Origin of the sequence: Methylobacterium indicum, assembly GCF_001043895.1 — a bacterium.
Classification (GTDB): Bacteria; Pseudomonadota; Alphaproteobacteria; order Rhizobiales; family Beijerinckiaceae; genus Methylobacterium; species Methylobacterium indicum.
Genome location: NZ_JTHF01000125.1, coordinates 1 through 51,227, shown reverse-complemented (window position 1 = coordinate 51,227; position 51,227 = coordinate 1). Strand labels below are relative to the sequence as shown.

The 51,227-nt window shown below is 71.7% G+C and carries 51 protein-coding genes; 31 read left to right on the top strand and 20 right to left on the bottom strand.

Annotation, left to right across the window (positions count from 1 at the left end):
* Window positions 1-195: 195 nt before the first annotated feature.
* Together QR78_RS15570 and QR78_RS15565 are read left to right on the top strand one after the other, a co-directional pair.
* Window positions 196-2,613 carry a sensor histidine kinase gene (locus QR78_RS15570; RefSeq protein WP_048428452.1) on the top strand — a complete coding sequence of 806 codons (2,418 nt, stop codon included), beginning with the start codon at window positions 196-198 and terminating at the stop codon, window positions 2,611-2,613.
* 170 nt (window positions 2,614-2,783) lie between these two features.
* A complete protein-coding gene (locus QR78_RS15565; protein ID WP_082171906.1) occupies window positions 2,784-4,466 on the top strand; it encodes an ABC transporter substrate-binding protein in 1,683 nt (560 codons plus the stop codon).
* Here the strand turns inward: QR78_RS15565 and QR78_RS15560 are convergent.
* Window positions 4,439-5,872 (bottom strand): protein adenylyltransferase SelO, encoded by a 1,434-nt coding sequence (locus QR78_RS15560; protein ID WP_082171907.1) that lies wholly within the window; start codon window positions 5,870-5,872, stop codon window positions 4,439-4,441. The two genes, QR78_RS15565 and QR78_RS15560, sit on opposite strands and share 28 nt — an antisense overlap.
* Before the next feature lie 445 nt (window positions 5,873-6,317).
* On the opposite strand from QR78_RS15560, the gene QR78_RS36500 reads away from it, so the two are divergent.
* Window positions 6,318-7,091: a cold-shock protein gene (locus tag QR78_RS36500; protein ID WP_048428451.1), complete on the top strand. Its 774-nt coding sequence runs from the start codon at window positions 6,318-6,320 to the stop codon at window positions 7,089-7,091.
* A 54-nt stretch (window positions 7,092-7,145) separates the two neighbouring features.
* Window positions 7,146-7,424 (top strand): hypothetical protein, encoded by a 279-nt coding sequence (locus QR78_RS15550; protein ID WP_244276480.1) that lies wholly within the window; start codon window positions 7,146-7,148, stop codon window positions 7,422-7,424.
* Window positions 7,425-7,448: 24 nt separating this feature from the next.
* On the opposite strand, the gene QR78_RS15545 is transcribed toward QR78_RS15550, so the two are convergent.
* Window positions 7,449-7,919, bottom strand: coding sequence for a hypothetical protein (locus QR78_RS15545; protein WP_048428449.1), 471 nt, complete (start codon window positions 7,917-7,919; stop codon window positions 7,449-7,451).
* A gap of 193 nt (window positions 7,920-8,112) precedes the next feature.
* Here QR78_RS15545 and QR78_RS15540 point away from each other — a divergent pair, with 193 nt between their 5' ends.
* A complete protein-coding gene (locus tag QR78_RS15540; protein ID WP_048428448.1) occupies window positions 8,113-8,310 on the top strand; it encodes a hypothetical protein in 198 nt (65 codons plus the stop codon).
* 373 nt (window positions 8,311-8,683) lie between these two features.
* On the opposite strand, the gene ppa is transcribed toward QR78_RS15540, so the two are convergent.
* Window positions 8,684-9,217, bottom strand: a complete 534-nt coding sequence (gene ppa / locus QR78_RS15535) for an inorganic diphosphatase (protein WP_048428447.1) — start codon at window positions 9,215-9,217, stop codon at window positions 8,684-8,686.
* A 242-nt stretch (window positions 9,218-9,459) separates the two neighbouring features.
* On the bottom strand, window positions 9,460-9,966 hold the full coding sequence (locus QR78_RS15530) for a GNAT family N-acetyltransferase (RefSeq protein WP_048428446.1): 507 nt from the start codon (window positions 9,964-9,966) through the stop codon (window positions 9,460-9,462).
* 196 nt (window positions 9,967-10,162) lie between these two features.
* Between QR78_RS15530 and QR78_RS15525 the strand changes: the two genes are divergently transcribed.
* A complete protein-coding gene (locus tag QR78_RS15525) occupies window positions 10,163-10,888 on the top strand; it encodes a fused DSP-PTPase phosphatase/NAD kinase-like protein (protein WP_048428445.1) in 726 nt (241 codons plus the stop codon).
* A gap of 214 nt (window positions 10,889-11,102) precedes the next feature.
* On the opposite strand, the gene QR78_RS34185 is transcribed toward QR78_RS15525, so the two are convergent.
* The 6 genes from QR78_RS34185 to dapA all read right to left on the bottom strand — a co-directional run bounded on the left by QR78_RS34185 (window position 11,103) and on the right by dapA (window position 16,236).
* Window positions 11,103-11,633, bottom strand: a complete 531-nt coding sequence (locus tag QR78_RS34185) for a hypothetical protein (protein ID WP_158004046.1) — start codon at window positions 11,631-11,633, stop codon at window positions 11,103-11,105.
* A 101-nt stretch (window positions 11,634-11,734) separates the two neighbouring features.
* A complete protein-coding gene (locus QR78_RS15520) occupies window positions 11,735-12,634 on the bottom strand; it encodes a DMT family transporter (protein ID WP_244276481.1) in 900 nt (299 codons plus the stop codon).
* Window positions 12,631-14,418: an ABC transporter ATP-binding protein gene (locus tag QR78_RS15515; protein WP_179945839.1), complete on the bottom strand. Its 1,788-nt coding sequence runs from the start codon at window positions 14,416-14,418 to the stop codon at window positions 12,631-12,633. Before QR78_RS15515 ends, QR78_RS15520 begins: the two co-directional genes overlap by 4 nt.
* 96 nt (window positions 14,419-14,514) lie before the next feature.
* Window positions 14,515-14,697, bottom strand: coding sequence for a hypothetical protein (locus tag QR78_RS15510; protein ID WP_048428443.1), 183 nt, complete (start codon window positions 14,695-14,697; stop codon window positions 14,515-14,517).
* 92 nt (window positions 14,698-14,789) lie between these two features.
* Complete coding sequence (smpB, locus tag QR78_RS15505) at window positions 14,790-15,263, bottom strand: SsrA-binding protein SmpB (protein ID WP_048428442.1); 474 nt, start codon at window positions 15,261-15,263, stop codon at window positions 14,790-14,792.
* 70 nt (window positions 15,264-15,333) lie between these two features.
* Window positions 15,334-16,236 carry a 4-hydroxy-tetrahydrodipicolinate synthase gene (gene dapA, locus QR78_RS15500; protein WP_048428441.1) on the bottom strand — a complete coding sequence of 301 codons (903 nt, stop codon included), beginning with the start codon at window positions 16,234-16,236 and terminating at the stop codon, window positions 15,334-15,336.
* 278 nt (window positions 16,237-16,514) lie between these two features.
* On the opposite strand from dapA, the gene QR78_RS15495 reads away from it, so the two are divergent.
* The 17 genes from QR78_RS15495 to QR78_RS15415 all read left to right on the top strand — a co-directional run bounded on the left by QR78_RS15495 (window position 16,515) and on the right by QR78_RS15415 (window position 34,632).
* Window positions 16,515-18,833, top strand: a complete 2,319-nt coding sequence (locus QR78_RS15495; protein ID WP_048428440.1) for a lytic transglycosylase domain-containing protein — start codon at window positions 16,515-16,517, stop codon at window positions 18,831-18,833.
* Window positions 18,834-19,155: 322 nt separating this feature from the next.
* On the top strand, window positions 19,156-19,779 hold the full coding sequence (locus QR78_RS15490) for a PRC-barrel domain-containing protein (protein WP_048428439.1): 624 nt from the start codon (window positions 19,156-19,158) through the stop codon (window positions 19,777-19,779).
* Entirely contained in the window at window positions 19,776-20,276 is a 501-nt protein-coding gene (locus QR78_RS15485; protein WP_202972705.1) for a GNAT family N-acetyltransferase, read from the top strand. The genes QR78_RS15490 and QR78_RS15485 overlap by 4 nt, the downstream gene beginning before the upstream one ends.
* Before the next feature lie 233 nt (window positions 20,277-20,509).
* Window positions 20,510-21,169, top strand: coding sequence for a cytochrome c3 family protein (locus QR78_RS15480; protein WP_048428438.1), 660 nt, complete (start codon window positions 20,510-20,512; stop codon window positions 21,167-21,169).
* Complete coding sequence (locus tag QR78_RS15475; protein ID WP_048428437.1) at window positions 21,166-24,153, top strand: TAT-variant-translocated molybdopterin oxidoreductase; 2,988 nt, start codon at window positions 21,166-21,168, stop codon at window positions 24,151-24,153. Before QR78_RS15480 ends, QR78_RS15475 begins: the two co-directional genes overlap by 4 nt.
* Window positions 24,150-26,144, top strand: a complete 1,995-nt coding sequence (locus tag QR78_RS15470) for a quinol:electron acceptor oxidoreductase subunit ActD (protein WP_048428436.1) — start codon at window positions 24,150-24,152, stop codon at window positions 26,142-26,144. Before QR78_RS15475 ends, QR78_RS15470 begins: the two co-directional genes overlap by 4 nt.
* On the top strand, window positions 26,144-26,701 hold the full coding sequence (locus QR78_RS15465) for a c-type cytochrome (RefSeq protein ID WP_048428435.1): 558 nt from the start codon (window positions 26,144-26,146) through the stop codon (window positions 26,699-26,701). The genes QR78_RS15470 and QR78_RS15465 overlap by 1 nt, the downstream gene beginning before the upstream one ends.
* Window positions 26,698-27,756 carry a hypothetical protein gene (locus tag QR78_RS15460; RefSeq protein ID WP_048428434.1) on the top strand — a complete coding sequence of 353 codons (1,059 nt, stop codon included), beginning with the start codon at window positions 26,698-26,700 and terminating at the stop codon, window positions 27,754-27,756. Before QR78_RS15465 ends, QR78_RS15460 begins: the two co-directional genes overlap by 4 nt.
* Entirely contained in the window at window positions 27,753-28,253 is a 501-nt protein-coding gene (locus QR78_RS15455; RefSeq protein WP_048428433.1) for a hypothetical protein, read from the top strand. The genes QR78_RS15460 and QR78_RS15455 overlap by 4 nt, the downstream gene beginning before the upstream one ends.
* On the top strand, window positions 28,250-29,218 hold the full coding sequence (coxB, locus tag QR78_RS15450) for a cytochrome c oxidase subunit II (protein WP_048428432.1): 969 nt from the start codon (window positions 28,250-28,252) through the stop codon (window positions 29,216-29,218). Before QR78_RS15455 ends, coxB begins: the two co-directional genes overlap by 4 nt.
* Window positions 29,215-30,891 (top strand): cytochrome c oxidase subunit I, encoded by a 1,677-nt coding sequence (locus tag QR78_RS15445; protein WP_048428431.1) that lies wholly within the window; start codon window positions 29,215-29,217, stop codon window positions 30,889-30,891. Before coxB ends, QR78_RS15445 begins: the two co-directional genes overlap by 4 nt.
* Entirely contained in the window at window positions 30,888-31,550 is a 663-nt protein-coding gene (locus QR78_RS15440; protein WP_048428430.1) for a cytochrome c oxidase subunit 3, read from the top strand. Before QR78_RS15445 ends, QR78_RS15440 begins: the two co-directional genes overlap by 4 nt.
* 11 nt (window positions 31,551-31,561) lie before the next feature.
* Window positions 31,562-31,861 carry an oxidase gene (locus QR78_RS15435; RefSeq protein WP_244276482.1) on the top strand — a complete coding sequence of 100 codons (300 nt, stop codon included), beginning with the start codon at window positions 31,562-31,564 and terminating at the stop codon, window positions 31,859-31,861.
* A 44-nt stretch (window positions 31,862-31,905) separates the two neighbouring features.
* Window positions 31,906-32,697 (top strand): class II glutamine amidotransferase, encoded by a 792-nt coding sequence (locus tag QR78_RS15430; RefSeq protein ID WP_048428429.1) that lies wholly within the window; start codon window positions 31,906-31,908, stop codon window positions 32,695-32,697.
* Between the two features lie 123 nt (window positions 32,698-32,820).
* The gene (locus QR78_RS15425; protein ID WP_048428428.1) at window positions 32,821-33,558 is read left to right on the top strand and encodes a sigma-70 family RNA polymerase sigma factor; all 738 of its coding nucleotides are present in this window, start codon (window positions 32,821-32,823) and stop codon (window positions 33,556-33,558) included.
* 172 nt (window positions 33,559-33,730) lie between these two features.
* A complete protein-coding gene (locus QR78_RS15420) occupies window positions 33,731-34,138 on the top strand; it encodes a DUF1236 domain-containing protein (protein WP_048428427.1) in 408 nt (135 codons plus the stop codon).
* Between the two features lie 239 nt (window positions 34,139-34,377).
* Window positions 34,378-34,632 carry a hypothetical protein gene (locus QR78_RS15415; RefSeq protein WP_048428426.1) on the top strand — a complete coding sequence of 85 codons (255 nt, stop codon included), beginning with the start codon at window positions 34,378-34,380 and terminating at the stop codon, window positions 34,630-34,632.
* Between the two features lie 16 nt (window positions 34,633-34,648).
* Here QR78_RS15415 and QR78_RS15410 read toward each other — a convergent pair whose 3' ends face one another.
* From QR78_RS15410 to QR78_RS15380, 7 genes are all read right to left on the bottom strand, one after another.
* The gene (locus QR78_RS15410; RefSeq protein ID WP_082171908.1) at window positions 34,649-35,554 is read right to left on the bottom strand and encodes an SGNH/GDSL hydrolase family protein; all 906 of its coding nucleotides are present in this window, start codon (window positions 35,552-35,554) and stop codon (window positions 34,649-34,651) included.
* Window positions 35,515-36,612 (bottom strand): OpgC family protein, encoded by a 1,098-nt coding sequence (locus QR78_RS15405; protein ID WP_048428425.1) that lies wholly within the window; start codon window positions 36,610-36,612, stop codon window positions 35,515-35,517. The genes QR78_RS15410 and QR78_RS15405 overlap by 40 nt, the downstream gene beginning before the upstream one ends.
* A 90-nt stretch (window positions 36,613-36,702) precedes the next feature.
* The gene (locus QR78_RS15400) at window positions 36,703-37,089 is read right to left on the bottom strand and encodes a hypothetical protein (RefSeq protein WP_048428424.1); all 387 of its coding nucleotides are present in this window, start codon (window positions 37,087-37,089) and stop codon (window positions 36,703-36,705) included.
* Window positions 37,086-38,636, bottom strand: coding sequence for a S10 family peptidase (locus QR78_RS15395; protein WP_048428423.1), 1,551 nt, complete (start codon window positions 38,634-38,636; stop codon window positions 37,086-37,088). Before QR78_RS15395 ends, QR78_RS15400 begins: the two co-directional genes overlap by 4 nt.
* A 139-nt stretch (window positions 38,637-38,775) precedes the next feature.
* Window positions 38,776-39,228 carry a DNA polymerase III subunit chi gene (locus QR78_RS15390; RefSeq protein WP_048428422.1) on the bottom strand — a complete coding sequence of 151 codons (453 nt, stop codon included), beginning with the start codon at window positions 39,226-39,228 and terminating at the stop codon, window positions 38,776-38,778.
* Window positions 39,229-39,283: 55 nt separating this feature from the next.
* Complete coding sequence (locus tag QR78_RS15385; protein WP_048428421.1) at window positions 39,284-41,107, bottom strand: methylmalonyl-CoA mutase family protein; 1,824 nt, start codon at window positions 41,105-41,107, stop codon at window positions 39,284-39,286.
* 114 nt (window positions 41,108-41,221) lie between these two features.
* A complete protein-coding gene (locus tag QR78_RS15380; protein WP_048428420.1) occupies window positions 41,222-42,025 on the bottom strand; it encodes an undecaprenyl-diphosphate phosphatase in 804 nt (267 codons plus the stop codon).
* 512 nt (window positions 42,026-42,537) lie between these two features.
* Between QR78_RS15380 and QR78_RS15375 the strand changes: the two genes are divergently transcribed.
* From QR78_RS15375 to QR78_RS15360, 4 genes are all read left to right on the top strand, one after another.
* Window positions 42,538-43,230, top strand: coding sequence for a glutathione S-transferase family protein (locus QR78_RS15375; protein WP_048428419.1), 693 nt, complete (start codon window positions 42,538-42,540; stop codon window positions 43,228-43,230).
* 95 nt (window positions 43,231-43,325) lie between these two features.
* Window positions 43,326-44,396 (top strand): tRNA epoxyqueuosine(34) reductase QueG, encoded by a 1,071-nt coding sequence (queG, locus tag QR78_RS15370; protein ID WP_048428418.1) that lies wholly within the window; start codon window positions 43,326-43,328, stop codon window positions 44,394-44,396.
* 31 nt (window positions 44,397-44,427) lie between these two features.
* Entirely contained in the window at window positions 44,428-45,264 is an 837-nt protein-coding gene (locus QR78_RS15365; protein ID WP_048428417.1) for an SDR family oxidoreductase, read from the top strand.
* A 19-nt stretch (window positions 45,265-45,283) separates the two neighbouring features.
* Window positions 45,284-45,931, top strand: a complete 648-nt coding sequence (locus QR78_RS15360) for a NeuD/PglB/VioB family sugar acetyltransferase (protein ID WP_048428453.1) — start codon at window positions 45,284-45,286, stop codon at window positions 45,929-45,931.
* Between the two features lie 19 nt (window positions 45,932-45,950).
* Here QR78_RS15360 and olsB read toward each other — a convergent pair whose 3' ends face one another.
* Both olsB and QR78_RS15350 read right to left on the bottom strand, forming a co-directional pair.
* A complete protein-coding gene (gene olsB, locus QR78_RS15355; RefSeq protein ID WP_048428416.1) occupies window positions 45,951-46,937 on the bottom strand; it encodes a l-ornithine N(alpha)-acyltransferase in 987 nt (328 codons plus the stop codon).
* 168 nt (window positions 46,938-47,105) lie between these two features.
* On the bottom strand, window positions 47,106-47,492 hold the full coding sequence (locus QR78_RS15350; RefSeq protein WP_048428415.1) for a DUF2267 domain-containing protein: 387 nt from the start codon (window positions 47,490-47,492) through the stop codon (window positions 47,106-47,108).
* 292 nt (window positions 47,493-47,784) lie between these two features.
* On the opposite strand from QR78_RS15350, the gene rplU reads away from it, so the two are divergent.
* From rplU to obgE, 4 genes are all read left to right on the top strand, one after another.
* Window positions 47,785-48,102: a 50S ribosomal protein L21 gene (rplU, locus tag QR78_RS15345; protein ID WP_048428414.1), complete on the top strand. Its 318-nt coding sequence runs from the start codon at window positions 47,785-47,787 to the stop codon at window positions 48,100-48,102.
* A gap of 43 nt (window positions 48,103-48,145) precedes the next feature.
* Window positions 48,146-48,427 carry a 50S ribosomal protein L27 gene (gene rpmA, locus QR78_RS15340; RefSeq protein ID WP_048428413.1) on the top strand — a complete coding sequence of 94 codons (282 nt, stop codon included), beginning with the start codon at window positions 48,146-48,148 and terminating at the stop codon, window positions 48,425-48,427.
* 192 nt (window positions 48,428-48,619) lie between these two features.
* On the top strand, window positions 48,620-49,255 hold the full coding sequence (locus QR78_RS15335) for a GNAT family N-acetyltransferase (protein ID WP_048428412.1): 636 nt from the start codon (window positions 48,620-48,622) through the stop codon (window positions 49,253-49,255).
* A gap of 68 nt (window positions 49,256-49,323) precedes the next feature.
* The gene (obgE, locus tag QR78_RS15330; protein WP_048428411.1) at window positions 49,324-50,352 is read left to right on the top strand and encodes a GTPase ObgE; all 1,029 of its coding nucleotides are present in this window, start codon (window positions 49,324-49,326) and stop codon (window positions 50,350-50,352) included.
* Between the two features lie 31 nt (window positions 50,353-50,383).
* Here obgE and QR78_RS15325 read toward each other — a convergent pair.
* A partial coding sequence (locus QR78_RS15325; RefSeq protein WP_048428410.1) for a [protein-PII] uridylyltransferase family protein occupies window positions 50,384-51,227 on the bottom strand: 844 nt, incomplete at its 5' end.

Below are 51,227 nucleotides of genomic sequence, written 5' to 3'. Positions count from 1 at the left end.
GTCCGGATCCGACGCCGGCGACCGCCCGGCGACCCGGCGCAAGGGCGGGGCCGCGCCGGCGATCCGGCAGGTTCCCCCCGGACCCCGCGAGGCCGGGCGCCCGGCCGTCGCGCGCACTCGTTCGGCGCCGGCGCCGATCCTGGCGATGCCCGAGAATTGATGCATAGTCGTCACCCGCGGCGGAGCGGGGCTAGGATGCGCGTCGGCCACAAGATCTTCCTGGTCGGCGGCCTGCCGATCACCATCGCGGCCCTGATCGCGCTCGCGGGCTGGCTGCTTCTCGCCCAGGCCGGGACGGCCCGCGACGGGGCGGTGCTGGCCGGCGCGATCTACCGCACCCTGACCCTGTCGATGACCGTCCGGGACGAGTTCCTGGCGGCCCGCCCGGTCGAGCGCACCGACCATGCCGAACGCTTCGCCCGCCTCACTGCCGAATCCGCCGGCTCCCTCGACGACCTGCGCGGCTACGCCCGCACGCCCGGTCAGGCGGCCCGCATCGAGGCCGCCCGGGCCGCTCTGAAGGATTCGATCGACCAGATGCAGGCGCTGGTGCGGATCACCCGGGAGAATGACGGGTTGATCGCCGACATGGCGGCCCGCGCCGACGCCCTGGTGAGCCTCGCCGACCAGGCCCGGGACCGGCAGCGCGCCGCCAATGCCGATCTCGTCGCCTCCCTCACCGACAAGGCCGCCGCCCTGCGCCGGGTCCGGGACGTCGTGAGCGCCGTCAACGCCCTGCGGGCGCAGGTGGCGCAGACCGAGATCGAGGCCTTTCGCGCGAGCGATGCCCGTCCGGCCGCCATGCGTGCCTCGATGGTCCGTCTGTCGATGGTCCATGTCCGCAACGCCGCCCGCGACCTCGCCGTCGCCCTGAAGGACGACCGGCGCGGGATGGAGGCTGAGGAACTCCTGATCCTCACCGCCGCCTACGAGGCCTGGCGCGAGACCGAGGAGCCGCATCTCGCCGTCCTCGGTGGCGCGGCACCCGAGCGCGCGCCCCTGACGTCTCCCCCGCCCTCGGTCGTCAACGTCCTCGACGAATGGTGCGAGCGGGTGCTCAAGATCGACGGCTCGGCCCAGCGCTCGCTGCACGACGAGGTGGCGCAGCTCCTCGCCTACGCGGTCCGCGCCAACGAGACCGAGCAGGCGACGCAGAACATCGCGCTCGCCACTCTCAAGCTCGGCCAGCGCACCGCCGAGGCCCTGCGCCGGCGCGACATCCCGGCGGCGGCGGCGATGCTGGAGGACGGGCGGCGCCTGTCCGAGACCGCCGCCGCCCTGCCGATCTCGCCGCTGATCCAGGGCGAGATGATCGAGGCCATCGACGGCTGGCGCGAGCGCCTCGGCACCACGGTCGAGGGCCTGCGCCGGCAGAACGAGGGGCTCGCGGCGATGGACGGCCTCGCCGCGGTGATCGGCGAGACCGCCCGCAGCCTCAACCAGGTCTTCATCGACGATGCCGACCGCCTCGGCACCTTCCTGGTGCGCGTGCTGGTGATCGGCGCCGGGGTCGGCCTGGTGCTCGGCTCGACGGTCGGCCTGGCGGCGGCGGCCTCGATCACCGGGCCCCTGCGTCAGCTCCAGCGCAGCATGCTGGCGCTCGCCGCCGATCCCGGCGGGCGGGTGCTGGGGGGGGCGGTCCTGGCGGGCGAGGTCGAGCGCCGGCGCGACGAACTCGGCGACATGGCCCGGGCGACCGCGATGTTCGTCGACGAGATCGGGCGGCGCGAGCGCGCCCTCCTCCGGGCCAAGGAAGAGGCGGACCGGACGCTCGCCGCCTTGCGCCAGACCCAGTCCGACCTGATCCAGGCCGAGAAGCTCGCCTCCCTGGGCCAGCTCGTCGCCGGGGTGGCGCACGAGATCAACACGCCGCTGGGCATCGCGCTCACTACCGCGACCCTGATGGGGGACGAGGCGCGGGATTTCGGCGCGCTCGCCGCGGCGGGCCAGCTCTCGCGCTCGCGCCTGACCCGCTTCGTCGACCGGATGCGCGAGGGCTCGCACCTGCTCACCGCGAACCTCACCCGGGCGGCGGATCTCGTCCAGAGCTTCAAGCAGGTCGCCGTCGACCGGGTGAGCGACGAGCAGCGCCGCTTCCCCCTGCGCGCCTGGCTCGCCGAGCTGATGCGCAGCCTCGGCCCGCTCCTGCGCCGGGGCGGGCACCGCCTCGATCTCGAGGTCGATCTCGACGGGGAGGAGATCGAGGTCGACACCCATCCGGGCGCGCTCGCCCAGGTCGTCACCAACCTGGTCAAGAACGCGGTGGTGCACGCCTTCACTGAGGGCGTCCTCCCCCGGGGGGAGCCGGGCCGCATCGTGGTGGCGCTCTCCCGCGACGGGTCCCGCGACGAGCCTTGGCTGCGCCTGGAGGTACGCGACGACGGCCGGGGCATCGCGGCGGAGGACCGGGAGCGGATCTTTGACCCGTTCTTCACCACCGCCCGGCACCGCGGCAGCTCGGGGCTGGGCCTGCACATCGTCTTCAACCTCGTCACCGGCCAGCTGCAGGGCCGCATCGCCGTCGAGAGCGAGCCCGGGCGCGGCACCGTGGTGCGGGTCGAGTTCCCGGCCCGTCTCGCCCCGGCGGCGGAGGCCGTTCCGACGATCCGGTAGGGCGGCCTGCGGCGTGTGGGCGAGCGTGGCTCAAGGGCCGATGCGAGTCGCACGTCATTCAGGAGAGTGACGCCGCGCCGTGGCGCTTTCGAAGTCTGGCCGTTCGGTGTGTACTCGCCGACCTGGACCGGCCGCACGGCGCCGCCGCCGCTTGCGAGGGATCGACGCCCGTGACGAATCGACGAAGCGGTGGGGTTCTGCGCGGAGCGAGGCTGTCTCGGGCGGCGGGGCTCGCCGCCCTCCTGCTCCTCGGCCCGCCGGCCACCGCCCGGACGCTGGTGTTCTGCTCCGAGGGCAACCCGGAATCGCTCAACCCGCAACTCGTGACCACGACGACCGGGATGGATGCGGCCTGGCCGGTCTTCGACACGCTGGTGGCGTTCGAGCCCGGCACCACCACGATCCGGCCGAGCCTCGCCGAATCCTGGACGGTCTCGCCGGACGGGCGCAGCTACACCTTCACCCTGCGTTCCGGCGTCCCCTTCCACCGCAATGCCCGGTTCCGTCCGAGCCGGCCGCTCGCCGCCGAGGACGTGGTGTTCTCGATCTCCCGGCAATGGCGGGAGGATCACCCGTTCCACGGCGTCTCGGGCGGGCATTACGCCTATTTCCGCGATCTCGGCCTGCCCGACCTGATCGAGGCCGTCGAGGCCGTGGATGCCCGTACGGTGCGGGTGCGCCTGCGCGAGGCCGACGCCACCTTCCTGCCGAACATCGCCATGACGCTCGGCGCCGTGCAATCGGCGGAATACGCCGCGACGCTCGCGGCGGCCGGCGAGGCCGAGCGCTTCGACCGCGAGCCGATCGGCACCGGCCCGTTCAGCTTCGCGGCGTACCAGCCCGACGTCGCGTTGCGCTACCGCGCCTTCCCGGAGCACTGGGGCGGGCGCCCGCCGATCGACAGCCTGGTCTTCTCGATCACCCCGAACGCGGCGGTGCGCCTCGCCAAGGTCCGGGCCGGCGAGTGCCACCTGATGCCGTTCCCCAACCCCGCCGACCTCGACGCGATCCAGGCCGATCCGGCGCTGACGCTGATGCGGGAGGAGGAGCTGAACGTCGGCTACCTCGCCCTCAACGTCACGCGCCCGCCCTTCGACGACCTGCGGGTGCGCCGCGCCGTCGCGATGGCGATCGACAAGGCGGCGATCGTCGCGGGCGTCTACGGGCCGGGCGGCACGGTCGCCCGCTCGCCCCTGCCGCCGAACCTGTGGGGGCACGACCCGGCCCTCGCCGACCCGCCCCTCGACCGGCCGGCGGCGCAGCGGCTCCTCGCCGAAGCCGGCTTCCCCTCCGGCTTCGAGGCCGAGCTGTGGTACCCGCCGGTGAGCCGGGCCTACAACCCGAACGGCCGGCGCGTCGCCGACATGATCCAGGCCGACCTCGCCCGGATCGGCATCAGGTTGCGCCTCCTGACCGACGACTGGGCCGCCTACCGGGCCAAGATGCTGGCCGGCGTGCCGGCGATGGCCCTGTTCGGCTGGACCGCCGACAACGGCGACCCCGACAACTTTCTCGGCGTCCTCCTCGCCTGCGCGCCGGCCCGGCCCGGCGGCAGCAATGTCGCGCGCTGGTGCGATCCCGCCTTCGACGCCCTGGTGACCCGGGCCCGGCGCCTGCCGGACCAGGAGGCCCGGGCGGCGCTCTACCGGGAGGCGCAAGGCATCGTCCGGCGCGAGGTGCCCTGGGTGCCGATCGCCCATTCGGCGGTGTTCGTGGCGGCGCGCCGGGAGGTCACCGGCTACCGCATGGATCCCCTCGGCCGGCACCTGTTCCGCGGTGTCGGCCTGCGCGGCCCCGAGGCCGGCCCGGGCCCGGGGAGCCCCCCTCAGGGCGCCGCCGGCCGGGTGCCGTAGGCCTCCGCCATCGTGTCGATCGCCGCGAGCTTGGCGTGGTAGGCCGACCAGTCGTCGCCCTCGGCGATCGGCGCCCACAGGGCCTCGACCTCGTCGATCAGCATCGTGCAGGGCGTCGCTCGCGCGAAATACGGGTGGTCGAGCCGGATGGCGGGATCGGGCGAGAGGGCGGCGAGCGCCTGGCGCACCCGGGCAAACCCCTCGCCGGCGTAATGCGCGGCGGCCGGGCTGCGGGCGGCGCGGTCCCGGCTCGCCAGGCCCCCGTACCAGTCGAAGAAGACCTGCTCGAACGGCGCCCGGCTCGTCTGCAAAAAGGCCCAGAACGCACCGACGAGGGCGTGCATCGCCGCTTCGTCGTCCGGCCGTGCGAGGCCGAGCCGGCGCAGGATCGCGTCGGCGAAGGCGTCCTGGAGCGCCGGACCGTAGACGTCCATGGCCGCCCCGAGCCTGGCCTCGTCGGAGAGCGGCAGCAGGCACTCGGCGAGCCTGGCGAGGTTCCAGCCCAGGGCCTCCGGCTGGCGGCCGAAGGCGTAGAGGCCGTACTCGTCGAAATAGGCCGCGGTGAAGCCCGGATCGTTGACCGGGGCGAAGCGCCACGGGCCGTAATCGAAGCTTTCGCCCGTCACGTTGATGTTGTCGGTGTTGAGCACCCCGTGCACGAAGCCGGCGGCCATCCACTGCGCGCCCATCCGGGCGACGCGCCGGCAGACATCGGCGAGGAAGGTTGCGGCCCGGTCGGCCGGGTCGTCGCGCCAGGCCTCCGGCCGGTAGGTCGCGATCGTATGGTCGAGGAGGCGCAGGAGGTTGGCCGTGTCGTCGTAGGCGCGGAAGCGCTGGAAGGTGCCGATGCGGATATGCGAGTGGCTGAGGCGCACCAGCACCGCCGAGCGCGTCGGCGACGGCTCGTCGCCGCGCACCAGCGCTTCCCCGGTCTCGACCAGGCTGAATGACTTCGAGGTCTCGACGCCGAGCGCCTCCAGCATCGTGGTGGCGAGCACCTCGCGCACCCCGCCCTTGAGGGTCAGGCGGCCGTCGGCGGTGCGCGACCAGGGCGTGCGCCCGCTGCCCTTGGTGCCGAGATCGAGCAGGCGCCCGTCGGCGAGATCGTGGAGTTGCGCGAACAGGAAGCCGCGGCCGTCGCCGATCTCCGGGTTGTAGCTGCGGAACTGGTGGCCGTGGTAGCGCAGGGCCAGCGGCTCGGGAAAGCTGCCGGGGAGCGGCACGAAGCGGCCGAAATGCGCGATCCACTCCTCGTCGGTCAGAGAATCGAGGCCGACCCGCGCGGCCCAGGGCCGGTTGCGGTGGCGCAGGATGTGGGCCGGGAAGCGGGCCGCCGCCACCACGTCGTAGAAATCGGGCCCGAGATCGGCGTGGCGGCGCGACGGGCGGTACGGGGTGGCCGGCATCGGAACCTCGACGAAGGTTAAATGGAGCCGGGCCGGCCCCGGTGGGGAGGTCGGCCGGAGCGGTCGGTGGCGCAACGCGCCGTTCGTCACCGGGGGTCCCGGCCGTCGGAAAACGCTCCGAATCAGGAGCTTCGGGTGCCCCTGGGGCAGCGTTCGGCCTTCGTGCCACGAGGCTTGCACGGGTGCCACACTGGTGCGGGAAGGACACGGGGAAAAGGTGCCGAATCGGGCTGTCAATCCGCTTCGCGACGTGAGAAAGTAACCCTCGTCATCGTCACACGTGGCAGATCCGCCTTGCGGGACGGTCTGAGTTGCGTCAGGAGTGTGGCGGTCATCTTGGTCACCGCAACCGGGAATGGAACGATCTCGAGGCGTCCGCTGTCAGGCACAGAGCGCACCGGGGTACAAGGGTGGTCGGCGGTTTTTACGTTTTGGCGAGCTTCTAATGGGACGTGGTCGTGATTTCAGGGAGCCGCGCCGTCGCGGCTTCGACGAGGGTGGTGGCGAGCCGCGGTGGCCTGATCAGGCCCCGCAGGGCAGCGGCTACGGCGGTGGCTATGGTGGCGGCGGTGGCGGTGGCTACGGCGGCGGTGGTGGCGGTTACGGCGGCGGCGGCTTCGGCGGCGGCGGCGGTGGCTTCGACCGCGGCGGCCCGCGCAGCGCTGCCCCGTCCGGGCCGGAGCGTGACGCGACGGTCAAGTGGTTCAACAAGGAGAAGGGCTTTGGCTTCGTCGAGCTCGGCGACGGCTCGGGCGACGCCTTCCTCCACATTCGCGCCGTCGAGGCGGCTGGTCACGCCGATCTGATGCCGGGCACCCGCCTGAGCGTCCAGACCGCGCAGGGCCAGAAGGGCCCGCAGGTGACCAACATCACCAGCGTCGACACCAGCACGGCCGAGGCTCCGGTCCGTCGCGATCCCCGTCCCCCGCGCAGCGGCGGCTTCGGTGGTGGCTTCGGCGACCGTCCCGAGCGTGGCGCCGGCGGCGGTGGCCGCTTCGCCTCCGGTCCCTCGACCGAGATGACCGGCACCGTGAAGTGGTACGATCCGGCCAAGGGCTTCGGCTTCGTGTCGGTGAACGACGGCGGCAAGGATGTCTTCATCCACCGCTCGGCGCTCGCCCGCGCCGGCCTCGAGTCCCTCGCTGAGGGCCAGCCCGTCACCATGGGCGTGGTCGAAGGCATGAAGGGCCGCGAGGCTCAGAGCATCAGCGTCGACTGATCCTCGGTGCAACTCAGCACGGATGATCGACTGATACGGATGGAGCGGTGGCCCTTGGCCGCCGCTCCTTTCCGTTTGCGCGCCGTTCTGGCAGGGCTCGCCCTGGCGGGCATCCTCGCCACGCCGGCGGCGGCCGAGGACTTCACCGGCTTCTATGCCGGGATCAACGCCGGCTACGGCTGGAGCAGGGAACGGAATGCCGGCGCCGCGCCGCCCGGCGCACCCCTCCCCGCCTGGGACCGGCCGCGGGAGGCCGACGGCCTGCCGCCGAGCGCCGCCCGGGCCGCGGACCGCAACCCGTTCCTGTCCGGCTCCAAGGGCGGCACGCGCTGAGGCTCGACGCCGGGCGCGGGGCGGTCAGGGCGCGTCGCGCGGACCGGTGTATTGCTTCAGGATCGCGATCTCCGCGACAGGCGCCGGCCACAGGACGATCCGGTAATGGTCCCGGCCGTCGAGCCCGTCCGGGTCGATCGTGGCGAGGCCGCCATGGGCGGTCCGCACCCGGTAGGTTCCGGGCGGAACGGAGAGGATGTCGACCGACCCGCCCGTGCATTCGTGGATCTCGAGCCGGCCGGAGGGAAGGGCGAGGCTCGCTTCGGCGACGTGGTCCCACCGGTCCAGGTCGAGGGGCGGCGCCGTCCGCACCACCTCGATCGCGACGGGGACCTCCGTGTTCCGCTCGGGCTGGATGACGACCACGAAGGGCGCCGCCTTGATCCGGCGCACCGTATCGGCGTCCGTGTAGTCCGTCGGCGCGTCCGGGCGCACCCCGTGATCCCACAGATAGATTTGATGATAGTCGGCGAAGATGCGGTAGTGCCGGCTCATGGCGCCCCCGGTCGCTGAACGGCGGGGACGGTCACCGCGACGACGCCACCCCGCGCGAGCCGTCACGAATCGGGATCGTCCGCCGAAAAAATGCTGTAGGGCGACGCGGTCGCGCGGCAAGCGGAAGCGTGCGGAACGGCCGTGCTTGTGGCATGGTGGCCGCCGAACCCAACCGGGCTCGGGACCCCTCACGATGACCACCGTTCACGACGTCACCCCGGACCAGCTGCGCGGGCTGGAAGCCGCCGGCGAGGCCGCGCTCAATGCCGCGCTCGGCCGCCTGCCGGCCCACGAGCGCGAGGCCTACTGGGCCTCGGTGCGCCGGGCCTACAACGCGCCCTACAACGATGCGGTGAAGAAGCCGCGGGCCGCGGAAGCACGGGCGGTCTGAGAACCGCTTCTGCGGAGAGCCCGGGCGCCGGCTGTGCGGCGTGGCGCCCCCTTCCCGTCCGCGACGGGCCGGACGATCGTTTCGAGCGGCTTGCGACAGGCCAGGGCGGCCCCGCCCGAGAGCGGCATCCGGCGCGCCGTCGAACCCCGTGGAGACACGTCCGCACGGCCCGCGCTCCAAACCGGTCAGGCGCGGGATCTCCCTCGCGGATCGGAGAGGTCTCCCGCGCCTGACTGGTTCTTCTTGACGGCCTCCCGTGGAGGACATGTCGGAGCAGGGCGTATCGGCGGGTGCACCGGGCACCCGCCGCCGGCCCTGCTCGGCCGGTCTTACTGGACCAAGGCTTGCTTGATCCAGGCTTGATTGGCCTGCCTCACTTCGCCTTCTTGGCGCGCTCGATGCCCTCGAGGATCAGGCGCTGCGCCTCGGCCTTGTCGCCCCAGCGCACGATCTTCACCCACTTGCCGGGCTCCAGATCCTTGTAGTGCTCGAAGAAGTGCTGGATCTGGTGGATCGTGATGTCGGGCAGGTCGGTGTAGTTCTCGACCCGGTCGTAGCGCTTGGTCAGGTTGCGCGACGGAACGGCGATGATCTTCTCGTCCTCGCCGGCATTGTCCTCCATCACCAGCACGCCGACCGGGCGCACGCTCATCACCGCGCCCGGGACGATCGCCCGGGTGTTGGCGACGAGGACGTCGCACGGGTCGCCGTCGCCCGACAGGGTGTGGGGAATGAAGCCGTAGTTCCCCGGGTAATGCATCGCGGTGTAGAGGAACCGGTCGACGATCAGCGTCCCGGCATCCTTGTCCATCTCGTACTTGATCGGCTCGCCGCCGACTGGAACCTCGATGACGACGTTGACGTCTTCGGGCGGGTTCTTGCCGATGGAGATGGCATCGAGGCGCATGAGCAGACTCCCAGCAAGGGCGGATGCGCCCCTGAATGGCGCGGTCCTTAGAGGGCCGCGGGCGCCCGCACAAGCGCCGGGACGCAACGGCGGCTGTGACAGTCGAGGACAAGGTCCCGTCCGGCCACGCTTGCCGCGAAAACCGGCCTGAACGGGCCGTTTGTTGCGGCTGAGCACGCGGTGTGCAGATGACGGCCGGCGGCGACCAAACGAGAGGCAGGGCGGGGTATCCGCCCCCGCCGTCAGCCGAACAGGTAGGCGACCTTGGGCAGGTCGGCGCCCGCGACCCGGTCGCAGGCCTCGGCGACGACGCGCCCGCCCATCCGCTCGTAGAAGTCCCGCGCCCGGTGGTTCTCGGTGAGCGACCAGACCGCGATCCGGCGCACCTCCCGGTCGGCGAGATCGTTGCGCACCGCCCGGAACAGCCGCGTGCCGAAGCCGAGGCCCTGGTAGTTCGGCGAGAGATAGATCTCGTCGATCTCGCCCTCGGCCTTGAGGGCCCGGTCGCGGCAGCGCCCGTAGGAGACGTAGCCGATGACGCTCTCGCCGATCTCGAGGACCACGAGCGGGCGGCTGCGCCCGATGGTGGAGCGCCACCAGCGCGGGCCGCGCCGGGCGAGCATCCGGTCGAGGGCGACGCCGGGAATGATGCCCTGGTAGGCCTCGCGCCAGGCCGCGTCGAAGATCTCCGACAGCATCCCGGCATCCTGCTCACGGGCCCTGCGAATGCTGATGACCTGAGTGCTCACGGCCTTCCCCCTCGATTCTTAGCCGACGGATCGCGTTCCCACGATGCGGGGGAGCCGTCGCAAGCGCAATGCCAGGCTTGTACGCCGGCTCATCGAACGACCGGTCGTTGCGGCCGGGTCACGCGGCTGGTAGAGCGGCCTCCTGCTTGCCCGCGCGAAGCGCGTTCTTCCGTTCCAGCCAGGCGCCCTCCCCTTCGTGCTCAACCGCTTCCTCCCGCCCGAGACCCGCTACGCCCGCCGCATGGCCCGCATCGCCCGCTGGGAGCAGCCGATCGCCGGACCGGGCGGGCGCCTGCGCGCCTGGGCCAACATGCTGCTCGTCGATCACGGCGTCTTCCGCCTGGCCTATCTCAACCGCCACCGGATCGGCCGCGGGATGGTCTGGCGCTCGGCCCAGCCGGGCCCGCACGACCTCGCCTGGTTCCGGCGCCAGGGCGTGCGCACGATCATCTCGCTGCGCGGCGGGCGCGAGCACGGCTCCTGGCAGCTCCAGCGCGAGGCCTGCGAGCGCGAGGGCCTCGCCCTCGTCGAGTTCGTGATGCGCTCGCGCGAGGCACCCGACAAGGCGACGCTGCTCGCCGCCAAGGACTTCTTCGCCGGCCTCGCCTATCCGGCGGTGCTGCACTGCAAGTCCGGCGCCGACCGGGCGGGTCTCGCCGCCGCCCTCTACCTGATCCTGCACGAGGGCCGGCCGGTGCGCGAGGCGGCCCGCCAGCTCTCGGCGAAGTTCGGCCATTTCCGCTTCGCCAAGACCGGCATCCTCGACGCGTTCTTCGAGCGCTACCTGACCGAGGGCGAGCCGAAGGGCCTGAGCTTCCTCGACTGGGTCGAGCACCATTACGATCCCGAGGCGCTCAAGCGCGACTTCCGCGCGGGCGTGTGGTCGGACCTGTTGGTGGACCGGCTGCTGCGGCGGGAGTGAAGGAGCGTCCGTTAGGGGGCGGAGACGGGTTGAAATTCCGCGCCCGATCGGCATATCTGCCTTATCGGGGATTGATCGCCTGAGCGGTTCTCCGCAACAGCCCCGGACCGCCGGATGTGCGAAGCCACGACCGGTCCACGCGCAACGCGAGATATCCAAGTGTTCTGGCGAGTGATTGCCCCGCTCTCTTTGCGAGACGCGGGGCTTTTCATGTCTAGCGGCGCGCTCGTGGTCTGATCACCTCGCCCCGGTAGATCTTGGCGCACAGAATCGGAAAACTGATCTTGGTGGTACCTGCCAGCACCTGGCGACGGTCGGCAACTGGATATGCACTCTCGACAAACATGAGCAGGTCGGCGGAATGCTCCTGAGACGCTCGGCGAAGATTGAAGTACATCGGATACTGTCGTCCGTCTTCCATGGCGATATTTGCGATGTAGACGTAATTTCGATCGGTCGGCGTCAGATGGACAGCCGCTGATGGTAGATTATCGACGATACCAGGCAATCGAAAAGAAAGGTGGTGTCGTTCTGCGTCGTAGGCACGGCGCTGCTTGTGGTCCATGATCAGCTGCGAAGCGGCGTGGAGACCATCTTTGAATTTGCATGTAAAGCAGTGATTTGAGAAACGAATCTTGATTTGCAGCTCGCGCGATAGCTTCTGGGAAGAAAGGATCAGCGTACGAGGTTCCAAATGGGCAAGATCGAGGGTCACGCCATCGATCGTATGAGTGAAGTAGGCCATCTCCCGCCTGTGGTAAAACGGCTGGACGGCGCTGTGCAAGAGAAGCCGATCGTGTTCGGGTGGGAATCTGTAATATTCCTCTGCGTAATGATATTTCCCCTTCACCCCCGCGTCGTCAGCAGCACGCCTGCGCCGATCGCCAGGATGGCGCCGACATGGAGCGGGTCGGGCACCTCGCCGAGAACCGGAATCGCCAGGATGGTCGCGATCACCGGCACGAGTGCCGTGAAGGCCGGGGTGCGCCGGCCGATCAGCCCGAGCGAGCGGTTGAACGCGACGAGCGCCACCACGCTCACCAGCACCCCCTGGTAGAGGGCCTGGATCGCGACCTCGGCGGGCGGCGCCTCCAGGAGGCGCGACAGGCCCGAGGCGAGATAGACCGGGAGGTAGGTGACGAGGGAGCCGACGCAGATGAGCGCGGTCGCCTCCAGGGCCGTGAGACGCGAGCGGCGCATCCGCACCGTGCCGGCGGCCCACAGGAAGGCGGCGGTGAGGAGCAGGCCGTAGCCGAAGAGTTCGTCCGTATCGCGAAAGCCCCCCGCCAGGGTGAGCGCGCCGGCGGCGATCAGCCCGAGGCCGGCGAGCGCCAAGCGCCCCGGCCGGTCGCCGAGCACCAGGGCGCCGAGGAGCGCGGCGAAGAGCGGCATCGTGCCGGGGGTGAGCGCCGCGCCGTGGCCGGCCGGCGCGTAGCGGAGCGCGATCGAGATCAGGAGCGCGAAGGGCGCGCCCTGCGCCACGTACAGGACCGCGCCGTCGAGGTACGCCCGCCGGTCGAGGCCGCGCAGGCGCAGGAGCAGCACCGGCAGCAGCAGCAGCCCGCCGATGCCGAAGCGGAGCGCCACGAGGTCGGCGGGCCCGAGCACGCCCCCCGCCCCCACCGTCCGGCGGGTGATGACGAACCAGCCGCCCCACAGGCTGACGGCCAGCAGCGCGAAGGCGACGCCCTCGGCGAGGCGCCGCCCGGACGGCGCCTCGGGCCGGGCTTGCGGTTCGGGCCTCACGATGCCTGCGCCGCCGCGGCGGGCTCCCGGTCGTCGGAGAGCTGGAGCCGGTGCAGGCGTGCGTAGGTGCCGCCCCGGGCGATCAGGGCGGCGTGGTTGCCCGTCTCGGCGACCCGGCCGCCCTCCATCGCGACGATCAGGTCGGCGTCGCGCACCGTCGAGAGGCGGTGGGCGATGACGAGCGTGGTGCGGCCCCGCATCAGCCGGGTCAGCGCCGCCTGGACGAGCTGCTCCGATTCGGCGTCGAGCGCCGAGGTCGCCTCGTCGAGAAGCAGGATCGGGGCGTCGCGCAGGAAGGCGCGGGCGAGCGCGATGCGCTGGCGCTCGCCGCCCGAGAGCCGGTTGCCGGCCGGTCCGACCCGGAAGTCGTAGCCTTCCGCCCGCGCGGTGACGAAGTCGTGCGCCGCCGCGGCCTTGGCGGCCGCCTCGATCTCGGCCCGGCTCGCGCCCTCCCGGCCGAAGGCGATGTTCTGCGCGATGGTGTCGTCGAACAAGACAACCTCCTGCGACACCACCGCGACGGCCCGGCGCAGCGAGTCCAGCGTCACGTCGCGCACGTCCTGGCCGTCGATGACGACCCGGCCCTCGGTGACGTCGTAGAGCCGCGGCACTAGGGACAGGAGCGTCGACTTGCCCGACCCCGAACGGCCGACCAGCGCCGTGGTCCGCCCGGCCGGGACCGTGAGGTCGATGCCCTCCAGCGCCGGGGCGTCGTCGCGGTAACGGAACCGCACGGCCTCGAAGCGAACCTCTCCGCCGGTGATCGCGAGCGCCGGAGCCCCCGGCTTCTCCCGGATCGTCGGCGCCTCGTCCATCAGCGCGAAGGTGCGCGACAGGGCAGCCAGCGCCTCCTGCAGGATGGCGTTGAGGTTGCCGAGCGCCCGGGCCGGCTGGGCGGCCAGCAGCAGCGCCGCGACGTAGCCGGTGAAGTCGCCGACGCTCTTCTCGCCCGACAGGATGCGGTGGCCGATGAAGGCCAGCACGCCCGCCACCGCGAGACCGCCGCCCACTTCCAGCAGCGGATCGAGCCGGCCGCGGGCATTGGCCGCCTTCATCTTGAGGCGGCGCACCTCGTCGAGGGCGTCGCGGGTGCGGCCCTTGAGATAGCCCTCCAGGCCGTAGGTCTTGGCGACGCGAACGCCGGCCAGGCTCTCGCTGATCAGGCTCGCGGTGAGGCCGACCTGCTCCTGGGTCGAGGTCGAGACCCGGCGCAGCTTCTTGCCGATCCGGGCGATCGGCCCGGCGACGAACGGCACGACGATGCCGGCGATGATCGTCAGCCAGGGATCCATCCAGACCATCGCGCAGACGAGCGCGATCAGCATCGCCACGTCGCGCAGGAGCACGGTGGAGATCCGTGTCAGCGCCTCCTTGATGAAGGCGAAGTCGGTGGTGAAGCGCTGGGTCAGGCTCGCCGGGCTCTCGCGGCCGAGCTGGGCCAGGTCCTGATCGATCATGTGGCCGTAGAGCGCCGCCTGCATGTCGGCCTCGACCCGGGTGACGACCCGGTTGGTCAGCACCGTCTGGCCGAGCAGCGCGAAGCCGCGCACCGCCGTGACCGCGATCACCAGGACGGGGCCGTAGGCGAGCGCCCCGGCATCCTTGGCGTCGAAGGCGTCGAAGGCGGCCTTGATCAGGGTCGGGTAGAAGCCGGTCGCGGCACCGATCACCGCGATCAGCACCAGCACGAGGCTGAGCGTGCCGGCATGCGGCCGCAGCCAGTCGCGCCACAGCCGGGTGAGGAGCGGCAGCATGTCGCCGGAGAAGAGGGGGCGCCGCGCCATGATGCTCGCTTACGTCCGTGGGGTGGGACGGTGGCGCTAGCACGCGGGTCGGGCGGGCGGCAATTCGGGGCCGCGCGGGGCCGGGTTGCGGGCGGCCTACCGCATCATCGCGAGGGCGGCGTGGATCAGGGTCGCGCCGCCGATCGGCGCCATGAACCACAGCAGGATGTTGACGACGACGATCCAGACCAGCACCCGCTCCTGGCGCCCGGTGAGCCGGGGCTGCGGCGGCCGCGGCGGCGGCTCCCAGGACGGCCGCCATCCTCCCTCGACGAACATCGGCGCCTCCGCGATGGTCTGAAGGCGAAGGAGCTAGGAGGCCGGCGCAGCGGCGACAATGCGGCGTGTCGTACCGGCGCGCCGGGCCGGGCTCAGCCCTTGTCGCGCATCAGCCGCGCCTTGTCGCGCTGCCAGTCGCGCTCCTTCGCCGTCTCGCGCTTGTCGTGGAGCTTCTTGCCGCGCCCGAGCCCCAGCTCGACCTTCGCCCGGCCGCGCTCGTTGAAGTAGATCTTCAAGGGCACCACCGTGTAGCCCTCGCGCTGGGTCGCGCCGATGAACTTGTCGATCTGGCGCCGGTGCAGCAGCAGGCGGCGGGGCCGCTTGGTGTCGTGGTTGAAGCGGTTCGCCTCGAGATATTCGGGGATGTAGGCGTTGAACAGCAGGAGGTCGTTGCCGGAGGGGCCGGCGAAGGCCTCGCCGATCGTCGCCTTGCCGCCGCGCAGGGACTTCACCTCGGTGCCCGTGAGCGCGATGCCCGCCTCGACCGTGTCGGTGATCTCGTAGTTGAAGCGGGCCTTCCGGTTGTCGGCGACGACGCGGTTCTTCGGCTCGGGTTTCTTGGCCATCGGGCGGGTCGGAGGTCCTGAAGGGGCGCGGCGGGAGCCCGGGGGCCCCCGCCTTCAGATAGGGCGTGACTCAGCCGTTCGTGAGGCCGGCATGGCGCAGCGCGCCGTCGACGAGGGCGCGGGTGCCCTCCCCCACCGGCACCATCGGCAGGCGCACCTCGTCGCCCATCAGGCCGAGGCGGGCGAGCGCGTACTTCGTCGGCGACGGGTTGGTCTCGGCGAAGAGATGGGTGTGGAGCGGCATCAGCCGGTCCTGGAGGGCGAGCGCGGTGCGAAAATCCCCGGCGAGGCAGGCTTCCTGGAAGTCGGCGCAGAGGCGCGGCGCGACGTTCGAGGTGACCGAGATCGCGCCGTGGCCGCCATGCGCCATGAAGCCGAGCGCCGTCGCATCTTCGCCAGAAAGTTGGATGAAGTCTTCGCCCATGGCTTGGCGTTGCAGGCTCGCCCGGGCGACGTTGGCGGTGGCGTCCTTCACCCCGACGATGTTCGGCAGCTCGTAGAGCCGGGCCATGGTGTCGACGGTCATGTCGATCACCGACCGGCCGGGGATGTTGTAGATCAGGATGGGAATGCCGACCGCATCGTTCACCGCCTTGAAGTGCTGGTACAGCCCTTCCTGCGTCGGCTTGTTGTAGTAGGGCGTGACGATGAGCAGGGCGTCCGCCCCGGCCTTCTCGGCATGAACCGAGCGCTCGACCGCTTCCGCCGTGGAGTTGGAGCCGGCCCCGGCCACCACCGGCACCTTGCCGGCGGCCTCGTCGATGCAGGCCTCGACCACCCGGTCGTGCTCGGCGTGGCTGAGCGTCGGGCTCTCGCCGGTGGTGCCGACCGGCACCAGGCCGTGGGTCCCGTTCTCGATCTGCCAGGCCACGAAGGCCCGGAAGGCGTGCTCGTCGAAGGCGCCGTCGCGGAACGGCGTCACCAGGGCGGTGAGCGAGCCCCTCAGGCGCTGCGAGATTGGCGTCGACGTCATGCTGGCGTTCCTCGCCCGGTCGGGGCGGCGCCCCCGGGATGTCTCTGGTTGGGAGGCCGGCCCGCAGGCGGACCGCGGCCGGGTCCGGTGCGGGAGGCTGCAGGGTCGAAACCTCGGCCGTCCGGCGTTCGACACATAGGCCCTCGCCGGGCCGCGCGCAAACGCTCCGCGGCCCCCCGGCGTTCCGGCTCCACCGGATGCCAGGGTTAATCGCTTCTTAACGTGGCGCTTTCACCATGAGGCGTCCGGTCATTCGAGCTTCCAGGGGAACGGGATCCATGCTGCTCTCGCCTCGTCGGCGCCGCCTCGCGGTCCTCGCCCTCACGGTGTCCGGCGCCGCGCTGACCTCCCTGGCGGCGGTGGGCGGCCCGGCCCTCGGCGGTTCCGCGGTGGCGCCCCCGCCCGCGGAGGCGGTGACGCCCGCCCGCGCGGTCGAGCGGGCCATCGAGGAGGGCTTCACCCAGGGCGAGGGCCTGCCCCAGGCGGACGGGTTCACCCCGGCGGACGGCCTGCGCCGGAGCTCCGCGGGCGAGGCCGGATCCCGGCTGCCGGCGGCCGCCGCGGCCTTCGCCTCCGCCGACACCGAGGCGCCGATCCCGTTCCCGGTCCCGGATGCGGCGATCGCCCCGCCGGCCCCGGTGCCGCCGGTACCCGATCCGGGCCGCCCGGCGCTCGGCACCGAGATCGACGGTCCGGCCCTGCGCAGCGCCGTCGAGGCCTACCGGCGCGGTCAGGTGAGCGAGGGCGACCGCCTGCGCGACGGGTTCAAGGACCCGGCCGCCCGCGCCCTCCTCGACTGGGTGGCGATCCGGGCCGGCGCCGGCATCGGCTTCGAGCGCACCGTCTCGTTCATCCGCGACAACCCGGACTGGCCGGTGGGCGGCCTGGTGCGCCGCCGCGCCGAGGAGGCCCTGCTCTCCCAGCGCAAGTCGCCGGCCCTGGTGCGGGCCTATTTCGCCGCCCGCAAGCCGCAGAGCGCGCCGGGCAAGTTCGCCCTGGCCCTCGCCTTCAAGGCCGACGGGCTCTCCGAGGACGCCGCCACCCTCGCCCGCGACCTCTGGCGGGAGGATTCCTTCGGCCGCACCCTCGAGCTGAAGGTCCTCGACGCCTTCCCGGGCGTGCTCGGCGAGGTCGATCACCGCTACCGCATGGAGCGGGCGCTGATGAAGGAGGACTGGGACAGCGCCGGCCGCGCCGCCGCCTACGCCGGCAAGGCCTACGGCACCCTGGTGCGGGCGCGCCGCGCCGTCGAGGCCAAGGCGGCGAATGCGGGTGCGGCCCTCGACGCCGTACCGCCGAGCCTGCGCCAGGATTCCTCCTACCTCTTTTCCCGCGCCCAGTACCTGCGCCGCCTCGACAAGCCGGCGGAGGCCGCCGCCGTGATGGCTCAAGCGCCCCGCAATCCCGAGGTCCTGGCCGATCCCGACGAGTGGTGGGTCGAGCGCCGCATCGTCGCCCGCAAGCTTCTCGATGCCGGCGACGCCAAGACCGCCTACGCGGTCGCCGCCGGCCACAGCGCCCGCTCGGTCGAGAAGCGCATCGAGGCCGAGTTCCACGCCGGCTGGATCGCGCTCCGCTTCCTCGACGACGCGGCCCTCGGCGCCAAGCACTTCGCCAACGCCGCGGCGATCGCCGAGACGCCGATCTCGGTCGCCCGCGCCGCCTACTGGCAGGGCCGTGCCGCGGACGCGATGGGCCAGGCCGCCGAGGCCCGGACCTTCTACGAGCGCGCGAGCGCCCAGCCGATCGCCTATTACGGCCAGCTTGCCCGGGCCAAGCTCGGCCAGGCTTCCCTCGCCCTGCGGCCGTGCCAGATCCTGGACGAGACCGCCCGCACCGCCTTCGAGAACCGCAACGCCGTGCGGGCGCTTCGCCTGCTCGCCGCCGCCGGCCTCAAGGAGCTGATGCTCCCGCTCTACATGGATTTCGCCCAGCGCCTGTCCGACCCGGCGGAGCTGAACGCCCTCGGCGACGTCGCGATGGCCCTCAACGATCCCCGCGCCCTGGTGGCGATCGGCAAGACCGCCGTGCAGCGCGGCCTGCCCCTCGACCGGCACGCCTACCCGACCAACGGCATCCCGACCTACGAGGCGTCATCCGCCGTGCCGCAGGTCGAGCGCGCGATGGTCTTCGCCATCGCCCGGCAGGAGAGCCAGTTCGACCCGCGGGCGCAATCGAGCGTCGGAGCGCGGGGCCTGATGCAGATGATGCCGGCCACCGCGCAGCGCACCGCCCGCCGGGTCAGCGCCGCCTTCGACACCGACCGCCTGACCAGCGATCCCGCCTACAATGCCCGCCTCGGCCAGGCCCATCTCGGCGAGCTGATGGAGGATTGGCGCGGCTCCTACATCCTCGCCTTCGCGGCCTACAATGCCGGCGGCGGCAACGTGAAGAAGTGGATCGACGCCTACGGCGATCCCCGCAACCCGGGCGTCGATCCGGTCGACTGGGTCGAGCGCATCCCCTTCACCGAGACCCGCAACTACGTGCAGCGGGTGACCGAGAACCTGCAGGTCTACCGCAACCGCTTGGCGGAAGCCGGGGACGGGCGCAGCGCGCTCCTGATCGCCGACGATCTGAAGCGCGGGGCGCGGTGAGGGGCTGCCGGGGCAAACGGTCCAGCGCGCAGGGGGCGGGGTGATCGGCGGTGCCGGTCTCCACTCCCCGCCCTCGGGGCGTCGCGTCCGCGCCTCCCGGTTCGAATGCCCGTTGTCGCGTGAGAGCATCCGTGCGTGATGCGTGAAGGCGCTCTTCCGGAGTAGCCGTGCCGTTCGTGGGGGGAGAGCCCGAACGCACCCATCTTTCGTCCCAGGGCACCCCCTCCGCCCGCGGCCGCCTGGTCGCCCGCGATGAACCGTCACGCTCCGGCCCCGTTGAGCCTTCGAGCCCCACCGCGACCGGCCTCGGAGACACCCAACCATGCTTTTCCGTCCCCCTGCCTCCCTGCTCGCCCTTCCCCTCGTCGCGATGCTGATCGCCCCCGCTCGCGCCCAGCAGCCGGCCCCCGATGCCGCCGGCTTCCTGACCCGTCCCGAGCCCGGCAGCATGCGGGCCTCGAAGCTCGTCGGCGTGAAGGTGATCGGCCAGGACCATGTCCGGGTCGGTGAGATCGAGGACGTGCTGCTTGGCGAGGACGGGCGGGTGCGCGCGGTCGTGATCGGGGTCGGCGGCTTCCTCGGCATCGGCCAGAAATCCGTGGCCGTGCCGTTCGACCGGTTGGCCTGGAACACCGGGCGGGCCGCCGCGGAGGCTGCACCCTCCCATACGACGCCGGAGCGGGCGCCGAGCGAAGCCGCCGCGCAGAGCGCCGGCCCCCGGACGATGCCGGGCGCCGCGGTCGCCGACCAGGCGCTCGCCGCCGTGCCGGCCAAGCGCAGCGGCACCGTCGACGAGGCCACCGGCTCGGTCGCGGCGCCCGAGCCCCGCGGCCGTGCGACGGTGCTGGCGACCGGGCCCGACGCGACGGTGGCGGAGGCCGAGATCCGGCTGACCAAGGCCCAGCTCCAGGCCGCGCCGGAGTTCAAGTACGAGACCGCCCGTTGAGCGCAGGCGCCCTGCGCTGGCGCCCGATGCGGCCGGCGGACCTGCCGGCGGCCTCCACCATCGCGGTCCATGTCCATCCGGGCTATCCGGAGGACGACGCCGTGATGGCCGAGCGCCTGCGCCTCTGCCCCGGGGGCTGCCTCGCCCTCGTCGGGCCGGGGGAGGCGCTCGCCGGATATGCCGTCGGGCATCCCTGGCGCTCCGGCTCGGTGCCCGACCTCGACACCCTGCTGGGGGCGCTGCCGGAGAGAGCGGACGCCTGGTGCATCCACGACGTGGCGCTGCTGCCGGAGGCGCGCGGGCAGGGCGCGGCCGCAGCGGTCGTCGGGCTGATGCTGGCGCAGGCTGCACGGCACGGCCTGCCCGAGGTGGTGCTGGTCGCGGTCGGCGACGCCGCCGGCTTCTGGCGACGCCACGGCTTCCGGCCGCTCGCGGCGCCGGCGCCTGCCGGCTATGGCGCGGGCGCGGCCCTGATGGCCCGGGCGCTCGCGGCCTGAGGCACGGCGGCGGGCGTCGCCGCCGCCGACGCCATGCTGTCGCAGCGCGAAAATCATCGTCGCGGCGCCCTGGCCGCAACCGGCGTGCGCGCCACCTAGCCTGGCATCGTTCCGAACAGGGCGGCGGTATGACGAGGGTGGCGTGCGGCGCGTGATTCCCGCCTCGAAACGGACGGCCTCGCCGCGCGGTCTCCCGGGTTGGGAGAGTGCGCGCATGGGCGGGGTGTGAGGCCATGCGCCAGCTCTTCGCGCCGGGCGCCGATGCCCTCCTGCGCCTTGCGCTCCTCACCGCGGCCGCCTGCCTGGCGGGCCTTCCCGTGGTCGGGGCGGGTCTGGTGCGCTCCTCCTACGTCACCGGCGTCGGGGTGGCGCCGGCCCAGCCGGTGCCGTTCAGCCACAAGCACCATGCGGGCGAATTGAAGATCGACTGCCGCTACTGCCACACCACGGTCGAAACGCAGGCCACCGCCGGCATCCCGCCGACCCAGACCTGCATGACCTGCCACAGCCAGATCTGGTCCGGCTCGGACATGCTGGAACCGGTGCGGGCGAGCTACGCCAAGGACCAGCCCCTGGTCTGGACCCGCCTGAACAAGCTGCCGGGCTACGTCTACTACAATCACTCGGTCCACGTGACCAACGGCATCGGCTGCTCGACCTGCCACGGCGCCGTCACCGACATGCAGCTCACCTACCGGGCCAACGCCTTCGAGATGAGCTTCTGTCTCGATTGCCACCGCAACCCCGAGAAATACGTGCGGCCGAAGGACCAGATCCTCAACATGACCTGGAGCCCGCCGGCCAACCAGGCGACGCTCGGGCCGGAACTGGTACGCCAGTATCACATCCGGGGCGGCGAGCGTCTGACCGAATGCGGGATCTGCCACCGATGACGCACGACATCGGGGCGCTGCGCGCCCGCCTCGCCTCCGGCGACGGCCCGACGTTCTGGCGCAGCCTCGACGCGGTGGCGGATTCGCCCGAGTTCCGGGCCTTCCTCGACACCGAGTACCCGGCCGCCGCGCGGCTGGCCGCCTCGCCCGACCGGCGCGGCTTCCTCAAGCTGATGGCCGCCTCCTTCGCGATGAGCGGGCTTGCCGCCTGCGGACAGCCGGACGGGCGCACGCAGGAGATCCCCTATGTCCGCCAGCCCGAGCGGATCATCCCGGGCGCGCCCCTCGCCTACGCCTCGGCGGCCCTCGTCGACGGATTCGCCAACGGCATCACGGTCACCACCCGCAACGGCCGCCCGCTCAAGATCGAGGGCAATGCCGAGCACCCCTGGAGCCGCGGCGGCACCGACGTGTTCGCGCAAGGATCGATTCTCGGGCTCTACGATCCGTTCCGGCTCCAGACCCCGCAGCATCTCGGCCGGCCGAGCTCGTGGCAGGCCTTCCGCGCGGCGATGACCGGGCGCGTCGCGGCGCTGAAGGCCGCGGAGGGCGGGCGCGGACTCCACCTCGTCACCGGCCCGATCACGTCGCCCTCGCTCGCCGCCCAGGTCGCCGCGATGCGCCGGGATTTCCCCGGTATGCGCTGGCACGTCTCCGCGCCGGTCGGCCGCGACGCGCTCTACGAGGGCGCCCGCCTCGCCCATGGCCGGCCGCTGGAAACGCGCTGGCGCTTCGACCGGGCGAAGGTTCTCGTGTCCCTCGACGGCGACGTGCTCGATCCCGGTCCCGGCCAGGTCGGGCAGGCGCGGGACTGGGTCGAGGCGCGCCGCAAGGCCGCCGCCGAGGGGCGTTTGCTCGCCCTCCACCATGCCGGGCCGAGCCCGAACCTGACCTCGGCCAAGGCCGAAGCGCCGCTCGCGATCGGCGCGGACGGGCTGTCCGCCCTCGTGCGCGACCTCCTGGCGGAGGCCGGCGGCGGGAGGGCGCAGGATAGCGGCGGTCCGGCCGCCGCCTGGCGCGCCCAAACCTTCTCGGCGTTGAACGCGGCCCGCGGCGAGGGGCTGGTTCTCGCCGGCGCCCAGGCCGGACCGGAGCTGCTGGCCCAGGTCCACCGCCTCAATGCGGCGCTCGGCAATACCGGCCGCACCGTCTTCCATACCGCCCCGGTGCCGGTCCTCGACGCCGAGCCGCTCGATGCCCTCGCCGAGGCGATGCGTCGGGGCGAGGTGCAGGTCCTGGTGATGCTCGACGTCAACCCGGTCTACGAGGCGGCGGGCGATCTCGGTTTCCTCGAAGCGCTCGCCCGGGTGCCGCTGAAGATCCATGCCGGGCTCTATCAGGACGAGACCGCCTTCCACTGCGACTGGAACCTGCCGCTCGCCCACCCCCTCGAATCCTGGGGCGACGCGCGCTCCCTCGACGGGACCGTGACGCCGATCCAGCCGACGATCCGTCCGCTCTACGACGGCCGGTCGGTACCCGAGATCCTGTCGATCCTGACCGATGCGGAGGCCAAGGACGGGGCCGCCCTGTTCGACGCCCATTGGCGCTCCCCGGGCGAGCCCGACGTCGCCTGGACGGCCCGGCGCGATGCCGTGCTCCAGGCCGGCTTCTTCGAGGGGACCGCGCTCGCTCCCGAGCCCGTCGGCGCCCCTCTGCCCGCCGCCGTGACGTCCGCCCGGCCCGCGCCCTCGCCGGCCGGTCCGGCCCGGCGGGTCGAGGTCGTCTTTCGGCCCGATGCGACCGTCTGGGACGGGAGCCTCGCCAACCTCGCCTGGCTGCAGGAATTGCCGAAACCCCTCACGAAGGTGGTGTGGGGCAACGTGATCGCGGTGGGCCCCGGCCTCGCCGAGCGCGAGGAACTCCGACAGGGCGACGTCGTGACGCTCGAGGCGGAAGGCCGGCGGATCGAGGGGCCGGTCTGGATCCAGCCCGGCCAGGCCGAGGATTCCGTCACGGTCTCCCTCGGCTACGGTCGACGCATCCCCGAGCAGCTCGCCGACGGGCTCGGCTACGACGCCTATCGCCTGCGCGCCGCGGCCACGCCCTGGCGCCTCGCCGAGGCGACCCTGGCGAAGACCGGCCGCAAGGCGCCGCCGGTGACGACGCAGGACCACGGCACGATGGAGGGGCACGACTTCGTGCGGGTGCAGCCGGTCGGCAGCACCGCGCCGGTCGCCTCCCGCGCGGCCCTGCCCTCGCTCTACCCCCCGGCCCCGACCTCGCCCGGCGGGCGCTACGACCAGGAACGCGCCTGGGGCATGGCGATCGATCTCGACGCCTGCATCGGCTGCAACGCCTGCGTCACCGCCTGCCAGTCCGAGAACAACATCCCGGTCGTCGGCAAGGAGGAGGTGGCTCTCGGCCGCTGGCTGCACTGGCTGCGGGTCGACCGCTACTACGAGGGCGGGCTCGACGCGCCCAAGACCCATTTCATGCCGGTGCCCTGCATGCATTGCGAGCAGGCGCCCTGCGAGGTCGGCTGCCCGGTGGAGGCGACCGTCCACGACCGCGAGGGCCTGAACCTCATGGTCTACAACCGCTGCGTCGGCACGCGGGCCTGCTCCAGCTACTGCCCCTACAAGGTCCGGCGCTTCAACTACCTCGACTATTCGGGCGACATGGCGCCGGTGCAGCAGCAGCAGCGCAATCCGGAGGTGACGGTCCGGGCCCGCGGCGTGATGGAGAAATGCACCTACTGCGTCCAGCGCATCGCCGCCGCCCGCATCGACGCGACGAAGGGCGACCACGCGCCGATCCCCGACGGCGCGGTCGTCACCGCCTGCCAGGGCGCCTGCCCGACGCGGGCCATCACCTTCGGGGACCTGCGCGATCCCGGCAGCCGCGTCGCCGCGGCGGCGGCCGATCCGCGCAATTACGGCCTCTTGGCCGAGCTCAACACCAAGCCCCGCACGACCTACCTCGCCCGGCTGGTCGAGGCCGCCGCCGGCGAACCCGCCGCGACACCCGGGACTACGCGATGAGCGGCACCTTCTCCCCCCGGGCCGGATTGCTGGGCGCGAAGGAGGACCTGTCCTCGATCGGCCGCGCCGTCACCGGCGCTCCGGCGCGGGCCCGCTCGCGGGCGTGGTGGATCGCCTTCGCGGGGGCCTGCGGGCTCCTCGGCGTCTTCGCGGCGGCCCTGGCCTGGCTGCTCCTCAACGGCGTCGGGATCTGGCACAACAACAACCCGGTCGTCTGGGCGCTCGACATCGTCGCCTACGACTGGTGGATCGGCATCGCCTGCGGGGCTCTGCTCACCTCCGCCACCCTGCGGCTCACCGGCGCCGCCTGGCGCTCCGGCATCGACCGGATCGCCGAGACGACCGCGGTGCTGGCGGCGGCCGCGGCCGCCCTCTACCCGATCATCCATCTCGGGCGTCCCTGGGTGTTCTACTGGACCCTGCCCTACCCCAACACCCTGGCGCTCTGGCCGCAATTCCGCTCGCCCCTGGTCTGGGACGCGATCGACATCATCAGCTTCCTCGGGGTCTGCCTCGGCCTGTGGTATGTCGGGCTCCTGCCCGACTTCGCGGCCCTGCGCGACCGGGCCTTCGAGGCGGTCCGGGACGAGGCGCGGGCCGCCGACGAGGGGCGGGGACGCCGGCGGCGCCTGACGCTGCTGCGCGCCCAGGTCTACGGCATCCTGGCGCTCGGCTGGCGCGGGGCGGCGACCCACTGGGAGCGCTGGGTGCTCGCGACCCGCACCCTCTCGGCCCTCGCCCTCGTCCTCGTCGTCGCGCTCCAGACCGGGGCCTCGGTGATGCTCGCCGGCACGGTGCTGCCGGGCTGGCACGACACGCTGCTCCCGGTGACGTTCCTCTCTGCCTCGCTCCTCTCCGGCGTCGGCGTCACCGCGGCGCTCGCGGTGCTGGTACGCCGCGCCCTCCACCTCGAGGCGCTGATCACCGAGCGCCACATCGCCCTGATGGCGCGGCTGATGCTGGGGCTCGGCCTCGTCTCGGCCTATTGCTACGGCACCGAGATCTTTTCGAGCCTGCTGCACGGCGACGCCTACGACCGGTCGGTGCTGGTGCGCCGCCTGTCCGGCTCGCATGCCTGGGCGTTCTGGCTCATCGTGGTCTTCGCCCTTCTGCCGGTGCAGCTGTTCTGGCGCGCCGCCTTCCGGCGCTCCGGCCTCGCCGTGGCGCTGGTCGGCCTCGCCGCCGCCATCGGCAGCTTCGGCGACCATTTCATGCTGCTGATCGTGACGCTCAGCCACGATTTCCTGCCTTCCTCCGCCCATCCCTACACGATGGGGTTGTGGGGGATCGCGACGCTTCTGGGCACCGTCGGCCTCTTCCTCGCCCTGCTGCTCCTCGGACTGCGCACCCTGCCGATGGTCTCGATCACCGAGACGCGGCGTTTCGCCGACCGGCACGCCGACGGGCGCCCGAGCGGGGAGCGGGCGCCGACCCCGGCCGAGACGCAGGACGCGCCGCTCTGGGGCATCAGCGCCGAGTTCGACCGCTCCGGCGACCTCGCGGCGGCCGTCGAGGCCCTGAAGGACCGCGACCTCGGCGCGCGGATCGAGACCTACGGCCCCGTGCCGATGGGCGGGGTCACCCGCGCCCTCCAGCAGCCGGCCGGCATCCTGCCCCTCGTCGCCCTCGGGGCGGCGCTGGCAGGCGGGTGTGCCTTCATGGCGATGTGCCTCTACGCCACCGGCTTCGACTACGTGTTCGACGTCGGCGGCCGGCCGCTTTTCTCGTGGCAGTCCTTCATGGTGCCGAGCGTGTCCTTCGGCACGCTGTGCGGCGGCCTCGTCACGGTGCTGGCGCTGCTGTTCCAGAACCGCCTGCCGCGCCTGAACCACCCGGCCTTCGCGATTCCCGGCTTTACCCGGGCGAGCGAGGACCGCTTCTTCCTCGCCTTCGAGGCCGCCGGCCCGCGCTTCGATCCGGCCCGCATCGAGCAGGCCCTGGCCCGCCTGCCGAACGGGCGCCCCCTGATGGTGCGGAGGGTGCCGCTGTGATGCGCCCGTGCCTCCTGGCTCTTCTCCTGCCCCTCGGGCTCGCGGCCTGCGACCAGGCGAACATGGTGAGCCAGCCGAAAGCCAAGACCTGGGACCGCAACCCGTTCTTCCCCCAGGGCCAGACCATGCGCCTGCCGCCGCCCGGCACGGTGGCCCGCGCGGCGCCCGACCGCCCGGTGCCGCAGCCGGCCGCCGCGAGCCCGGCCCTGCTCGTCCGGGGCCAGGAGCGCTACGACGTCTTCTGCACGCCCTGCCACGGCGCGGCCGGGCTCGGCGACGGCATGATCGTGCAGCGCGGCTACCCGCGCTCGCCGGCCTTCGACGAGGCACGCCTGCGGGCGGCGCCCGCGCAGCATTTCTACGACGTGATCAGCAACGGCAAAGGCAACATGCTCCCCTACGCCGCGCAGGTGCCGCCGGCCGACCGCTGGGCCATCGTCGCCTATATCCGCGCGCTGCAGCTGAGCCAGGGCGCGACCCTGGCGAGCCTCCCGGCGGAGGACCAGGCGAAGGTCGCGGCCGCGGGCGGCGAACCCACCCCCGGAGGCGCGCGATGAGCCGCCGCCCGATCTCCCTCGCCCTCGGTGCCGCGGCGCTGGCCGCCTGCGCGCTCGCCGGTGCCTCCGGCAGCCCGGTGATGCCGTCCTACCTCGCCGCCTGGCTGGTGCTGGTGGCGCTGCCCGCCGGCGCCCTGCCGCTGCTGATGGGGCTCGAACTGGCGGGCTTCTCCGCCGGGCCGATGGCCGCGTCCCTGCGCCGCCTGCTCGGGCTCCTGCCGATCGCCGGCCTGCTGCTGCTGCCGGTGCTGCTCGGCCTCGGCGGCCTCTATCCGTGGGACCGGGGCGTCGCGCCCCGCACGCCGCTTGCCGGGGTGTGGTTCACCCCCGTCTTCTTCATCCTGCGCAGCCTCGCCTATCTGGCGATCTGGCTGTGGCTCGCCGACACCTTCCGGCGCCCGGCCGCCGAGCCCGGCAGCCCGGCGGCGGCCAAGCGCCGGTCGAGGGCGGTGCTCGGCCTTTGTCTCTACGCCGTCACCGGCACGCTGGCGGCGGAGGATTGGGTGCAGTCGGCCGATCCCGGCCTCGCCTCCACGGCCTTCGGCCTCCTCGTGATGACGATTCAGGCCGGCCTCGCCCTGTCGGCCGCCGCCCTGATCGCGGCCCGCGATTCGTCGGGCCGGCCCGGCCGCGATCAGCGTACGGCGGCGGCCTTCGCCGACCCGATCCTGGTCCTGCTGGCGATCTGGGGCTTCGTCCACGCGGCGCAGTACCTGATCGTGTGGTCGGCCAACCTCCCCGACGAGGCGCGCTGGTACCTCGCCCGCGACGGGGCGCTCGGCCGCCTCGGGGTCTGGGCCGGTGTCGGCGTGATGGTGCTCGCCACCCTGGTCCTCGTGCCGCGCCGCAATGCGGGCCGGCCGGCGCTGCTCGCCGGGATCGCGCTCTTGATCCTGCTGCTCCACGGGGCCGAGATCTTCTGGCTCGTGACGCCGGGCTTCCGCGGCGCCTTCCGGTTCACCTGGGCCGACGCGCTCGCCCTCGTCGGCGTGGTGGGCGTCGCCGGCGGTCTCTACGGCCCGGTCGATCGCCGCCTGCGGGGGCGCGTCTCGTGAGCGACCAGACTCGGCCCGGCCCGCTCTCGCTCCTCCCCGCCATCGCGGCGGCGGGGCTCCTGCGCCTCTCCGGCTTCAGGCCCGCGTCGCGCCAGCCCGAGCCCGATCCCGGGCCCCACAACCCGGAAGGGTTCGAGGAGGAGGATGTCGATGTCCGCCGCACCGCCTTCGTGGTGGCGGGTCTCGCCGCCTCCGTCGGCGCCGCGATCGGTGCGGTGGGGTTGATGATGCACCTGTTCGGCGCCTGGAACGTCGCCGGGACCCTGCCGCTGACGCCGCAGCAGACCGCCCGCGTGCAGCCGCCACCACCGAACCTCCAGGGCGCGCCCTACGAGGACCTCGCCCGCTACGAGGCACGGGAGAGCGCGCGGCTCACCGGCTACGCGCCCCTGCCCGACGGGCGCGCCCGCATCCCGATCGACCGCGCGATGCGGCTCGTCGCCGGACAGTCTCTCGATCCCGTCCCGCCCGCGGCCGGCGGAGTCCCCGCCCGATGAACCCGACCGACCTCGCGCTCCAGCTCTGGCCGGCCGCGGCCTCTGCCACCGCCGTCGAGACCGATTGGCTGATCCTCGCCTTCACGGTCCTGACCCTGCTCCTCACCGTGCCGGTCTTCGTCGCCATCACCTGGTTCGCGATCCGCTACCGCCAGGGCGAGGAGGCCGACCGCAGCCACGGCAACGTCCGCAGTGTGCTCATCGAGATCAGCTGGATGCTGATCCCGTTCCTGCTCACCCTGATCTTCTTCGTCTGGGGCGCCCGGCTGTTCTTCATCTCGAAACAGGTGCCAGGCGACGCCATGGTGATCGAGGCGATCGGCCGGCAATGGATGTGGAAGTTCCAGCACCCGACCGGGCAATCCGAGATCAACGACCTGCACCTGCCGATCGGCCAGCCGATCAAGATCCGGATGATCAGCCAGGACGTGATCCACAACCTCTATCTGCCGGCCCTGCGGATGCAGATGGCGACCTTGCCCGACCGCTACACCGAACTGTGGTTCAAGGCCGACCGCACCGGCAGCTACCGGCTCTACTGCTCGGAATATTGCGGCACCGACCATTCGAAGATGGACGGAAACCTGACCCTGATGACCCAGGCCGACTACGCCGCCTGGCTGCAGAATGCCGGCGCCCAGCAGGGCGGCCAGGCCGGGGCCGGCCGGGTCGTCTACGAATCCTACGGCTGCGGCGCCTGCCACGATCCCGGCGCCAAGGTGCGGGCGCCCGCGCTCGCCGGCCTCTATGGCCGCGAGGTCAGGCTCGCCGACGGGCGCACCGTCACGGCCGACGAGACGTATCTCCGCGACAAGATCCTGAACCCGAACCGGCAGAAGCTCGCCGCCGACTACAAGCAGGTCATGCCGGCCTTCCGCAACGTGATCCCGCCCGACGACCTCGACCGTCTCGTCTCGTACCTGAAGAGCACGGGGGCGACGGCGCAGCAGGAAGCGAAGCCATGACCAGCGGCACCATCACCGACGGGCCGGCCCTGCGCGAGCCCCACACGCCGGATTCCCGCCTCGGCCACGGGGCCGACTACCTGCATGCCGAGCACACCCTGCGCTCGTGGTTCTTCACCACCGACCACAAGCGCATCGCGCTCCTGTATCTCGCCAGCATCACCGCCTTCTTCGTCATCGGGGCGGTGACCGCGGGGCTGGTGCGCCTGGCCCTCGTCGTCCCCGACGGGCAGGTCTTCACCAACGACACCTACAACAAGCTGTTCACGATCCACGGGGTCGTGATGGTGTGGTTCTTCCTGATCCCCAGTATCCCCGCGACCTTCGGCAACTTCCTGATCCCGCTGATGATCGGCGCGCGGGACCTCGCCTTCCCGAAGCTGAACCTCGCCTCCTGGTACGTGTTCATGACCGGCGCCCTGTTCACGCTGGCGAGCGTGGTGCTGGGGGGGGTCGACACCGGCTGGACGTTCTACACGCCGCTTTCCACCGCCTTCTCGAACACCTGGGTGGTGCCCGCACTCATCGGCGTGACGATCGTCGGGTTCTCGTCGATCCTGACCGGGCTCAACTTCGTGGTGACGATCCACACCATGCGGGCGCCGGGCATGACCTGGTTCCGGCTGCCGATCTTCGTCTGGACCCACTACGCCACCAGCCTGATCTTTTTGCTCGCCACGCCGGTCATCACCGTGGCGCTGATCCTGCTCATCGCCGAGCGCGCCTTCCATATCGGGGTGTTCGATCCGGCTTATGGCGGCGACCCGGTGCTGTTCCAGCACCTGTTCTGGTTCTACTCCCACCCGGCGGTCTACATCATGGTGCTGCCGGGCATGGGGGTGATCTCGGAGATCGTCCCGGCCTTCGCCCAGAAGAAGCTTTTCGGCTACAAGTTCGTCGCCTACGCGGCGATCGGGCTCGCCTCGGTGACCTTCTTCGTCTGGGGCCACCACATGTTCGTCAACGGGCAGAGCGACTTTGCCAGCGTGGCGTTCTCGGTGCTCAGCTTCGCGGTGGCTGTGCCGTCCGCGGTCAAGGTCTACAACTGGACCGCGACGATCCATAAGGGCTCGCTCAAGCTCGACACGCCGATGCTCTACGCCATGGGCTATATCGGGCTGTTCGTGCTCGGCGGCCTGACGGGTCTTTATCTCGCGACGCTCGCCATCAACCAGCACGTCCACGCCACCTATTTCGTCGTCGCCCACTTCCACTACATCATGGTCGGCGGCACGGTCCTGGCCTTTCTCGGCGGCCTGCACTTCTGGTGGCCGAAGATCACCGGACGGATGTACATCGAGGCCTGGGGCCGGATCTCCGCCTTCCTGATCTTCATCGGCTTCAACGTCACCTTCTTCCCGCAATTCATCCTCGGCTATCTCGGGATGCCGCGGCGCTACCACGTCTACCCGCCGGAATTCCAGTTCCTCAATATCCTGTCCTCGGCGGGCTCGACCATCCTGGCGGTCGGTTACCTCTTCCCGATGGTCTATCTCGTCTACTCGATCTGGTTCGGGAAGCGGGCGCCCGCCAACCCCTGGGACGCCAAGGGCCTCGAATGGACGGTGCCGTCACCGCCGCCGGCCCACAACTTCCTGACCGAGCCGGTGGCGCCGAAAGTGCCCTACGACTACCCGCTCCAGGCCCAGGAGACCGGGAGGCAGCACTCGTGAGCGCCGGAGCCTCCGACTCAGCCGTAGGCGTCAAGCTCGTCTCGCACTTCGCGACCGTCGAGCAGCAGAAACGCGCCGCCGTGCTCGGGATGTGGGCCTGGCTGCTGACCGAGCTCCTGCTCTTTGCCGGCCTGTTCCTGACCGCGCTGATCCTGCGCCTGCTCCACCCCGAGGCGGTGCAGGAGGCAGCGCGTCACCTCAAGTTCTGGATCGGCGCCATCAACACCGTGGTGCTGATCGGTTCGAGCCTGACCATGTCGGGGGCGATCCAGCTCTCGCGGCTGGGCTGGCAGCGCGGCATGGTGCGGTTCATGCTCGCGACCGCGGCGCTCGGTACGCTGTTCCTGCTCCTCAAGGGCTACGAGTACTACGCCGACTACCAGGAACACATGATGCCGTTCCTGTCCGACCGGCCCTACGAGCTGAAGGATTCTCCGCCCTCGCGGCTGTTCGTGAACCTCTACTACGTCGCGACCTCGCTGCACGGCCTCCACCTGATGACCGGCATCACCATCCTGCTGGTGATGACCTGGCAGGCGAGCCGCCCGGGCTTTTTGGGGCAGCACCAGAACCGGATCGAGATCTTCGGCCTCTACTGGCACTTCATCGACCTGATCTGGATCCTCGCCTTCCCGACCCTGTACGTGCTCAACCGGTAGGAGAGAGCCCCGTGTTCGGCACAAGCGACGAGCGCCGCACCCTCTGGCGGCACATGCGCGAGCCGGTTCTGACGGCCGGCGCGCTTCTCGTCATGCTCGGCATCAACGTCGGCTTGGGCGCTACCCTCCCCGTCCCGCATGTCTGGATCGTCGAGCTGCTGGTCGCCGCCGTGATGGTGGCGACGATCCTGTGGTTCTCGATGGAGGTCCGCCACGAGCCGCCGCTGGTGAAGCTGTTTGCCGGCATCGGGTTCTTCTGGGTCGGGATCCTGTTCACGATGACGCTGGTGGATTACCTGTCGCGGGGGTAGCGCCGTTCACTCCCCGCTCACCACCACGGCCCTATAACCGTCGCATGTGCGAATTGCTCGGCATGAGCGCCAACGTCCCGACCGATATCCGTTTCAGCTTCGCGGGCTTGGCGCGCCGCGGCGGCGAGACCGGGCCGCATCAGGACGGCTGGGGCATCTCGTTCTACGAAGGCCGCGGGAGCCGCAGCTTCCACGACCCGGAGCCGAGCGCCCGCTCGGAGATCGCCCGGCTGCTCAGGCAATACCCGATCAAGAGCCGGATCGTGATCGCGCATGTGCGCCGGGCCAATCGCGGCCGGGTCACGCTGGAGAACACCCATCCCTTCAGCCGCGAATTGTGGGGCCGCACCTTCACCTTCGCGCATAACGGCCAGCTCAAGGGGGTGAAGCGCCTGACGCTCGGCCGCTTCCGGCCGGTCGGCACCACCGACAGCGAGCACGCCTTCTGCTGGATGCTGGGCCGGCTCGAGGAGCGCTGGGGCAGCCTGCCGAAGCCTACCCGCCTCGACGGGGCGGTGCGGGAGCTCTGCGCCGAATTGCACGGGCTCGGGGTGTTCAACATGCTGCTCTCCGACAGCCGCACCCTCTACGCCCATTGCGGCAAGCGCCTCTGCACCCTGACCCGCCGGGCCCCGTTCGGCACCGCCACGCTGATCGACGAGGATTGGCGGGTCGATTTCGCCGAAGAAACCACGCCCGACGACATCGTGACCGTGGTGGCGACCCGTCCCCTGACTCGTGACGAGAACTGGACCGACCTCGCCCCCGGCGAGGTGCTGGCGTTCCGCCTCGGCGTGCCGGACGGGGACGAGATGGGGGCCGGGGTCGGCGGCTGAGCGGCGCCGGCCCGCCCTCTCGGTCGCGGCCCGTTTCTCGCCAAGCCTGTTTCTCGCTAAGGTTGCCCTTTCCGGTCGCGGCCCCCGGGCCCATCTTCCCCTAGGCAGGCAGACGCGAGAGCCATGACGCGAGACATAGCCCCGAATCCGTCAGCCCCGATTCCGTCGGGGGAGGACCGTCCCGGCCTCTCGGCCACCATCCGGTCGCATCTCGGCGGCCAGCTCCGGGCGACCTACGAGGCCCTGGGCGACACCGACCCGGACAACCGGTTCGCCGACCTGATCGCCCGCCTGGAAGCGGCGCTCAAGGTCCAGGGCGAGGCCGTGTTGCCGGAATTCCGCAACGGGCTCCTGCAGGCCGTGCCCTCCCTGCGGGCTTTCGCCCTGTCGCTCACCAGCAACCCGGCCCGGGCCGACGACTTGGTTCAGGACACGCTCCTGAAGGGCTGGCAGCACCGGGCCCGCTTCCAGCCCGGCACCAACCTGAACGCCTGGCTGTTCACGATCCTGCGCAACATCTTCTACTCCGACCACCGCAAGCGGGTGCGCGAGGTCGAGGACCAGGACGGCTCCTACGCCGCGCGGCTCGCCACCGCGCCGCATCAGGGCGACCGGCTCGACGTCGAGGATCTGCAGAGCGCGCTCGCCAAGCTGCCGCCGGACCAGCGCGAGGCCCTGGTCCTCGTCGGGGCCGAGGGCGTGTCCTACGAGGAGGCGGCGGCGATCATGGGCTGCAAGGTGGGCACGGTGAAGAGCCGTGTCAGCCGCGCCCGCGGCCGCCTGGCGGAACTCCTGGGCTACGACGAGGAAGATCTCGGCACCGATCGTCTGATCCAGTCGGCGATGCCGAAGGACGCCTGATCGGGTCCCCTGCCCCGGCGGAGTACACCTGCCGGGTTCCCGTGATTCTCGTCGTGCCGGGCACGATAAATCTGACCGCGTCGATTGAACCGTTTCGCCAACAGCGACGTTACATCCCCCGAGAGCCGCCCCGCTCGACCGGGGTGGACTGGACGAAACGGAGACCCATCCGATGAAGAAGACCCTTCTGGCCGCCGCCGCCCTCGCCCTCACCCTGCCGATGGCCGCCCAGGCCCAGGGCCTGCTGCCCGGCGCGCAGCGCGGCGCCGAGGATGGTGCTGCCGCGGCCGGTCCGGTCGGCGCGATCGTGGGCGGTGCCGTCGGCGCCGCGACCGGTGCGGTCGGCGGCCTTCTCGGCGTCGACGAGCGTCCGCGCTTCCGCTCCTATGCCGTGCGCCAGCACCGCTCCTACGACTGGGACGGCGACGTGGCCGTCGGCGGCGTGCTGCCCTCGTCGGGCGTGAGCTACTACGAGGTCCCGTCCGAGTACGGCATCCGCGGCCGCCGTTACACCGTGGTCAACGACCGCGTCGTGCTGGTCGACCCGGGCACCCGCCGCATCGTGCAGGTCATCGACTAAGTTCATCGACGAGGTCGCTCGACTATCTCGTCTTTGGGTGCGCCGCCTTACGGTGGCGCACACTCCGACAGCAAAGCCCTGGCCATTGCGCCGGGGCTTTCTGCTTTGTCGGTCAGAAAAGTCCCTAGTGTTGTTGCGGCACAGCCTGCAACGAAACACCGTCGCGCGTCGTTCTGCATGAGGACTGCGCGGATCGACAGGATCCGCTGCCGCGAGATCCAGAGCGATACGGATTCCCCATGCCCTCCGATCCCTACGAGAATCACGATGCCGCGCTGCCGGAGCCGGTGCGCGAACACCTCGGGAAGCAGCTCCGCTCGACCTACAACGCCGAGGCCGGGAAGCCGGACTATCTCGGCGACCCCGTCCTGCCCGCGGAGTTTACCCCACAGCTGCGCCGGCTCGAGAGCCGGTTGAAGGCGCACGACACCGGCCGCGAGGCGGTCGAGGACGTCGTCAACAACATCCTGCGCGAGCTGCCGCCGAGACCGTGACGCCCGAACGGCCCCGTCAATGCGCCGGAGGTGGAATTGCCGGGCCGGCGATGTCGGGCTGCAGCAGCGAGACGGTGATCGCCCGGGTGACGTGCTCGGCCATGCAGCGATAGCCGAGATCGGCGAGGCGGAAGCCGGCGCCGGATTGGGCCGGAGCGCCCTTCAGGGCGCTGATCGCCCGGGTGGCGAGGTAGCGCATCGCCTCGTAGCGCTGCACCAGGGGCACCTGCTCGCGCTCGGCGACCTTCTGGATCGCGAGCACGAACTGGCGGTAATAGTCGTCCTTGGCGAGGCTCGCGGTGTATTGGGGATCGACCAGCACCACGTCGATGCCGTGCGACTTGATCCAGGCCACCGTCTCGGCGAGCGACTGCGAGAATTCCTCGATGTCGACGCGGGCGAGCGCGTCGTTGCCGCCGACCTGCCAGACCACGAGGTCGGGCTCGATCTCCGCCACCTGGTTGCGCAGTCGCTCCGCCGCCCCGAAGGCGATCTCGCCGGAGACGCCCCGGCTCTCCACCGTCACCTCGATGTCGGGAAGCGAGCGGGTCAGGGCGTCCTCGAGCCGCACCGGATAGGTCGCGGCGGTGCCGAGCCCTCCCGAGTTGGAGCCGATGGTCAGGACCTGGACGGCACGGTGCTCGCGCAGGGCCTTCTTGACCGCCTTGAGCTTGGCCAGGGTGTAGAGCTTCGAGCCCGGCACCCGGCATTCCGGCGACAGGCTCGGATCGGGCGCGTCCGCGCTCGGCGCGGTGGCCTGGAGCGCCGGGATCTCGGCCAGGGCGGGCTGGGACGGCGCCTGTGCCGGTTGCACCTGGGCCGCCGGCGGCGTCGTCGACTGCGCCTGCACGGCGAAGCCGAGGCTTGCGACCAAGGCGAAGCTCACGCCGCCGAGGAGGGACGGGGAGAGCGAGAGCGCCATTCGACGAACCATGCCGTGAAGGAGAGTGAGGCTAAGCCGCATCCTACGACAAAGACGTCGGTTGCGAAACCTCCCCCGGTCCAGAACCGAATCAGTTGTGCACCGAGGCTCGCGACCGAACCGACCGAGAAGACCGCGAGCGAGTTGCGCCCGAGGCCGGCGAGCTGCTCCGTGAGCCAGCGCGCCCGCGGCTGGACCAGCCCGAACACGGCCTGGAAGGCGAGCAGCACGCCGAGGAAGTGCACCAGGCGCGCCGGCGACAGGTAGGACTTGTCGAAGATGAAGAGCAGGCGCGGCTCCGGCACCGCCAGCGGATCGGGCCGCAGGTTGAACCAGGACAGGATCGCGCCGACGATGACGATGACGATGCCGAGCGGCATCAGCCGGCGCCGCCAGACCACGAAGCGCCCGGAGCCGCGCCGCCACTCGTGCGCGGCGAAGCCCAGCACCAGCAGCAGCTGCCAGCAGAACGGGTTGAAGAACCAGTGGCCCTCCATCGGCCAGCTCGGGATGTTGATCTCGAAGACCAGGCTGACGGCGTAGAGCAGCACCGAGATCCCGATCGACAACCCGAGATGCACCCGCGCCAGCAGCACGAAGGCCGGGGCGAGGCCGAGCAGCACCACGTAGAGCGGCAGGATGTTGAAGAAGCCGAGCTGGTGCAGCAGCGTCACCCAGCCGACGGTGGCCTGGATCGGGTCGCTGAAGATCGGCCCGGCATTGTGCCATTCCACCAGCAGCGGGTTGTCGAGGTAGAGGGCGGCGCCCGCCAGCATCGCCAGCGCCAGCGCCGTGATGACGAGCTGCGCGCGGTAGACCTCGACCATGCGCGAGAGGAGCCGCAGCACCGTGCGGAGCGCCGGCTCGGGCGTACCGTCGCGCCCGCGGGTGGCGATGCCGATCGACCAGCCGGCCAGGAAGACGAACAGCTCGGCGGCGTCCGAGATGCCGTACTGGGAGTAGGTATAGTTCTGGAAGAAATTGCCCGGGATGTGGTTGATGAAGATCGTGATCAGGGCGATGCCGCGCCAGAAATCGACCGCATTCGGTTCACGCATGATGCCCGTGGTCCCTGTTGCGGGTCTCGCTCGGCGAATCGCGGGGCGCCGCGCGGCCTGTCGGCGCGACGCAAGTCGGGTGCCGTCGCGCTACTTCACGATCCGGTCGAGGCGGTTGTTGACGAAGAAGTACAGCTCCTTGGCACCGGGCTCGGTGTAGAGCACCTGCACCTCGCGCTGGCCCCGCCCGCTCTCGCCGACCAGCACGTCGGTCGGCGGGTGGCCCTTGAGCCGCACCAGCTCGCATTCGGGGATGCCGGGGGCGATCTCGGTGGCGGTCGCCGGGACCGGCCCGGTGCAGGTGCCGTCCTGCGCCAGGACCGGGCCCCAGGCCGGAACCGGCGGCGGGGGCTTGGGCGCGGCGATCACCGGCGGCGGGGCGGCCCGGTCGGTGCTGCCGCCGCAGCCCGAGAGCGCCAGCGTACCGACGCCCATGAGGGCCGCCCCTATGCGCCGCATCGTCGTCTGGCCGGTCATCGTGCCTCGTCCGTCCTCGGGCCGCTTCCCCGCGCGGCCAGGGCCGTCTCGTAGAGGCGGAGCGCATCCCCGCGCAAGGCCGCCCGCGACGCCTGGCGGAAATAGAACATGTGCCCGCCGGGATAGACCGACAGGGCGAGGCGAGCCGGCGTGCCGTAGGACGGCATCTGGTCGAGAATCAGCTTCGAGGCGAAGTACGGGGTGACGAGGTCGGTGTAGCCGTGGGCGACGAGGACCCGCAGGTTGCCGTCGAGGGCGAGCGCCTGGCGCAGTTCCCCCACCACCTCCGGAGCGGAGCGGCCCCCGCCCCAGTTCCAGGCGCCGTTGACCGCGTTGCTCAGAAGCTCGTAGCGCAGGTTCGGCACCCGCCAGTTCAGGGTGCGGGCGGTGAGGTCGATCATCGCGCTGGTCAGCGGCGCCTGCATGGCGGTGAGGATCGGGTCCTGGAACCGGCCGAAGGCGGCGCTCGGATCGGGGTCCCATCCGGTCACGCCGGTATCGTAGGCGCTCGCCACCCGGCCCGCGTCGCGGTCGGCCTCGCGCTGGTAGCTCGCCCCGGAGACCCGGCCGGCCTGGCGGCGGACCAGGGCCGGGTCGAGCCCGGTCAGGCTCGCGACCCGCTCGGTGAGGCGGTCGAGGGCGGCGGAATCGGTCGGCCCGCGCAGGAGATCCGACAGGTAGGGACCGGTGGCGTAGGTCTCGATCTCGCGCATCCGCGCGGGACCGGGCGTCTCGCCGCGCCGCTCCAGCCCGGCGGCGGCGAGGGAGGGCAGCCGCGTCACGGCGCCGAGCGGGTTGTGCCGCGGCGGCTGGAGGTAGCCGAAATCGAGCACCGGCGAGAGCAGCACCAGCCCCGACAGACCGACCCCGACGTCGTCCTGGAGCTTGCGGGCGACGAGCGGCCCGCGGAAGCCCCCGTAGCTCTCGCCGAGGAAGAATTTTGGCGAGGCGAGCCGGTCGTTGGTGCGCAGCCAGCGGGCGATCACCGCCGACAGCACGGAGGCGTCGCTCTCGACCCCGTAATAGCGCTTCGCGTCGTCGCCGGTCGCGCGGCTGTAGCCGGTGCCGACGGGATCGATGAAGACGAGGTCGGTGAAGTCGAGCCAGGTCTCGTCGTTGGGCACCGGCACCGGCGCCATCGAGGGGCTGATGCTGGTGCCGTCGAGGGGCAGGCGCCAGGGCCCGACCGCCGCGAGGTTGAGATAGGCCGAGGACGCCCCCGGTCCGCCATTGACCGCGAAGGTGACGGGCCGCGTCGTCGCGTCCTTGCCGGCCAGGGTGAAGGCCGTGACGGCGATCTCGGCCTGGAGCTTGCCCGATTCGTCGACCAGCGGCAGGCTGCCGGCCGTCGCCGTGAAGCTCAAGGTGCGCCCGCCCGACAGGGTGAGGCTGTGCTGGGTCGTCGCGTCGGGCGGCAGGCGCCGCCCCTCGGGCTGGCGCGCCTCCTGCCGGTTGTCCTGGCGGGCCTGCTGCGCCAGGACGGCCGGGGCGGGCCCGAGCCACAGGACCGCCGCGAGCGCGAGGATCCGGGTCGTGATGCGGGTCATGACGTCTCCTCGCGAGGCCGGTTCGTTCCAGGGTTCCGCCTCCGGATCGCGGAGGGATCGGGCGCCGGATCCCCCTCTCCCACCCTGGAGAAGGGAGATGGGCTCGATCTCGATCCGCATCGTTCGAGCGGAGGCGGCATCACGCCTTCTTCTGCCAGCGGCCGCTCTCGTCCTGCTGCCAGTAGGCGACGCTATGGCCGGCCTCCTTGGCACCGCGCCACTGCTCGCGGGCGCGCAACAGGGCGTCCTGGTCGGTGCCGTCGAACAGGATGCAGATGCGCTGGTAGTCGCCCGCGTCGTCGGGCAGGGACGCCCCCTCGACCAGGAAGCGGATCGAGGCGGCGTTCGGGTTGGCGTCGCGCAGGGTCAGCACCACCGGCTGCGTCGCGCAATCGGGATCGCGGTCGGTGCCATGGGGCAGAAAACTCTCCTCCGAAAAGACCCAGAGGTGGTCGTCGAGGGCCTGCAGCCGCTCCTCGCTCGTCGCCTGGATGGCGACGCGCCATTGCCGCTCCAGGGATTTCTCCAGGAGGCTCGGCAGCACCGCCTCGAGGGGCTGGCGCTGCATGTGGTAGAACAGGATCTCGGTCACGGTCGTGGAAGATAGGGCGCCCGGGGCCGGCGGCACCGGCCCCGGGGTGCGAGGGTCAGGCCGCGGCCTGGGCTTGGCTCTGGGCTTGACCGAGCAGCTTCACGAGGTCGCAGCCGGCATAGAGATCGTGGGCGACGCCGGCCGCCCGCAAGGTAGCTTCCAGCTCGCCCGGCTTGCCGGCGAGGTAGAGCGTGGTGGCGCCCGCCGCCCGCAGCGCCTCGGCGGCGGCGACCGCCTCTTCGGCATAGACCGCATCCGACGAGCACAGGCAGGCGACGCGCGTTCCCGAGGCCCGGAAGGCCTCCGCCATGGCGGCGTGATCCGCAAAGCCCTCGTTCGTCACCGCCTCGATGCCGCCGGCCTCGAAGGCGTTGCGGGCGAAGGTGGCGCGGGTGTTGAAGGCGCTCAACGGCCCGAGATTGGCGAGGAAGACCCGCGGGCGCCGCCCGGTCCGGGCGAGCGCCGCGTCGGAGGCGTCGCGCAGGGCCTCGTAGGGCTCGGCGAGGCGTCGCGAGGGCAGCGCCCCCTCGGGCACGGGATCGGCCGCCGGGGCCGGCGCCAGCACCGCCACCGGGGCCTCGTGCAGGTCCGGGAACTCGCTGGTGCCGGTGATCGGCTGGCGACGGGTGGCGAGTTCGGCGTCGCGGGCTTGGCGGAGCGCCGCGAGGCGGGCCGCCAGGGCGCCGGAGCGCAGGCTGGCGGCGATCCCCCCGTCCCGCTCGATCGCCTGGAACTGCGCCCAGGCCTCGGTGCAGAGCGCCTCGGTCAGGGTCTCGAAGCCGCCCGCGCCGGCGGCCGGGTCGGCGACGCGCCAGAGGTTGGCCTCGTCGAGGAGGACGTGCTGGGTGTTGCGGGCGCAGCGGCGCGCGAAGGCGTCGGGCAGGCCGAGCGCCGCGGTGAAGGGCAGGACCGTGATCGCGTCCGCTCCGCCGAGGCCGGCCGAGAAGGCGGCGGCGGTGGCGCGCAGCAGGTTGACCCAGGGGTCGCGCTTCGTCGTGCTGCGCCAGGCGGTCTCGGCATGGAGGCGGAGCGGCGCGGGGTCGAGCCCGCAGGCCTCCTCCACCCGCGCCCACAGCCGGCGCAGGGCCCGGGTCTTGGCGACCGTCAGGAACTCGTCGGAATCGGCGACCAGCAGGAAGGCCAGGGCGTCACGGGCGCGCTCCAGCGGGATGCCGCCGGCCTCGAGCGCCCGCAGCGTCGCGAGCGCGCCGGAGAGGAGCGCGGCGAGTTCCAGCGCCTCGCCGGCCCCGGCCTCGTGGAACGGGCGGGCATCGGCCAGGAAGGCGCGGCCGGTGAACCCGGCGGCGTCGAGGTCGCGCAGGATCTCAGGCAGCGCCGGCCAGGGCGGGGCCGCGCCGGTCGCGGCCTCGACCGCCACGGGATCGAGGCCGAGATCGATGTCGAGGGTGCCGAGATCGTCGCCCCGGGCCTTGGCGAGGGCGACGAGCGCCGTGGCGGCGTCCGGGCCCGCGGCGCCGGCATCGAGCCGCAGGCCGATCAGCGGCAGCATCACGCCCGAGAGCGCCGCCTCGATCGCCTGCGGGCCGGGGAGGCCGAAGCCGCGTGCGGCGGGGCTCTTCTCCAGCACCAGGGTCAGGGCGTCGGCGCCGCCTTCGAGGTCGGTGAGCGCCAGGGCGTTGGCCTCGGCCGGATCGGGATGGTCGACCCGCTGGCTGACGCGCCAGCGGCCGGGCGCCGCGCGGCCCGGCTGGGGGGCGGCCTCGGCCGCGGGATAGAGCGGGGCGACCTCGATGCCGTCCGGGGTGCGGCGCACCAGCCGCTTCTCGAAATCGGCGCCTTTCAGCACCCCGTCGACCAGGGCACGCCACTGCGCCTCGGTGGCGGCCGGAAAGGCGGCGGCGAGCGTCGTATCGTCCATGTCGCGGGTCCTCGTGGCGCGGATCTCTCCCTAACGCCAGCACATAGCCGCGCCACACGCCATTGGTCGAGGTCCGTCGCGGCGGCGGAGGTGCGCGCACCCCCGCCGCGACGCTCAGCCGAAGATGATCAGCCCCGCGAAGCCGGCCGCGCCGACCAGGATGCGCCACCAGGCGAACAGCGCGAAGCCGTGCCGCGAGACGTAGTCGAGGAGCTTGCGGACCACGAACAGGGCCGACAGGAACGCCACCACGAAGCCGATGGCGATCAGCCCGACATCGTCCTTCGACAGGTTCTTGTAGTTGTCGAGCAGGTCCTTGGCGAAGGCGCCCGCCATGGTGGGCATGGCGAGGTAGAACGAGAACTCGGTGGCGGCCCGCTTGCCCGAGCCCATCAGCATCGCCCCCACGATGGTGGCGCCCGAGCGCGACACGCCGGGGATCATCGCCAGGCACTGGAAGAAGCCGATCTTCAAGGCCATCGGCAGCGAGTACTGGTGCACGTCGTCGTATTTCTGCTCGATCTCGGTCTCGTCGATGACGAGCAGCACGAGGCCGCCGGCGACGAGCGTCGAGCAGATGATCCAGGGATTGAACAAGTAGAACTTGATGTACTTCGAAAACAGGCCGCCGATGATCGCGGCGGGCAGGAACGCGACCAGGATCGCCAGGATGAACCGGCGGGCGCTCGGGTCGCGGGGCGCGCGCCGCAGCAGGTCGAGGAGCTGGCGGAAATAGACGCCGACGATCGCCAGGATGGCGCCGAGCTGGATCAGCACCTCGAAGGTGTTGTTCGGCGATTCGAACCCGATGAAGTGGCCGACGAGGAGCTGGTGGCCGGTCGAGGAGACCGGGATGAACTCGGTCGCGCCCTCGACGAGGGCGAGCACCACGGCCTTGCCGATGCTGGCGAGATCCATCACCGCGCTCCCCGAACCATCGTCGTGCCGCGCGCGGGGCCGCCCGCCCTCCTGCGTGTCGCCGTCGTCATCGTCGCCTGCTCTCGTGGTCGCGCCGCGGGCGGTCGCGACCGCGCCCGGCGGGGATGGGGAAGGACATCGGATCGCCCCGGGCCCGGCCCGTGCGGCGCACCGGCCCGGCGGGGCCTCTGTGGCAAGACCTCTATGGCAAGTCTGTGGTGGCGGGGCCGGACCGCTCCGGCCACATGGCTCGGCCGACCGGATGGCTCGTCCGACCGGATGGCTCGTCCGACCGGATGGCTCGTCCGACCGGCGCAGCCTCGCACCGACACGGTTGAGGCTCGGTTACCAGCCCGGCATCGTCGTGTTAAGGATGCCGAAAGACATAGCCATGGTGGTGACCGGGCGTTAATCACGCGCGGGCCAAGCCTGACACAGACGCGACCCCCGCACGACCCACCGCGAGCCGACTTTCAAGGCCAGCCAACAGACGAAGCGCGAAACGGCCCCGCATGGCGACGCTCCATCATTCCTCGTTCTGCCCGCATTCCCGCTTCGTGCGCCTGGTGATGGCCGAGATGGGCATGGAGCCCCTGCTCGTCGAAGAGCGCCCCTGGGAGCGCCGGGAGGACTTCCTGATGCTCAACCCCGCCGGCACCACGCCGGTGCTGGTGGAGGAAGGCGGCCTCGCCGTGCCGGGCGGCAGCGTCATCGCCGAGTATCTCGACGAGACCCGGGGCCTCGGGCTGAGCGGCATCCGGCTCCTGCCGGAGGCGCCCGCCGCCCGCGTCGAGGTGCGGCGCCTCCTCGACTGGTTCCTGCAGAAGTTCGACCAGGAGGTGACCGCCTACCTCGTCACCGAGAAGATCCACAAGCGCTTCATGACCTCGCAGCACGGCGGGGGCCCGCCGGACATGAACGCGATCCGGGCAGCGCGCAGCAACGTGCGCTATCACCTGAAATACATCGGCTACCTGATCTCGCGGCGGAACTGGCTGGCGGGCAGCCAGCTGACCTATGCCGACCTCGCGGCCGCCGCGCACCTGTCCTGCGTCGACTATCTCGGCGACGTGCCGTGGGACGAGGACGAGATGGCGCGCCACTGGTACGCCCGGGTGAAGTCGCGCCCGTCCTTCCGCAGCCTGCTCGCCGACCGGGTGGCTGGCATGGCGCCGGCCGAGCATTACGCGGATCTCGACTTCTGACGGCGGCCCCGACCCCGGACAAGCTGCGGCACTTCCTCGAGACCCGCGCCCGGACGCTCGGCTTCGACGCGCTCGCGGTCACCCGGCCCGACGCGGTGCCGGCCCTGCCCGGGCGGCTCTCCGCCTGGCTCGCCGCCGGCCATCACGGCGAGATGACCTGGATGGAGGAGCGCACGGCCGAGCGCGCCGACCCGGCGCGGCTGTGGCCGGACCTGCGCAGCATCGTGATGCTCGGGATGAATGCCGGGCCGGAGGGCGATCCGCTGGCGGCCCTCGCCGATCCGGCGCGGGGGTCGATCGCCGTCTATGCGCGCCGGCGCGACTATCACGACGTGATCAAGGGCAAGCTCAAGGAACTCGGCGGCGCCTTCGCGGCCAAGGCGGGGGCCAAGGTCAAGGTCTTCGTCGACACCGCGCCGGTGATGGAGAAGCCGCTCGCCGAAGCCGCGGGCCTCGGCTGGCAGGGCAAGCACAGCGTGCTGGTGTCGCGCAAGTTCGGCAACTGGCTCCTGCTCGGAGCGATCTACACCACGGCCGAGCTGTCCGTCGACGCGCCCGAGAGCGACCATTGCGGCCGCTGCCGGCGCTGCCTCGACGCCTGCCCGACGAACGCCTTTCCGGCCCCCTACCGGCTCGATGCCCGGCGCTGCCTCGCCTACCTGACGATCGAGCACGAGGGACCGATCCCGGCGGAGTTCCGGGAGCCGATGGGCAACCGGGTCTTCGGCTGCGACGATTGCCTGGCGGTCTGCCCGTGGAACAAGTTCGCGGCCGCCGCCCGGGAGGCGCGGCTCTCGGCCCGCACGGACCTCGCCGCCCCTCCCCTGGCCGAACTGGCCCGGCTCGACGAGGCGAGCTTCCGCCAGCGTTTCGCCGGCACGCCGATCAAGCGGACGGGGCGCGACCGCTTCCTGCGCAACGTCCTCATCGCGGTGGGCAATTCAGGCGACCCGGATCTCGCCGTGGAGGCGCTGCGGCTCCTCGACGATGCGGCGCCGCTGGTGCGCGGCATGGCGGTGTGGGCGCTCGCCCGCCTCGGCCGCCTGCCCCCCGGCCCGCCGCCGGGCGAGACCGATCGCGACGTGCTGGCCGAGTGGGATCTGGCGAAAAATCCGGGCGTCCAGAGGGCGAGCCCTCTGGCGGGTGCAGGGCGGCGCCCTGCATAAGACCGCACATCCTTCAGGCAGGGCTCGGCCTATGAACCTGTTCGTCTTCGGGCTCGGCTACACGGCCGGCCACTTCGCGGCGCGCGAGCGCGCCCGCTTCGCCTCCGTCACCGCGACCCGCCAGGCGCCCGCTGCGGTCGACGGGGCGACGCTGCGGGTCTTCTCGCCGGAAGACGTCGACCCGCGGATCGCCGACGACCTCGCGCGGGCCGACGCGATCCTGGTGTCGATCCCGCCGGATTCCGGGCACGATCCGGCGCTCCACGCCTTCGCGGACGCCATCGCGAAAAGCCCTGCCCGCTGGATCGGCTACCTCTCGACGATCGGGGTCTACGGCGACCAGGGCGGCGCCTGGATCGACGAGGCGACGCCGCCCACCCCCACCCACCAGCGCACCCGCGACCGGGTGGCGGCGGAGGAGGCCTGGCTGGCGCTCGGCGCGCGGACCGGCAAGGCGGTTCAGGTCTTCCGGCTGTCGGGCATCTACGGGCCGGGCCGCAACGCCTTCGAGAAGCTGCGCCAGGGCAAGGCGCAGCGCATCGTCAAGCCGGGCCAGGTGTTCAATCGGATCCATGTCGACGACATCGCGACCACGCTCGCCGCCTCCCTCGACCGCCCGCGCCCGGGCGCGGTCTACAACGTCACCGACGACGAGCCCGCCCCGCCCCAGGACGTGACGGCCTTCGCGGCGGACCTCGCCGGGCTGCCGCTGCCGCCGGCGGTCGATTTCGACACCGCCAGCCTCAGTCCGATGGCGCGCAGCTTCTACGGCGAGAACAAGCGGGTGCGGAATCGGCGGATCCGGGAGGAACTGGGGGTGGAACTGGCCTACCCGACGTATCGGGAGGGGCTGCGGGGGTTGGTGTAGGCGTGGCTCGCCGGTGTCGATGATCGCCTCTCCTGCGCCGCTTGTCGTCGCGATCGGCGGATCGGGCCGGCACGCCCGCGTGGTGCTGGAAGCCGCGGATCTCGCCGGGCTATCGGTTCGGGGCGTTTTGTCGGACACGCTGCCTGCCGGCGCGCCGTTCTTTGGATCACACCGTGTCCTCGGCGGGCTCGACCGCCTGCACGATCGGAGCTTCCTGGAAGACTGCCGGATTCATCCAGGGACCGGCGACCAGGTTCTGCGGCGATCAATGGTGGAGGTGGTTCGGGCACAGGGCGGGCAGCTCGGCACCATCGTTCACCCCGCGAGCATCGTCTCGCCGAGCGCCGGGATCGGCGCGGGCGCGTTCCTCGCTGCCGGCGCGATCGTTGGCGTCGGCGCTGTCCTGGCGGAGGCTTGCCTCGTCAACACGGCCGCGAGCGTGGACCACGATTGCCGGTTCGATGTCGGGGTGTGCATCGGCCCGGGGGCTCGCCTCGCCGGCCATGTTTCATGCGAGGCCGACGCGTTCATCGGTCTCGGCGCCTGCATCCTGCAGAATCTAAGGATCGGCTGCGGGGCGGTCGTCGGGGCCGGCGCCGTCGTCACGCGGGACGTGCCGGCCGGCCAGACCGTCGTGGGCTGTCCAGCAAGGCCCCTGGTACGCTGAGGGACCGTTCGAGCGTCCCTCACGCCGCGTGCCGCCCCGCCTCCGCGCCGAAATGCCCGATATACCGCTTGGCGATCGCCGCGACGGGCAGCACCACGAACACGTCCGTCGTGCCGAACTGGTAATCGACCACGGCGCCGTCGCCGAAGGTGGCGCCGACCCGGAGATAGCCCTTGATCAGGGGCGGCAGGGCGTGGAGGGCGGCCTTCGGGTCGATCGCCTCGCGGCTGAGGCGGTCCATGGCGACGTGGCGGCCGGGCAGCGCCCGGGCACGCCAGCCCTCGGGGGCGCGGGCGAAATGGTGCAGGAAGCTCAAGGGCAGCGCCAGACGCTCGGGGTCTGTGCCCTCCAGGCTGGCGCAGCCGAGCATCGCGTCGATGCGGTGATGGAGCACGTAGGTCCAGATGCCGTGCCAGAGCAGCTCGACGGTGCGTTTGGTGCGGTAGGGCTTGAGCACGCAGGAGCGGCCGAGTTCGAGAATCCGCTTGCCCGCATTGGCCTCCAGCACCGGGCCGAGATCGTACTCGCCCGCGGTGTAGAAGCCGAAATGGCGGTCGGCCTGCTCCTGGCGCAGCAGCCGGTAGGTGCCGACCACCCGGGGCTTGGGCTTGCGGAAGGGCTTTTGCTCCTGGGCGTCGTGGTCGATCACCAGCAGGTGGTCGCAGACCGCGTCGTACTCGTCGGCGTCCCGCCGCTTGAGCAGGGCCAGGCCGGTCGGGATCGCCGCCATCTCCTCGTAGAAGACGCGGTAGCGCAGGCGCTGGGCCCGCTTGATCTCCTTGGGCGTCGTCGCGAGGCGTACCTCGAGCGAGCCGATGCGGCCGAGCACCGGGTCGAGGCCGGGGGTCTCGAAGTGCCTGAGGCGCGGGAAGAGGCGCGAGGGCTGAGCCAGTCCCTTGAGGTGGATGCCGCCTTCCGCGGCCCGACCCAGGAGGCGGGTCAAGGGAATGCCGGGCGGGGCGTCGCGGCCGTCGCCGGAGGGGCCGCGGGTGAGGAACGGAACCATGGTCGAGGCATCCCGTGCGGCGCCGACCGATCCGGCGCCCGTGAGGCGGTCGCCGCGACCGTCCCCGCGTGCCGACACAACACCACGAAGCCGGTACGGGAATATGACAGAGGTTTGCGAAGGTGATCAAAGGGTTGGCGGGGCGGCAGCGCCCCGCCCGCATTCCGCTCAGACGAACTGGCTCAGGCCCGGGATCGAGCCGACGATCGGCCCCATCACGTCCTCGCCGGCCTTCTCGCGGCCATAGGCGAACAGCTCGCGGCCCAGCGGCTGCATCTGGTTCATCGGCACGCCGGCCGACATCAGCTTCTGGCCGAGCGCCATCACGCCGCCGCCCATCATGCCGCCGAGCATGCCCATCAGGCCGCCGCCGCCCTCCCCGGCCCCGGCCTGGGCGATCGCCGCCTCGGATCCCGGCATGGCGGCGATGAGCTGGTTGACCTCCGTCGCCGGGCCCTCCTTCTGCAGGAAGGCCAGGATGTGGCCGATCGCCGTCTGGGCCGTGGTCGCGTCCAGTCCCGTGGCCTGCGTCACCCGGGCAACAAGCTCTTCCATCGTGGTCTCCCGCGCGTCGGCACCGGCCCATATCGGAAGGGGTGACATGCGGCCTGCCGACCGGGCGGTCTTCGGCGAAGGCCGCCGCGAAATCAAGGCGGGGGACCGAATCCCGGTCGCCGCGGCGTTGACAGACGGGTCGCGGGCCCGTAACGGAGACATCTGGCGCGCGGACCGTGAAGGACCGTGCGCCGTCGCGTTCGCGGGCGGCCCTTCGGCTGACGGAACGTCAATTGCCAAAAAGACGATCCCGGCGCCAAGCTGGAGGTCGGATGGAACACGGACGAGAACGATGTTCGCAGTGATCAAGACCGGCGGCAAGCAGTACCGCGTCGCCGCCAACGACGTCATCACGATCGAGAAGCTCGAGGGCGAGGCCGGCACCGCGGTCACCTTCGGCGAGGTGCTGCTGTTCACCGACGGCGCCGGCACGACCCAGGTCGGCGCCCCGCTGGTCTCCGGCGTCAGCGTCGCCGGCGAGATCGTCAAGCAGGCCCGCGGCCCGAAGGTCATCGCCTTCAAGAAGCGCCGCCGCCAGAACTCGCGCCGCAAGCGCGGTCATCGCCAGGACCTCACCGTGGTCCGCGTCACGGGCATCAGCGCCGCGTAAAGCTGGCCGCGAGCCCTTTTTCCAGAATTCAGGAGTTAGCCCCATGGCTCACAAGAAGGCAGGCGGTTCGTCCCGCAACGGTCGCGATTCGGCCGGTCGTCGTCTCGGCGTGAAGAAGTTCGGCAGCGAGGCTGTGCTTGCCGGCAACATCATCGTGCGTCAGCGCGGCACCAAGTGGCATCCCGGCGTCAACGTCGGCATGGGCACCGACCACACCCTCTTCGCCCTCACCGCCGGCAAGGTGCAATTCATTACGAAACGCGGCCGCGCGTTCGTAACGGTCGTCGCCAACGACGCCGCCCCGGCCCTGGAGGCCGCAGAATAACCCGACGGAGCCAGTGACGAGGGAGCTCCGCCGGTGTCCCCACACCGACCCGGCGACTCCTGCTCATCTGGGCCCTGAAACGGCCAAGCTCCGAGCGAGATCACGAGGGGAAGGTGGGGAACCACCTTCCCTTTCGTCGTTCTCGTAACCGCGCCCGAGCGGGAGGCTCTGGGTTCGGATCGGAGTCAGGCGATGTTTCCCGACCTCACCCGCGACGATGTCTTCCGGCTCGAGACCCGGAGGCTGTGGCTGCGCTGGGCCCGTCAGGCCGATGCGCAAGCCCTCGTCCGATTCGCCGGTGAGAAAGCCGTAGCCGGGATGACCGCGCGAATTCCGCATCCGCTCGATCCGCCCTCCGTGGATAATTTCATCCTCGAGTCGCGGCGGGCCAACGCGGACGGCCGGGCGCTGGTCATGGCGATCACGCCGCGGCGGCACCCGGCCCAGGCCATCGGCATCGTCAGCATCGAGCCCGACCCGGAGGGCGGTGCGCCGCATCTCGGCTACTGGCTCGGCACGCCGCACTGGGGCCAAGGGCTGGCCACCGAGGCCGCGCGGGCGATGATCGACGCGTTCTTCGCCTATACCGAGGGCGACGAGCTTTCGTCCTCGGCCCGGGTGGTCAACCCGGCTTCGCGGCGGGTGCTGGAGAAGTGCGGCTTCGCCTCGGTCGGGTCGGGCCTCCAGGCCTTCCCGGCCCGGGGCGGCGTCTTCCCGGTCGACCGGTTCCGGCTCGACCGGCGCGCCTGGGACAGCCTGAAGACCTGGCACGCCGCCGGTCTCGTCTTCGCGCGCCACGACGGGGCGGAATGCCGCGTCGGCGCCTGATTGTCCGATAAGATCCGGCGGCCGGGGTCCCTCCCCGGCCGCCCTTCCCCGATTCAGGAGTTCGTCCCGTGAAGTTCCTCGACGAGGCCAAGGTCTACGTCCGCTCGGGAGACGGCGGCGCCGGCTGCGTCTCGTTCCGGCGCGAAAAGTTCATCGAGTTCGGCGGGCCGGACGGCGGCGACGGCGGCCGCGGCGGCGACGTCTGGATCGAGTGCGTCGAGGGGCTCAACACCCTGATCGACTACCGCTACCAGCAGCATTTCAAGGCCCGCAAGGGCGAGCACGGCTCGGGCCGCAACCGCGCCGGCGGCAAGGGCGAGGACGTGATCCTCAAGGTGCCGGCCGGCACCGAGATCCTGTCGGAGGACCGCGAGACCCTGATCGCCGACATGACCACGGTCGGCCAGCGCTTCCGCCTCGCCAAGGGCGGCAACGGCGGCTTCGGCAACGCCTACTTCACCACCTCGACCAACCGCGCCCCGAAACACGCCAATCCGGGCCTCGAGGGCCAGGAGCAGTGGCTCTGGCTGCGCCTGAAGCTCATCGCGGATGCCGGCCTCGTCGGGCTGCCCAACGCCGGCAAGTCGACGTTCCTGGCCACCGTGACGGCGGCCAAGCCCAAGATCGCCGATTATCCCTTCACCACCCTGCATCCGGGGCTGGGCGTGGTGCGGGTCGATACCCGCGAATTCGTGCTCGCCGACATCCCGGGCCTGATCGAGGGCGCGCATGAGGGCGTGGGCCTGGGCGACAAGTTCCTGGCCCATGTCGAGCGCTGCCGGGTGCTGCTCCACCTCGTCGAGGGCACGAGCGAGGATGCCGGCGCCGCCTACCGGCTGGTGCGCACCGAGCTCGAAGCCTACGGCCACGGGCTCGAGGACAAGCCCGAGGTGGTGGCCCTCTCGAAGGCCGATACCCTCGATCCCGAGACCCTGGAGCTCCAGGTCGCCCGCATCGAGGAGGAGACCGGCCAAACACCGCTCATCCTGTCCTCGGCGACGCGCCAGGGGGTGACCGAGGCCCTGCGGGCGCTCATGGCCCGTATGGACGCCGCCGCCGCCGAGACCCCCGTGGAGCGGCCGGCCTGGCAGCCGTAACGTCCGCGAGGGGCGTCCTCGGGCGCCCCGCCTATCCCAGGATCTCCTCGAACGCGGTCCGCACCCCGGCCCGCGTCTCGGCGAGCTGCGCGACGAGGGCCGCCTCGTCGGGCTGCCCCGACGCCGTGGCGAGGCGGGCGCGGGCCGCCGCCGGGGCGGTGCGGCCGAACTCGCCCTCGACCATCAGGCGCTGCCAGTGGTGGACGTCGTCGAGGAGCCGGTAGGCGGTAACGAGGCGGCCGGCGAGGCCGGTCTCGATCAGGCCGAGATCCCCGGCCCGCGCCAGCACCTCCGGCGCGTCGAGACCGACGAGATCGGGATGGGCCGCGGCGTGCGACAGGATCAGGCCCTGCGCTAGGAAGTCGAGGTCGAGGAGCCCGCCCGGGGCGAGCTTGAGGTCGAGGGGGCCGTGGTCGCCCTTTTCCTTCGCCACGAGGGCGCGCATCGTCCGCACCTCGCGGGCGACGACCACGGGGTCGCGGGGCTGGCGCAGGATCGCGGCGGCGGTGGCGTCGGCCTCCACCATCAGGCCGGGATCGCCCGCGATGGCGCGGGCGCGGGTCAGCGCCATGTGCTCCCAAAGCTCCGCTTCGTCGCGCCAATAGGCGGCGAAGCGCTGCCACTGATTGGCGATCGGGCCCTGGCCCCCGCTCGGGCGCAGGCGCAGGTCCACCTCGTAGAGCCGTCCGCGCCGGGTCGGCACGGTGAGCGCCGCGACGAGGCGCTGGGTCAGGCGGTTGTAGTAGACCGCGGCATCGAGCGGGCGCCTGCCGTCGCTCTCGCGGGCATCGGGGTCGAAATCGTACAGGACCACGAGGTCGAGGTCGGAATCGGCGGTGAGCTGGCGCGAGCCGAGGCGCCCGCTCGATGCCGCG

Excerpts from the sequence above, each read along its gene's own strand:
- QR78_RS15570 (WP_048428452.1), top strand. The coding sequence starts at position 196 with ATGCGCGTCGGCCACAAGATCTTCCTGGTCGGCGGCCTGCCGATCACC.
- QR78_RS15560 (WP_082171907.1), bottom strand. The coding sequence starts at position 5,872 with ATGCCGGCCACCCCGTACCGCCCGTCGCGCCGCCACGCCGATCTCGGG.
- QR78_RS36500 (WP_048428451.1), top strand. The coding sequence starts at position 6,318 with ATGGGACGTGGTCGTGATTTCAGGGAGCCGCGCCGTCGCGGCTTCGAC.
- QR78_RS15545 (WP_048428449.1), bottom strand. The coding sequence starts at position 7,919 with ATGAGCCGGCACTACCGCATCTTCGCCGACTATCATCAAATCTATCTG.
- QR78_RS15540 (WP_048428448.1), top strand. The coding sequence starts at position 8,113 with ATGACCACCGTTCACGACGTCACCCCGGACCAGCTGCGCGGGCTGGAA.
- ppa (WP_048428447.1), bottom strand. The coding sequence starts at position 9,217 with ATGCGCCTCGATGCCATCTCCATCGGCAAGAACCCGCCCGAAGACGTC.
- QR78_RS34185 (WP_158004046.1), bottom strand. The coding sequence starts at position 11,633 with ATGGCCTACTTCACTCATACGATCGATGGCGTGACCCTCGATCTTGCC.
- QR78_RS15515 (WP_179945839.1), bottom strand. The coding sequence starts at position 14,418 with ATGGCGCGGCGCCCCCTCTTCTCCGGCGACATGCTGCCGCTCCTCACC.
- QR78_RS15510 (WP_048428443.1), bottom strand. The coding sequence starts at position 14,697 with ATGTTCGTCGAGGGAGGATGGCGGCCGTCCTGGGAGCCGCCGCCGCGG.
- smpB (WP_048428442.1), bottom strand. The coding sequence starts at position 15,263 with ATGGCCAAGAAACCCGAGCCGAAGAACCGCGTCGTCGCCGACAACCGG.
- dapA (WP_048428441.1), bottom strand. The coding sequence starts at position 16,236 with ATGACGTCGACGCCAATCTCGCAGCGCCTGAGGGGCTCGCTCACCGCC.
- QR78_RS15495 (WP_048428440.1), top strand. The coding sequence starts at position 16,515 with ATGCTGCTCTCGCCTCGTCGGCGCCGCCTCGCGGTCCTCGCCCTCACG.
- QR78_RS15490 (WP_048428439.1), top strand. The coding sequence starts at position 19,156 with ATGCTTTTCCGTCCCCCTGCCTCCCTGCTCGCCCTTCCCCTCGTCGCG.
- QR78_RS15480 (WP_048428438.1), top strand. The coding sequence starts at position 20,510 with ATGCGCCAGCTCTTCGCGCCGGGCGCCGATGCCCTCCTGCGCCTTGCG.
- QR78_RS15475 (WP_048428437.1), top strand. The coding sequence starts at position 21,166 with ATGACGCACGACATCGGGGCGCTGCGCGCCCGCCTCGCCTCCGGCGAC.
- QR78_RS15470 (WP_048428436.1), top strand. The coding sequence starts at position 24,150 with ATGAGCGGCACCTTCTCCCCCCGGGCCGGATTGCTGGGCGCGAAGGAG.
- QR78_RS15465 (WP_048428435.1), top strand. The coding sequence starts at position 26,144 with ATGCGCCCGTGCCTCCTGGCTCTTCTCCTGCCCCTCGGGCTCGCGGCC.
- QR78_RS15460 (WP_048428434.1), top strand. The coding sequence starts at position 26,698 with ATGAGCCGCCGCCCGATCTCCCTCGCCCTCGGTGCCGCGGCGCTGGCC.
- coxB (WP_048428432.1), top strand. The coding sequence starts at position 28,250 with ATGAACCCGACCGACCTCGCGCTCCAGCTCTGGCCGGCCGCGGCCTCT.
- QR78_RS15445 (WP_048428431.1), top strand. The coding sequence starts at position 29,215 with ATGACCAGCGGCACCATCACCGACGGGCCGGCCCTGCGCGAGCCCCAC.
- QR78_RS15430 (WP_048428429.1), top strand. The coding sequence starts at position 31,906 with ATGTGCGAATTGCTCGGCATGAGCGCCAACGTCCCGACCGATATCCGT.
- QR78_RS15425 (WP_048428428.1), top strand. The coding sequence starts at position 32,821 with ATGACGCGAGACATAGCCCCGAATCCGTCAGCCCCGATTCCGTCGGGG.
- QR78_RS15420 (WP_048428427.1), top strand. The coding sequence starts at position 33,731 with ATGAAGAAGACCCTTCTGGCCGCCGCCGCCCTCGCCCTCACCCTGCCG.
- QR78_RS15415 (WP_048428426.1), top strand. The coding sequence starts at position 34,378 with ATGCCCTCCGATCCCTACGAGAATCACGATGCCGCGCTGCCGGAGCCG.
- QR78_RS15410 (WP_082171908.1), bottom strand. The coding sequence starts at position 35,554 with ATGGCGCTCTCGCTCTCCCCGTCCCTCCTCGGCGGCGTGAGCTTCGCC.
- QR78_RS15405 (WP_048428425.1), bottom strand. The coding sequence starts at position 36,612 with ATGCGTGAACCGAATGCGGTCGATTTCTGGCGCGGCATCGCCCTGATC.
- QR78_RS15400 (WP_048428424.1), bottom strand. The coding sequence starts at position 37,089 with ATGACCGGCCAGACGACGATGCGGCGCATAGGGGCGGCCCTCATGGGC.
- QR78_RS15395 (WP_048428423.1), bottom strand. The coding sequence starts at position 38,636 with ATGACCCGCATCACGACCCGGATCCTCGCGCTCGCGGCGGTCCTGTGG.
- QR78_RS15385 (WP_048428421.1), bottom strand. The coding sequence starts at position 41,107 with ATGGACGATACGACGCTCGCCGCCGCCTTTCCGGCCGCCACCGAGGCG.
- QR78_RS15380 (WP_048428420.1), bottom strand. The coding sequence starts at position 42,025 with ATGGATCTCGCCAGCATCGGCAAGGCCGTGGTGCTCGCCCTCGTCGAG.
- QR78_RS15375 (WP_048428419.1), top strand. The coding sequence starts at position 42,538 with ATGGCGACGCTCCATCATTCCTCGTTCTGCCCGCATTCCCGCTTCGTG.
- QR78_RS15365 (WP_048428417.1), top strand. The coding sequence starts at position 44,428 with ATGAACCTGTTCGTCTTCGGGCTCGGCTACACGGCCGGCCACTTCGCG.
- QR78_RS15360 (WP_048428453.1), top strand. The coding sequence starts at position 45,284 with ATGATCGCCTCTCCTGCGCCGCTTGTCGTCGCGATCGGCGGATCGGGC.
- olsB (WP_048428416.1), bottom strand. The coding sequence starts at position 46,937 with ATGGTTCCGTTCCTCACCCGCGGCCCCTCCGGCGACGGCCGCGACGCC.
- QR78_RS15350 (WP_048428415.1), bottom strand. The coding sequence starts at position 47,492 with ATGGAAGAGCTTGTTGCCCGGGTGACGCAGGCCACGGGACTGGACGCG.
- rplU (WP_048428414.1), top strand. The coding sequence starts at position 47,785 with ATGTTCGCAGTGATCAAGACCGGCGGCAAGCAGTACCGCGTCGCCGCC.
- rpmA (WP_048428413.1), top strand. The coding sequence starts at position 48,146 with ATGGCTCACAAGAAGGCAGGCGGTTCGTCCCGCAACGGTCGCGATTCG.
- QR78_RS15335 (WP_048428412.1), top strand. The coding sequence starts at position 48,620 with ATGTTTCCCGACCTCACCCGCGACGATGTCTTCCGGCTCGAGACCCGG.